At 63.2% G+C, this 41,246-nt stretch carries 36 protein-coding genes and 2 pseudogenes (1 of these 38 only partly in view); 18 read left to right on the top strand and 20 right to left on the bottom strand.

Features of this window, described 5'->3' with window-relative positions; translation table 11 throughout:
• The 9 genes and pseudogenes from SB756_RS11610 to rpsB form a co-directional block, all read right to left on the bottom strand.
• A pseudogene (locus SB756_RS11610) lies at positions 1-383 on the bottom strand (outer membrane protein assembly factor BamA); the annotation flags it as partial.
• Positions 384-456: 73 nt separating this feature from the next.
• Positions 457-1,809 carry an RIP metalloprotease RseP gene (rseP, locus tag SB756_RS11605; RefSeq protein ID WP_341797764.1) on the bottom strand — a complete coding sequence of 451 codons (1,353 nt, stop codon included), beginning with the start codon at positions 1,807-1,809 and terminating at the stop codon, positions 457-459.
• A gap of 71 nt (positions 1,810-1,880) precedes the next feature.
• The gene (gene ispC, locus SB756_RS11600; protein WP_016501163.1) at positions 1,881-3,071 is read right to left on the bottom strand and encodes a 1-deoxy-D-xylulose-5-phosphate reductoisomerase; all 1,191 of its coding nucleotides are present in this window, start codon (positions 3,069-3,071) and stop codon (positions 1,881-1,883) included.
• The gene (locus tag SB756_RS11595) at positions 3,068-3,883 is read right to left on the bottom strand and encodes a phosphatidate cytidylyltransferase (RefSeq protein ID WP_341797763.1); all 816 of its coding nucleotides are present in this window, start codon (positions 3,881-3,883) and stop codon (positions 3,068-3,070) included. The genes ispC and SB756_RS11595 overlap by 4 nt, the downstream gene beginning before the upstream one ends.
• Positions 3,883-4,638, bottom strand: a complete 756-nt coding sequence (gene uppS / locus SB756_RS11590; protein ID WP_016485210.1) for a polyprenyl diphosphate synthase — start codon at positions 4,636-4,638, stop codon at positions 3,883-3,885. Before uppS ends, SB756_RS11595 begins: the two co-directional genes overlap by 1 nt.
• A 15-nt stretch (positions 4,639-4,653) precedes the next feature.
• A complete protein-coding gene (gene frr / locus SB756_RS11585; protein WP_043202602.1) occupies positions 4,654-5,211 on the bottom strand; it encodes a ribosome recycling factor in 558 nt (185 codons plus the stop codon).
• Positions 5,208-5,951, bottom strand: coding sequence for a UMP kinase (pyrH, locus tag SB756_RS11580; protein WP_009686950.1), 744 nt, complete (start codon positions 5,949-5,951; stop codon positions 5,208-5,210). Before pyrH ends, frr begins: the two co-directional genes overlap by 4 nt.
• A gap of 179 nt (positions 5,952-6,130) precedes the next feature.
• Positions 6,131-6,994, bottom strand: coding sequence for a translation elongation factor Ts (tsf, locus tag SB756_RS11575; RefSeq protein ID WP_016485208.1), 864 nt, complete (start codon positions 6,992-6,994; stop codon positions 6,131-6,133).
• A 185-nt stretch (positions 6,995-7,179) separates the two neighbouring features.
• On the bottom strand, positions 7,180-7,917 hold the full coding sequence (rpsB, locus tag SB756_RS11570) for a 30S ribosomal protein S2 (protein ID WP_016501167.1): 738 nt from the start codon (positions 7,915-7,917) through the stop codon (positions 7,180-7,182).
• Between the two features lie 345 nt (positions 7,918-8,262).
• On the opposite strand from rpsB, the gene map reads away from it, so the two are divergent.
• Genes map through dapC form a run of 3 tightly spaced genes read left to right on the top strand, consistent with a single transcriptional unit; the run spans position 8,263 to position 13,016 of the window.
• Entirely contained in the window at positions 8,263-9,045 is a 783-nt protein-coding gene (map, locus tag SB756_RS11565; RefSeq protein ID WP_086978690.1) for a type I methionyl aminopeptidase, read from the top strand.
• 41 nt (positions 9,046-9,086) lie between these two features.
• A complete protein-coding gene (locus SB756_RS11560) occupies positions 9,087-11,789 on the top strand; it encodes a [protein-PII] uridylyltransferase (protein WP_341797760.1) in 2,703 nt (900 codons plus the stop codon).
• Between the two features lie 30 nt (positions 11,790-11,819).
• Positions 11,820-13,016: a succinyldiaminopimelate transaminase gene (dapC, locus tag SB756_RS11555; RefSeq protein ID WP_341797759.1), complete on the top strand. Its 1,197-nt coding sequence runs from the start codon at positions 11,820-11,822 to the stop codon at positions 13,014-13,016.
• A 93-nt stretch (positions 13,017-13,109) separates the two neighbouring features.
• Here the strand turns inward: dapC and SB756_RS11550 are convergent, their stop codons facing one another.
• On the bottom strand, positions 13,110-14,756 hold the full coding sequence (locus SB756_RS11550) for a Na+/H+ antiporter (protein ID WP_410910851.1): 1,647 nt from the start codon (positions 14,754-14,756) through the stop codon (positions 13,110-13,112).
• Positions 14,757-15,272: 516 nt separating this feature from the next.
• Here SB756_RS11550 and SB756_RS11545 point away from each other — a divergent pair.
• From SB756_RS11545 to SB756_RS11530, 4 genes are all read left to right on the top strand, one after another.
• A complete protein-coding gene (locus SB756_RS11545) occupies positions 15,273-15,620 on the top strand; it encodes an ArsC family reductase (RefSeq protein WP_003252272.1) in 348 nt (115 codons plus the stop codon).
• A gap of 31 nt (positions 15,621-15,651) precedes the next feature.
• On the top strand, positions 15,652-16,686 hold the full coding sequence (gene dapD, locus SB756_RS11540) for a 2,3,4,5-tetrahydropyridine-2,6-dicarboxylate N-succinyltransferase (protein ID WP_410910850.1): 1,035 nt from the start codon (positions 15,652-15,654) through the stop codon (positions 16,684-16,686).
• Between the two features lie 77 nt (positions 16,687-16,763).
• Entirely contained in the window at positions 16,764-17,969 is a 1,206-nt protein-coding gene (locus SB756_RS11535; protein ID WP_341797756.1) for a cysteine desulfurase, read from the top strand.
• Positions 17,966-18,376 carry a SufE family protein gene (locus SB756_RS11530; protein ID WP_410910849.1) on the top strand — a complete coding sequence of 137 codons (411 nt, stop codon included), beginning with the start codon at positions 17,966-17,968 and terminating at the stop codon, positions 18,374-18,376. The genes SB756_RS11535 and SB756_RS11530 overlap by 4 nt, the downstream gene beginning before the upstream one ends.
• A gap of 160 nt (positions 18,377-18,536) precedes the next feature.
• Here SB756_RS11530 and tcdA read toward each other — a convergent pair whose 3' ends face one another.
• A complete protein-coding gene (tcdA, locus tag SB756_RS11525; protein WP_162465285.1) occupies positions 18,537-19,346 on the bottom strand; it encodes a tRNA cyclic N6-threonylcarbamoyladenosine(37) synthase TcdA in 810 nt (269 codons plus the stop codon).
• 119 nt (positions 19,347-19,465) lie between these two features.
• Between tcdA and SB756_RS11520 the strand changes: the two genes are divergently transcribed.
• From SB756_RS11520 to SB756_RS11505, 4 genes are all read left to right on the top strand, one after another.
• Positions 19,466-22,057, top strand: a complete 2,592-nt coding sequence (locus SB756_RS11520; protein ID WP_410910848.1) for a glycosyltransferase — start codon at positions 19,466-19,468, stop codon at positions 22,055-22,057.
• 200 nt (positions 22,058-22,257) lie between these two features.
• On the top strand, positions 22,258-23,409 hold the full coding sequence (gene dapE / locus SB756_RS11515) for a succinyl-diaminopimelate desuccinylase (RefSeq protein WP_043202627.1): 1,152 nt from the start codon (positions 22,258-22,260) through the stop codon (positions 23,407-23,409).
• Positions 23,409-24,221 (top strand): putative RNA methyltransferase, encoded by an 813-nt coding sequence (locus tag SB756_RS11510; RefSeq protein WP_410910847.1) that lies wholly within the window; start codon positions 23,409-23,411, stop codon positions 24,219-24,221. Before dapE ends, SB756_RS11510 begins: the two co-directional genes overlap by 1 nt.
• A gap of 17 nt (positions 24,222-24,238) precedes the next feature.
• Positions 24,239-24,616: a hypothetical protein gene (locus SB756_RS11505; RefSeq protein ID WP_016501178.1), complete on the top strand. Its 378-nt coding sequence runs from the start codon at positions 24,239-24,241 to the stop codon at positions 24,614-24,616.
• Positions 24,617-24,706: 90 nt separating this feature from the next.
• Here the strand turns inward: SB756_RS11505 and SB756_RS11500 are convergent, their stop codons facing one another.
• The gene (locus SB756_RS11500; protein WP_016501179.1) at positions 24,707-24,916 is read right to left on the bottom strand and encodes a cold-shock protein; all 210 of its coding nucleotides are present in this window, start codon (positions 24,914-24,916) and stop codon (positions 24,707-24,709) included.
• Between the two features lie 232 nt (positions 24,917-25,148).
• On the opposite strand from SB756_RS11500, the gene plsB reads away from it, so the two are divergent.
• The 3 genes from plsB (at position 25,149) to SB756_RS11485 (ending at position 28,834) form a co-directional block, all read left to right on the top strand.
• Positions 25,149-27,635 (top strand): glycerol-3-phosphate 1-O-acyltransferase PlsB, encoded by a 2,487-nt coding sequence (plsB, locus tag SB756_RS11495; protein ID WP_410910846.1) that lies wholly within the window; start codon positions 25,149-25,151, stop codon positions 27,633-27,635.
• Between the two features lie 77 nt (positions 27,636-27,712).
• A complete protein-coding gene (locus SB756_RS11490) occupies positions 27,713-28,111 on the top strand; it encodes a YbaY family lipoprotein (protein WP_410910845.1) in 399 nt (132 codons plus the stop codon).
• A 33-nt stretch (positions 28,112-28,144) separates the two neighbouring features.
• Complete coding sequence (locus SB756_RS11485; protein WP_016501182.1) at positions 28,145-28,834, top strand: DUF4197 domain-containing protein; 690 nt, start codon at positions 28,145-28,147, stop codon at positions 28,832-28,834.
• Between the two features lie 134 nt (positions 28,835-28,968).
• Here SB756_RS11485 and SB756_RS11480 read toward each other — a convergent pair whose 3' ends face one another.
• Positions 28,969-32,034, bottom strand: a complete 3,066-nt coding sequence (locus SB756_RS11480; protein WP_341797750.1) for an efflux RND transporter permease subunit — start codon at positions 32,032-32,034, stop codon at positions 28,969-28,971.
• Positions 32,035-32,040: 6 nt separating this feature from the next.
• A complete protein-coding gene (locus SB756_RS11475) occupies positions 32,041-33,141 on the bottom strand; it encodes an efflux RND transporter periplasmic adaptor subunit (protein WP_341797749.1) in 1,101 nt (366 codons plus the stop codon).
• A gap of 280 nt (positions 33,142-33,421) precedes the next feature.
• Here SB756_RS11475 and SB756_RS11470 point away from each other — a divergent pair, with 280 nt between their 5' ends.
• Entirely contained in the window at positions 33,422-34,663 is a 1,242-nt protein-coding gene (locus SB756_RS11470; protein WP_341797748.1) for an acyl-CoA dehydrogenase family protein, read from the top strand.
• Positions 34,664-34,693: 30 nt separating this feature from the next.
• On the opposite strand, the pseudogene SB756_RS11465 reads toward SB756_RS11470, so the two are convergent.
• Positions 34,694-35,014: pseudogene (locus SB756_RS11465) on the bottom strand (5,10-methylene tetrahydromethanopterin reductase); the annotation flags it as partial.
• 183 nt (positions 35,015-35,197) lie between these two features.
• On the opposite strand from SB756_RS11465, the gene SB756_RS11460 reads away from it, so the two are divergent.
• Both SB756_RS11460 and SB756_RS11455 read left to right on the top strand, forming a co-directional pair.
• Positions 35,198-35,863: a TetR/AcrR family transcriptional regulator gene (locus SB756_RS11460; RefSeq protein ID WP_341797747.1), complete on the top strand. Its 666-nt coding sequence runs from the start codon at positions 35,198-35,200 to the stop codon at positions 35,861-35,863.
• 273 nt (positions 35,864-36,136) lie between these two features.
• Complete coding sequence (locus SB756_RS11455; RefSeq protein ID WP_341797746.1) at positions 36,137-37,081, top strand: RHS repeat-associated core domain-containing protein; 945 nt, start codon at positions 36,137-36,139, stop codon at positions 37,079-37,081.
• A 33-nt stretch (positions 37,082-37,114) separates the two neighbouring features.
• Here SB756_RS11455 and SB756_RS11450 read toward each other — a convergent pair whose 3' ends face one another.
• Positions 37,115-37,891 (bottom strand): class I SAM-dependent methyltransferase, encoded by a 777-nt coding sequence (locus tag SB756_RS11450; protein ID WP_049275042.1) that lies wholly within the window; start codon positions 37,889-37,891, stop codon positions 37,115-37,117.
• 103 nt (positions 37,892-37,994) lie between these two features.
• Between SB756_RS11450 and SB756_RS11445 the strand changes: the two genes are divergently transcribed.
• Positions 37,995-38,615, top strand: a complete 621-nt coding sequence (locus tag SB756_RS11445) for an energy transducer TonB (RefSeq protein ID WP_341797745.1) — start codon at positions 37,995-37,997, stop codon at positions 38,613-38,615.
• A 2-nt stretch (positions 38,616-38,617) separates the two neighbouring features.
• On the opposite strand, the gene SB756_RS11440 is transcribed toward SB756_RS11445, so the two are convergent.
• The 4 genes in view from SB756_RS11440 to SB756_RS11425 are tightly spaced (at most 28 nt apart) and all read right to left on the bottom strand, a layout consistent with a single transcriptional unit that may run on beyond the window.
• Positions 38,618-39,307, bottom strand: coding sequence for an extensin family protein (locus SB756_RS11440; RefSeq protein ID WP_341797744.1), 690 nt, complete (start codon positions 39,305-39,307; stop codon positions 38,618-38,620).
• On the bottom strand, positions 39,307-40,137 hold the full coding sequence (locus SB756_RS11435) for an oxaloacetate decarboxylase (RefSeq protein ID WP_241799655.1): 831 nt from the start codon (positions 40,135-40,137) through the stop codon (positions 39,307-39,309). The genes SB756_RS11440 and SB756_RS11435 overlap by 1 nt, the downstream gene beginning before the upstream one ends.
• Positions 40,138-40,165: 28 nt before the next feature.
• Complete coding sequence (locus tag SB756_RS11430) at positions 40,166-41,035, bottom strand: DUF72 domain-containing protein (RefSeq protein WP_410910844.1); 870 nt, start codon at positions 41,033-41,035, stop codon at positions 40,166-40,168.
• Between the two features lie 3 nt (positions 41,036-41,038).
• On the bottom strand, positions 41,039-41,246 hold the 3' portion of the coding sequence (locus SB756_RS11425; RefSeq protein ID WP_016501190.1) for a hypothetical protein. It continues 83 nt past the right edge of the window; the window shows 208 of its 291 coding nt (coding positions 84-291); its start codon lies beyond the right edge, outside the window — the gene reads right to left on this strand; its stop codon occupies positions 41,039-41,041.

Genomic DNA, 41,246 nt, shown 5'->3' with positions numbered 1-41,246 from the left:
GTGGCACGCTGGAAGATCTCGCCTTCGGCCAGGCCCGATTGTTTCAAGCCCTTCATCAGGTCTTCGGTGCTGATCGCCTTGTTGCCTTCGATCTCGATGCTCGACACCGACGGGCGCTCGACCACGTTGATGATCAGCACATTGCCATCGCGGTTCAGCTGGATGTCCTGGAAGAACCCGGTCTTGAACAGGGAACGGGTCGAGTCCACCAGGCGGCGGTCATCGGCCTGATCGCCGACGTTCAGCGGCAAGGCACCGAAGACACTGCCAGCGGAAACCCGCTGCAGGCCGTTGACGCGAATATCGGAGATGGTGAAGGACTCGGCGTGAACTTCAGCGATCATCAGTGCGGACATGACCGCAGTTAGCAGCAGACGTTTCATGAAGTCCTTTTATTCCAACTGGCAATAAACAACCTGCCGCGACAACGCGGCAGGTTCGCAATTGAGCGAAGCTTTATAGTCGACCCAGATCGTTGATCAGGGCGAGCAACATCACCCCTATGACCAAACTGATACCGATCTGGACCCCCCAACCTTGCACCCGATCTGACAGCGGACGACCGCGCGCCAACTCGACCAGGTAAAACAGCAAATGCCCCCCATCCAGTACCGGGATGGGCAGCAAGTTAAGAACCCCCAGGCTTATGCTCAGGTAGGCCAGGAAATTCAGGAAATCCCCCACGCCGGACTGGGCTGAAGCGCCCGCCACTTTAGCAATGGTTATCGGTCCACTCAAGTTTTTTACCGAGAGCTCCCCGAACAGCATTTTCTTCAGCGATTCAAGGGTCAGCACGCTCATGTTCCAGGTGCGGGACAACCCCTCACCCACCGCCTCGAGCGGGCCGTAGCTGATTTCGCGGAGCATGCTGGCAGGCCATTCGCCACCTTTTACCCCGGCGCCAAGATAGCCACCGGCAGCCTTGCCCTCACCCTTGCGTGCCAGGGTCACCGGCACCTCCAGGGCAGCGCCGTCGCGCTCCACACGCACGACCACATTGGCATCCGGGCGAGCACGCACGCTGTCGACGACCTGCTGCCATTCCGTCACCGGCACGCCATCGACACTCAGCAGCTTGTCGCCTGTCTTGAGACCCGCAGCGGCAGCCGGCCCCTTCGGATCAATCTCGGCCAGCACCGGCACCATCGCCGGGCGCCAAGGGTGCAGCCCCAAGGACTGGATAGGGTCCGGCTCGTCAGCACCCTTGAGCCAGCTGTCCAGCTTGACCTGCAGCTGGCGCTCAGCCGTGGCGCCTTCGTCGCGCACGCCAACCTGCAACGTGCCGCTTTCGCCCAGGCGACGAACCAGCTGCAGGTTGACCGCCGACCAACCGTTGGTCGGCTTGCCGTCGATTGAAACGATTTCCTGACCTGCAGTCAGCCCGGCCGATGCTGCCAGGCTGCCAGCATCGACCGTACCGATCACGGGACGGACCTGCTGGGTACCCAGCATCGCCAGCACCCAGAAGAACAGGATGGCCAGCAGGAAGTTGGCAATCGGGCCCGCCGCGACAATCGCGATACGCTGGCCCACGGACTTGCGGTTGAACGACTGATCAGCCAGCGCAGGCGGTACATCGCCCTCGCGCTCGTCGAGCATCTTCACGTAGCCGCCCAGCGGAATTGCTGCTACCACAAATTCGGTGCCATGGCGGTCATGCCAGCGCAGCAGCGGCGTGCCGAAGCCCACCGAGAAGCGCAGCACCTTGACGCCGCAGCGGCGTGCCACCCAGAAGTGGCCGAATTCATGGAAAGTGACCAGCACACCCAAAGCCACGAGGGTGCCGATAATCATGTAGAGCGCTGTCATGTCCATCTCCGAATGATGTTCAGCGGGCCGGCATCATGCCAACCCCCTCACGAACCTGGGGGGGGCTTGCATCAGCGACCGTGACGCCTCAGCCACTCACGGGAAAGCTCCCGGGCACGCTGGTCGGCGGCGAACACCGCGTCCAGCGACGGCAGCGGCACGACGGGCTCCTGATCGAGCACCTGTTCGATCATACCCGCGATCTCCGGGAAGCGGATACGCCGCTCAAGAAATGCCTCGACCGCCACTTCGTTGGCCGCATTGAGTACGGCGGGTGCGCTGTTGCCGGCCTCGGCAGCCTGCCGCGCCAGGCGCAGGCAAGGGAAGCGCTGTTCGTCGGGCGCCTGGAAATCCAGACGGGCGATGGCAAACAGGTCCAGCGGAGCCACCCCGGAATCGATGCGCTCAGGCCAGGCCAGGGCATTGGCGATGGGCGTACGCATGTCCGGGTTACCCAGCTGCGCCAATACCGAGCCGTCCACGTAATCGACCAGGGAGTGGATGACACTCTGTGGGTGCACCACCACCTCGACCTTGGCCGGCGCGGCATCGAACAACCAGCAAGCCTCGATCAGTTCGAGCCCCTTGTTCATCATGCTGGCCGAATCCACGGAAATCTTGCGCCCCATCGACCAGTTGGGGTGCGCACAGGCCTGCTCCGGCGTCACATCGAGCAACGCCTCGACCGGCGTTTCGCGGAACGGGCCACCGGAAGCCGTCAGCAGAATCCGACGCACGCCAACCGCGCTCAGGCCGCGTGCGTAGTCGCCGGGCATGCACTGGAAGATCGCATTGTGCTCGCTATCGATCGGCAACAATACGGCGCCGCTGCGCCGCACTGCCTCGATGAACAGCGCACCGGACATCACCAGGGCTTCCTTGTTGGCCAGCAACACCTTTTTGCCCGCCTCCACGGCAGCCAAGGTCGGGCGCAGGCCGGCGGCACCGACAATCGCTGCCATCACTGCATCCACTTCCGCTGCCGAAGCCACCTGGCAAAGCCCGGCCTCGCCTTCCAGCACCTCGGTGGCGCAGCCGGCCGCTGCCAGGGTTTCGCGCAGCCGCACGGCCGCCTCGGCACTCGGCACCACAGCGAACGCCGGGCGATGGCGCACGCACAGGGCCAGCAACTCGTCGATGCGCGAATACCCGCTGAGGGCGAACACCTGGTAGCGATCGGGATGGCGCGCGATCACATCCAGCGTGCTCAGGCCGATGGAGCCGGTGGCCCCGAGAACGGTAATACGCTGCGGGCGGCTCACATCACACCCCATTCGGCAGCCCACAACAACACGGCGAAAATCGGGATCGCTGCTGTAAGGCTGTCAATGCGGTCGAGTACACCACCATGGCCGGGCAGTAGATTGCTGCTGTCCTTGATACCGGAACGGCGCTTGAACATGCTCTCTGTCAGGTCACCGACCACCGAGGACATGACCAGCAGCGCGGCGCCCAGCAGGCCCAGCAGGATCTGACCGAAACCCCAGTCGCGACTGATGCCGACCGCCAAGGTAATGGCCAGGCTCACCGCCAGGCCGCCATACACGCCTTCCCAGCTCTTGCCCGGGCTGACCTGCGGGGCCAGCTTGCGCTTGCCGAAGGCCCTGCCAGAGAAGTAAGCGCCAATATCGGCGGCCCACACCAGCACCATGACCGACAGGATCAGCCAGTTGCCCAGCGGCCAGTGCTTGAGCAGCACCAGCCCCTGCCAGGCCGGCAGCAATACCAGCAGGCCGATCAGCAACCGGCAGGCCGCACTGGCCCACAGCTCGCTGCTGCGCGGGTAGGTAAGCACCAGCCAGGTGGCCAGCCCCCACCAGATCACCGCGGCACCCAGCACCCAGGGCGCCAGCTCCGGAAGGATGTACAGCAACATCAGCGCTCCGGCGACCACCGCGGCATAGGCGATGCGCATTGGCTGGGTCATCAACCCGGCCAGGCGCGCCCACTCCCAGGCGCCAAGGGTCACCACGAAGCCGATGAACAGGGCGAAATCCCCGCCGTTGAGCAGGAAGAAGCCACCCAGCGCGATCGGCAGCAGGATCAGCGCAGTAATGATGCGTTGTTTAAGCATTAAGCACGAGCTCCAGCCTCGACCTGCTCGCTGGTCTTACCGAAGCGGCGCTGGCGCGAAGCGAAATCGGCCAGGGCATTGCGCATGGCCTCGTGTTTGAAGTCCGGCCAGTACAGGTCGGAGAAGTACAGCTCGGCGTAGGCCAGCTGCCACAACAGGAAATTGCTGATGCGGTGCTCGCCACCGGTGCGAATGCACAGGTCCGGCAACGGTAGCTCGCCGGTTGCCAGGCAGGTCTGCAGCAGGCCCGGGGTGATGTCTTCCGGGCGCAGGTGCCCGGCCTGCACTTCCCGCGCCAGCCGCTGCGCGGCCTGGGCGATGTCCCACTGGCCGCCGTAGTTGGCCGCGATCTGCAGGATGAAGCGGTTGTTGCCGGCGGTCAGCGCCTCGGCTTCGCGCATGGCAGCCTGCAACTCGGGATGGAAGCGCGAACGGTCACCGATGATGCGCAAGCTGATGTTGTTCTCGTTGAGGCGCTTGGCTTCACGGCGCAGGGCCGAGAAGAACAGCTCCATCAGCGCACCGACCTCTTCGGCGGGGCGCTGCCAGTTTTCGCTGGAGAACGCAAACAGGGTCAATACCTCGACCCCGGACTTGGCACACACCTCGATGACCGCGCGAACGGCGTCGACACCCGCCTTGTGCCCGGCAACGCCGGGCAGCAGGCGTTTTTTCGCCCAGCGGTTGTTGCCATCCATGATGATCGCGACATGACGCGGCACCGAGGACGGCGCCACTGGCTTGGTCTTTTCCATTAAGAAACCCCGGCCTTAGACGGCCATCAGGTCCTTTTCCTTGGCCTTGAAGGCAGCATCGACTTCGGCAACGAACTTGTCGGTAAGCTTCTGGATCTCGTCAGCGGCGCGACGTTCTTCGTCCTCGCTGATTTCCTTGTCCTTGGTCAGCTTCTTCAGGTCGGCCAAGGCGTCGCGGCGCACGTTGCGCACGGCTACCTTGGCATCCTCGCACACGCCGCTGGCCTGCTTGGTGTAGCCCTTGCGGGTTTCCTCGGTCAGGGCTGGCATCGGCACGCGAATGGTGGTGCCGGCGCTGGACGGGTTCAGGCCCAGGTCGGAGGTGAGAATGGCCTTCTCAATGGCAGCGCTGAGGTTTTTGTCGTGAGCGACAATCTTCAGGGTGCGGGCATCTTCGACGCTGATCGCAGCGACCTGGTTCAGCGGCATTTCGCTACCCCAGGCAGTGACTTTGACGCTGTCCAGGATGCTTGGGTGGGCACGACCGGTACGGATCGCCGCCAGGTGACGACCCAGCGCCTCGATGGACTTGCCCATGCGGTCCTGGGCGTCTTTCTTGATAGCGTTGATCATTTTTGAACTTCCTCGATCAGGGTTCCTTCCGCGCCGCCGTGCACGATGTTCAGCAGGGCGCCGGGCTTGTTCATATTGAAGACGCGCAGCGGCATCTTGTGGTCGCGGCAGAGACAGATTGCCGTCAGATCCATCACACCCAGCTTGCGATCCAGCACTTCATCGTAGGTCAGATGATCGAACTTCTCGGCATGCGGGTCCTTGAATGGATCAGCAGTGTATACACCATCGACCTTGGTTGCCTTCAATACCACGTCGGCATCGATTTCGATGGCGCGCAGGCAGGCAGCAGAGTCGGTGGTGAAGAACGGGTTGCCGGTACCGGCAGCGAAAATTACGACTTCTTTGGCGTTCAGGTGGCGCATGGCTTTGCGGCGATCATAGTGATCGGTCACGCCAACCATGGAAATAGCCGACATGACAATGGCGGTAATGTTCGCCCGCTCCAGCGCGTCGCGCATGGCCAGGGCGTTCATTACGGTCGCCAGCATGCCCATGTGGTCACCGGTGACGCGGTCCATGCCGGCTGCACTGAGCGCCGCACCACGGAACAGGTTGCCACCACCGATCACCAGACCTACCTGAACACCGATGCCGACCAGTTGGCCGACTTCCAGCGCCATGCGATCCAGGACTTTTGGGTCGATCCCGAACTCTTCCGAGCCCATCAGGGCCTCGCCGCTAAGTTTGAGTAGAATGCGTTTATAGCGAGCCTGATGACCACTGCCCTGCTGAGCCATTGCGAATCTCTCCTGCGGCGTTTGTAAAAAATTCTGGCGGGCTGCTTGAGCCTGCATGTAACTCTAACGTGACGCAGCGACTGCGTCAGCGAGCAACGGTCTCGTAAACCGCTCCCGCTTTGACAAAGAGGCTGCGCGCGTGAGCGGGCAGCCTCTTTGGGGCGACAGACGGGGCTGTCTTACTGCTTGGCAGCAGCTACCTGAGCGGCAACTTCAGCAGCGAAGTCGTCGACTGGCTTCTCGATGCCTTCACCTACTTTGAAGTAGGTGAACGAAACGATTTCAGCGCCGGCTTTCTTGGCCAGCTCGCCAACCTTGACTTCTGGGTTCATGACGAAAGCCTGCTCTTTCAGCGAAGCTTCGGCCTTGAACTTGGTGATACGGCCGTTGATCATGTTCTCAACGATGTTTTCCGGCTTGCCGGCGATCTTGTCGGCGTTCAGCTGCAGGAAGACATTCTTCTCGCGCTCGATGGCCTCGGCGGAGATTTCCGACGAATCCAGGAACTCAGGGTTCGACGCTGCAACGTGCATGGCGATGTTCTTCGCCAGCTCGACGTCACCGCCTTTCAGAACGACGACAGCGCCGATCTTGTTGCCGTGCAGGTAGGCACCGACAACGTCACCCTCAACGCGCACCAGGCGACGGATGTTGACGTTTTCGCCACACTTGGCAACCAGGGCTTCACGAGCAGCTTCACGCGAGGCGATCAGCGGAGCAGCGTCGGTCAGCTTCTGGGCGAAGGCTTCTTCAAGGCTTTCGGCAACGAAGTTCTTGAAGTCGTCTTGCAGGGCCAGGAAGTCGGTCTGCGAGTTCACTTCCAGCAGAACGGCGGATTTACCGTCGGTCTTGACCGCGATAGCGCCTTCAGCAGCGACGTTGCCAGCCTTTTTGGCGGCCTTGATGGCGCCCGAGGCACGCATGTCGTCAATGGCTTTTTCGATGTCGCCGCCAGCCTTTTCCAGGGCTTTCTTGCAATCCATCATGCCTTCGCCAGTACGCTCGCGCAGTTCTTTTACCAGCGCTGCAGTAATTGCTGCCATTTCAAAATCCTCTTGGAAAGTTTTTCAACCATTCCACCCGCTCGACACGGGCGTTAAATTCTGCGAATCCGCTGTTATTGTCTCAGCCACCCCATAATGCGGGGCCCTTGCTGACAGCAGGATTTCAAGGTGGCAAAAAGGGGGCTAAGCCCCCTTTTTGCGTGCCAAGTAGACGCTAGCGCCTATTACTCAGCAGCAGGTGCAGCCGCTTCTTCAACATAGACTTCGGTGCCGCCAGCAACGTTGTTGCGGCCGCGGATGATGGCGTCGGCCATCGAAGTCATGTACAGCTCGATGGCGCGGATGGCGTCGTCGTTGCCTGGGATGATGTAGTCAACACCTTCCGGGCTGCTGTTGGTATCGACAACGCCGATAACCGGGATGCCCAGCTTGTTAGCTTCGGTGATAGCAATGCGCTCGTGATCAACGTCGATCACGAACAGGGCATCAGGCAGACCGCCCATGTCCTTGATACCACCCAGGCTGCGGTCCAGCTTTTCCAGATCGCGCGAACGCATCAGGGCTTCTTTCTTGGTCAGCTTGGCAAAGGTGCCATCTTCGGCCTGGGTTTCCAGGTCGCGCAGACGCTTGATCGAAGCACGGATGGTTTTGTAGTTGGTCAGCATGCCGCCCAACCAGCGGTGGTCAACGTATGGCGAACCGGCACGAGCAGCTTGCTCGGCGACGATCTTGCCGGCGGAACGCTTGGTGCCGACGAACATGATCTTGTTCTTGCCCTGAGCCAGACGCTCTACGAAAGCCAGAGCTTCGTTGAACATTGGCAGGGTTTTTTCCAGGTTGATGATGTGGATCTTGTTACGCGCGCCGAAAATGTACTTGCCCATTTTCGGGTTCCAGTAACGGGTCTGGTGGCCGAAGTGCACACCGGCCTTCAGCATATCGCGCATGTTGACTTGGGACATGATAGTTCCTTGATAAGTCGGGTTGGGCCTCCACGCATCCCAATGACCAACCCGCAAATTCGAAAATCCGGGGCACCCAGGTCATCGTGTCGACACGTGTGTGGGTTTAAGCTCACGGGGTCGTCCCCGAAAGCGGCGCATGTTATACCACAGACCGCGAGCGAACGAAACCCGAATGAGGTTGCGTCTGTCAGCGGTTTTTGCAGCGCCCCGCCAAACAGGCCAGAATGCCTCCTGTAGACAGCAGCATGGCCGCCTTTATCCCGACAGAATGCCGCCCTGCTCTGCTAGAATCCGGCCTTTCCCGTTTGTTCGCGCCGCGTGCGGCGCCGTAGAGAGCCTGTAATGACCGTCAACATCAAGACCGCAGAAGACATCGAGAAGATGCGCATCGCCGGCCGCCTGGCCGCTGACGTGCTGGAAATGATCGAGGAGCACGTCAAGCCCGGTGTTACCACCGAAGCGCTCGACCGCCTGTGCCACGACTATATCGTCAACGTCCAGCAGGCCATCCCGGCGCCCCTCAACTACAAGGGCTACCCGAAGTCGATCTGCACCTCGATCAACCATGTGGTCTGCCACGGCATCCCCAACGACAAGCCGCTCAAGGACGGTGACACGCTGAACATCGACGTCACCGTGATAAAGGACGGCTACCACGGCGATACCAGCCGCATGTTCCACGTCGGTACTGTGCCGGTTTGGGCCGAGCGCCTGTCCAAGGTTACCCAGGAGTGCATGTACAAGGCCATCGAGCTGGTCAAGCCGGGCTGCCGCCTGGGCGATATCGGCGAAGTGATCCAGAAGCACGCTGAAAAGAACGGCTTCTCGGTGGTGCGCGAGTTCTGCGGCCACGGCATCGGCAAGGTGTTCCACGAAGAGCCGCAGATCCTGCACTATGGCCGCGCCGGCACCGGTATGGAACTGAAAGAAGGCATGACCTTCACCATCGAACCGATGATCAACCAGGGCAAGGCCGACACCAAGGTGCTGGGCGACGGCTGGACCGCCATCACCAAGGACCGCAAGCTTTCGGCTCAGTGGGAACACACCCTGGTGGTGACTGCGACCGGCTACGAGATCTTCACCCTGCGCAAGGACGACACCATCCCGCGCACCTCGGCCTGACCGCACCGAGACAGGCCACCCGACGACAGGAACGTGACGCGATGCCCCAGGTGGACCCCGAGCTGTTCGATCGCGGCCAGTTCCAGGCGGAACTGGCCCTCAAGGCGAGCCCCATCGCCGCCTTCAAGAAAGCCATCCGCCAGGCCGGCGAGGTGCTCGACAAGCGTTTCCGCAGTGGCGGCGAAATCCGCCCGCTGATCGAAGCCCGCGCGTGGCTCGTGGACAATATCCTGCAACAGGCCTGGAACCAGTTCGACTGGGGGGACCACAGCGGTATCGCCCTGGTCGCAGTGGGTGGCTACGGGCGTGGTGAGCTGCACCCGCATTCAGACATCGACCTGCTCATTTTGCTGGGCGCCGCCGAGCACGAGCAGTACCGCAACGCCATTGAGCGTTTTCTCACCCTGCTGTGGGACATCGGCCTGGAAGTGGGCCAAAGCGTGCGCACCGTCGACGAGTGCGCCGAACAGGCCCGCGCCGACCTGACGGTGATTACCAACCTGATGGAAAGCCGCACCATTGCAGGGCCCGAAACCCTGCGCCAGCGCATGCTGGAGGTGACCAGCACCGCGCACATGTGGCCGAGCAAAGACTTCTTCCTGGCCAAACGCGCCGAACTCAAGGCCCGTCACCACAAGTACAACGACACCGAGTACAACCTCGAACCCAACGTCAAGGGCTCGCCCGGTGGCCTGCGTGACATCCAGACAGTGCTGTGGGTGGCCCGCCGTCAGTACGGCACCCTGAACCTGCACGCATTGGCCGGCGAAGGTTTCTTGCTGGAAAGTGAGAACGAACTGCTGGCTTCGTCCCAGGATTTTCTGTGGAAGGTGCGCTACGCCCTGCACATGCTGGCCGGTCGCGCCGAGGACCGCCTGCTGTTCGACCACCAGCGCAGCCTCGCCGCACTGCTGGGCTACAGCGACGAGAACCCCAAGCGGGCAATCGAGCAGTTCATGCAGCAGTACTACCGGGTGGTGATGAGCATCAGCCAGTTGTGCGACCTGATCATTCAGCACTTCGAAGAGGTCATCCTCGCCGACGAAGACAGCGGCACCACCCAGCCGCTGAATGCACGCTTTCGCCTGCATGACGGCTATATCGAGGCTACCAACCCGAATGTGTTCAAACGCACACCGTTCGCCATGCTGGAAATCTTCGTGCTGATGGCCCAGCACCCCGAAATCAAGGGCGTGCGTGCCGATACGGTGCGCCTGCTGCGTGAGCACCGCCACCTGATCGACGACACCTTCCGCACCGATATCCGCAACACCAGTCTGTTCATCGAGCTGTTCAAGTGCGAAATCGGCATCCACCGCAACCTGCGGCGGATGAACCGCTACGGCATCCTTGGCCGCTACCTGCCGGAGTTCGGCCTGATCGTCGGGCAGATGCAGCACGACCTGTTCCACATCTATACGGTCGATGCGCACACGCTCAACCTCATCAAGCACCTGCGCAAGCTGCAGTACACGCCGGTGTCCGAGAAATTCCCGCTGGCAAGCAAGCTGATGGGGCGCCTGCCCAAGCCCGAACTGATCTACCTGGCCGGCCTCTACCACGACATAGGCAAAGGTCGCCAGGGCGACCATTCCGAGCTGGGCGCGGTGGATGCGCAGAAGTTCTGCGAGCGCCACCAGTTGCCGGCCTGGGACAGCCGGCTGATCGTCTGGCTGGTGCTAAACCACCTGGTGATGTCGACCACCGCCCAGCGCAAGGACTTGTCCGACCCGCAGGTGATCAACGACTTTGCCCTGCACGTGGGCGACGAGACGCGCCTTGACTACCTGTACGTGCTGACCGTGGCCGATATCAACGCCACCAACCCCAGCCTGTGGAACTCGTGGCGGGCCAGCCTGCTGCGCCAGCTCTACAGCGAAACCAAGCGCGCCCTGCGCCGCGGCCTGGAAAACCCGCTGGACCGCGAAGAACAGATTCGCCAGACCCAGTCTGCAGCCTTGGACATCCTTGTACGCGAGGGCACCGACCCGGACGATGTCGAGCAACTGTGGTCGCAGCTGGGCGATGACTACTTTCTCAAGCACAACGCCGGCGATGTGGCCTGGCACACGGACGCGATCCTGCAGCAACCGGCCGATGGCGGGCCGCTGGTGCTGATCAAGGAAACCACCCAGCGCGAGTTCGAAGGCGGCACGCAGATCTTCATCTACGCCCCTGACCAGCACGATTTCTTCGCCGTGACGGTGGCGGCCATGTCGCAGCTGAACCTGAACATCCACGATGCACGCATCATCACGTCGAGCAGCCAGTTCACCCTCGACACCTACATCGTGCTGGACAACGACGGCGGGTCTATCGGCGACAACCCGCAGCGGGTCAAGCAGATTCGCGACGGCCTGACCGAAGCGCTGCGCAACCCCGAGGACTACCCGACCATCATCCAGCGCCGGGTACCGCGCCAGCTCAAACACTTCAACTTCCCGCCGCAGGTGACCATCCTCAACGATGCCCAGCGGCCGGTGACCATCCTCGAAATCACCGCACCAGACCGCCCAGGCCTGCTTGCCCGGCTGGGGCGGATCTTCCTGGAGTTCGACCTGTCGCTGCAGAACGCCAAGATCGCCACCCTCGGCGAACGGGTGGAAGACGTGTTCTTCATCACTGATGCCGACAACCAGCCGCTGTCCGACCCGCAGCTGTGCAGCCGCCTGCAGGAGGCCATCGTCCAGCAGTTGCAGGCCGGCCAGGCCAGCGATGCCAGCCCTACCCGCGTGACCTTTTAACGACTAGACGATTGACGAGACCTTGCGCCGATGAACCATGCCTTGACCCAGCTTCAGCCCTACCCGTTCGAGAAACTCCGTGCCCTGCTGGGCAGCGTGAAGCCTGCGGCAGACAAACGCGCCATCGCCCTGTCAATCGGTGAGCCAAAGCACGAATCTCCGGCGTTCGTCGCCCAGGCCATGGCCGACAACCTCGACAAACTGGCGGTATACCCCAGTACCATCGGCCTGCCGGGCCTGCGCCAGGCGATCGGCCAGTGGTGCGAGCGTCGCTTTGGCGTGCCAGCCGGCTGGCTGGATGCCGACCGTCACATCCTGCCGGTCAATGGCACCCGTGAAGCGCTGTTCGCCTTCACCCAGGCGGTGGTCAACCGTGCCGATGACGGCCTGGTGATCAGCCCGAACCCGTTCTACCAGATCTACGAAGGCGCAGCGCTGCTGGCCGGGGCTACCCCGCACTACCTGCCGTGCCTGGAAAACAACGGTTTCAACCCTGACTTCGACGCCGTACCGGCCGAGGTGTGGAAGCGCTGCCAGATCCTGTTCCTGTGCTCGCCGGGCAACCCCACCGGCGCGCTGGTGCCGATGGACACCCTGAAGAAGCTGATCGCCCTGGCCGACGAACACGACTTCGTGATCGCCGCCGACGAGTGCTACAGCGAGCTTTACTTCGATGAAGACGCGCCACCACCGGGCCTGCTGACCGCCTGCGCCGAGCTCGGCCGCAGTGATTTCAAGCGCTGCGTGGTGTTCCACAGCCTGTCCAAGCGCTCCAACCTGCCGGGCCTGCGCTCGGGCTTCGTGGCTGGCGATGCCGAGATCATCAAACCGTTCCTGCTGTACCGCACCTACCACGGCTGCGCCATGCCGGTACAAACCCAGCTGGCCAGCATCGCCGCCTGGCAGGACGAGGCGCATGTACGCGCGAACCGCGACCAGTACCGCGCCAAGTACGATGCCGTGCTGGACATCCTGCAGCCGGTGCTGGACGTGCAGCGCCCGGACGGCAGCTTCTACCTGTGGGCCAAGGTGCCGGGCTGTGATGCCGAGTTCACCCGCGACCTGTTCGAAGCCCAGCATGTGACGGTGGTACCGGGCTCGTACCTGTCGCGTGAAGTGGATGGTGTAAACCCCGGTGCCGGGCGCGTGCGCATGGCGCTGGTGGCACCGCTGGCCGAATGCATCGAGGCGGCAGAACGGATTCGCGCCTTCCTGCAAAACCGCTGACAGCCAATTCGCGGGCATGCCCGCTCCCACAGGTAATGCGCTGATTCCAAGCCCAGCGCAGCACCTGTGGGAGCGGGCGTGCCCGCGAAGGGTCTACCTGACCTGCCCCAGGTTGGCCTCGCTCATATCCAGCTCCCCGAGGACCTGCCGCACCACCTCATCGCCCACCAGGTGCTGGCGATGCAGGTTATACAGCTCCAGCCGCTGCGCCCTCAGCGCACGCAAGCGCAAGCGCCGCTCCAGCAAGTCCATCTGCTCGGCCAGGGCCTTGGCTTCGGCACTGTCGTTGTAGCTGTTCAGCTCATCCCGGTACTCAGCCATCAAGCGCGCCTTCAGCTCGGTCGCCAGGGTTGCCTGCGCAGCATCCTGCGGGGCATTGGCGTCGATCACTTCCTCTGCTTCCAGGGCATGGATCGCCGCCTCGGCCGTGCGCCGCCAGGCTTCCTGCACTTCCTGGTGCAAGCGCTCGTCCGGGCTCTTGGTCACCCCGCGCAGCAATATCGGCAGCGCGATGCAGGCGCTGATCAACGACAGCAGGATCACCCCGGCGGCAATGAAGATCAGCAAGTCACGCTCAGGGAAGGCCTTGCCCGCGCCCATCAGCAACGGCACCGACATCACACCCGCCAGGGTCACCGCACCGCGCACACCGCCCAGGGTCAGCAGCCAGCAGGAGCGCGCCGTAGGCATCAGCACCAGCGCCGGTTTGCCGCGCCAGCGGCGCACCACGCCGATCGAGCGCCAGATGCTCTGCACCCAGATGAACCGCAGCAGGATCAGCGCAGCAAAGATCGCCACCACGTCCAGGCATCGGTAGGCCAGGGTCGGCCAGACAGTGGCTTCGTGGCTGACCACCGCCTTGATGATGTCCGGCAACTGCAGGCCCAATAGCAGGAAGATCAGGCCATTGAAGGCGAACTCCAGCAGCGACCAGACGCTGCGATTGAGCAGGCGGGTGCTGGTCTGCCGTGGCAGCAAGTCAAGCCAGCTTTGCATCATGCCGGCGGCCACCGCCGACAGGATGCCCGACACGCCCAGACGCTCGGCCAGCACGTAGGCGGCGAATGGCAGCAACAACATGAACACCACGTGGGTGGCCGGGTCGTCCCAACCGCGGGCGATCATCCAGGCGCGCAGACGGCCCACCAGCCAGCTGAGGCCCACACCCACCGCGAGGCCGCCAAGCGCCACCAGGACGAAACTGAAGCTTGCATCAGTCAGCGAGAACACCCCGGTGATCGCCGCCGCCAGGGCGAACTTGAAGGTCACCAGGCCCGATGCGTCGTTCATGAGGGCCTCCCCCTGCAGCATGTGCATCAGCGGGGTGGGCAGGCGGTCCTGGGCGATGGCCGAAACCGCCACGGCATCGGTCGGCGAGAGTACCGCCGCCAGGGCGAAGGCTACCGGCAGGGGGATGCTCGGCAGCAGCCAGTGAATGAAGTAGCCGGCCCCGACCACGGTGAACAGCACTAGCCCAACGGCCAGCGCCACCACTGGCCCGCGAATGCGCCACAGCTCACGCTTGGGGATGCGCCAGCCATCGGCAAACAGGAGCGGCGGCAAGAACAGGAACAGGAACAACTCGGGGTCCAGGGCCACGTGCAGGCCCAGGGTCGGCAGGGCCAGCAAGGCACCGGCAGCGATCTGTACCAGCGGCAGGGGCAGCGGAATCATGCGGCCGACCAGCTTCGACAGGCTGACCAGCGTCAGCAGCATGAGGACGGTGTAGGCGGACTGCATCCGGGAAAGCTTCCTTTGTGAACCAGAAACGATAGCAAGGCGAAACATCGCCATTGGAACAATATGTTAGCGGCGACCGACGGTTCGGGACCGCTGCACGATAGTCGCAGGTGACGGGGGAATATGTAACATGATGATACTTCATGAGGTGTAGGCCTTGATTCTTGCAGCGCCCTTGAGATCGAGCGCCGCCCGCGTGGCGCTTCGCAGCACAAGGCTGCTCCTACAGTTGTTTCGGGCCAATTATTCCTGTGACGGAGGCGCGCGGCCCCTTGGCGTCCACCTCAATCGACGAACAAGGCGGGCGGGTGCTTTGGAAAAGGCGTCACTGGCCCGAAATAAATGTAGGAGCAGCCTTGTGCTGCGAAGCGCCGCGCGGGCGGCGCTCGATCTCCGACACGCTGCAAGGCTCAAGGCAAGCACACCCGTGGCGCTCACTGTTTCGTTCCCGCATAATCCCGCGACTGACATCGAAAAACGGAGAGATTGGGGCGACTTGTAACCCCAATGTACACAATGACCTACACGCTCTACGGCATCAAAGCCTGTGACACCATGAAAAAGGCGCGTACCTGGCTCGAAGACAAAGCCATCGCCTACGAATTCCATGACTACAAAACCCAAGGCATCGACCGCGACAGCCTGAACCGCTGGTGCGACGAACACGGCTGGGAAGTCATCCTCAACCGTGCCGGCACCACCTTCCGCAAGCTGGACGACGCCAGCAAGGCAGACCTCGACCAGGCCAAGGCCGTCGAGCTGATGCTGGCCCAGCCGTCGATGATCAAACGCCCGGTGCTGGACCTTGGCGCGCGCACCCTGGTCGGCTTCAAGCCGGACCTGTACGCCGCTGCCCTGGCCTGAGCCCCCACCCTATTTCGCACGAGGTAATCACATGTCCAATACCCTGTTCAGCCTGGCCTTCGGTGTCGGCTCCCAGAACCGCCAGGGCGCCTGGCTGGAAGTGTTCTACGCACAACCGCTGCTCAACCCGAGCGCCGAGCTGGTTGCCGCTGTAGTCCCTGTTCTCGGTTACGAAGGTGGCAACCAGGCCATCGCCTTCAGCAACGGCCAGGCCTTGAAACTGGCCGAAGCCCTGAAAGGCGTGGATGCTGCCCAGGCCGCCCTGCTGACCCGCCTGGCCGAAAGCCACAAGCCGCTGGTCGCCACCCTGCTGGCCGAAGACGCTGCCCTGACCTCCACCCCGGAGGCCTACCTCAAGCTGCACCTGCTGTCGCACCGCCTGGTCAAGCCACACGGCCTGAGCCTGGCTGGCATCTTCCCGCTGCTGCCGAACGTAGCCTGGACCAACCAGGGCGCGGTCGACCTGGCCGAACTGGCCGAGCTGCAACTGGAAGCGCGCCTGAAGGGCGAGCTGCTGGAAGTGTTCTCGGTGGACAAGTTCCCGAAGATGACCGACTACGTGGTCCCGGCCGGCGTGCGCATCGCCGATACCGCCCGTGTGCGCCTGGGCGCCTACATCGGCGAAGGCACCACCATCATGCACGAAGGCTTCGTCAACTTTAACGCTGGCACCGAAGGCCCAGGCATGATCGAAGGCCGCGTGTCCGCCGGCGTATTCGTTGGCAAAGGTTCCGACCTGGGCGGCGGTTGCTCGACCATGGGTACCCTGTCCGGTGGCGGCAACATCGTCATCAAGGTGGGCGAAGGCTGCCTGATCGGCGCCAACGCTGGTATCGGCATCCCGCTGGGCGACCGCAACACCGTTGAAGCCGGCCTGTACATCACCGCTGGCACCAAGGTGAACCTGCTGGACGAAAACAACGAGCTGGTCAAAGTGGTCAAGGCCCGCGACCTGGCCGGCCAGACCGACCTGCTGTTCCGCCGCAACTCGCTGAACGGCGCGGTAGAGTGCAAGACCCACAAGTCGGCCATCGAGCTGAACGAGGCCCTGCACGCTCACAACTGAGCATGCTCGGCGTTTGAAATGTTAAGATCGGGTCTGGCACCACGCCAGACCCGATTTTCATTCCAGGCCCCGTGAACATGTTCCAGCCCTCCCCCTGGCGTGCCGACTTCCCCGCCATCGCCGCCCTGCAACGGCAGCACCAGACCTATCTGGACAGCGCCGCTACCACCCAAAAGCCGCAAGCCCTGATCGATGCCTTGAGCCATTACTACGGTCATGGCGCGGCCAACGTACACCGTGCCCAGCACCTGCCCGGTGCACTGGCGACGCAGGCCTTCGAAACCAGCCGCGACAAGGTCGCCGCCTGGTTGAATGCTGCGGACTCACGGCAGATCGTGTTCACTCACGGTGCCACCTCGGCCTTGAATCTGCTGGCCTACGGCCTTGAGCACCGCTTCGAAGCCGGTGACGAAATTGCCATCAGCGCGCTGGAGCACCATGCCAACCTGCTGCCCTGGCAACAGCTGGCACGCCGGCGCAACCTGCGCCTGGTGATACTGCCGCTGGATGCCTTTGGCCGCATCGACCTGAACCAGGCACTGCAACTGATAGGCCCGCGCACCCGGGTGCTCGCCGTCAGCCAGCTGTCCAACGTACTGGGTACCTGGCAACCGCTGCCGGCCCTGCTTTCCCATGCCCGCGCACAAGGCGCGCTGACCGTGGTCGACGGTGCCCAGGGCGTGGTGCATGGCCGCCACGATGTGCAGCAACTGGGCTGCGACTTCTATGTGTTCTCCAGCCACAAGTTGTACGGCCCGGATGGGGTTGGCGTGCTGTACGGCCACACTCAGGCGCTGGAGCTGCTGCGCCATTGGCAGTTCGGTGGCGAGATGGTGCAACTGGCCGAGTACCAGAGCGCCAGCTTTCGCCCCGCACCGCTGGGGTTCGAGGCAGGTACGCCGCCAATCGCCGGGGTGATAGGCCTGGGGGCAACCCTGGATTATTTGGCCAGCCTCGACGCCCAGGCTGTCGAAGCCCACGAAACCAGCCTGCACCAGCACCTGCTGCGCGGCCTGGCTGACCGTGAGGGCGTGCGGGTATTGGGGGCACCGCAGACGGCGCTGGCCAGCTTCGTCATCGAGGGCGTGCACAACGCCGATATCGCCCACTTGCTCACCGAGCAAGGGATAGCCGTGCGTGCCGGACACCACTGCGCCATGCCGCTCTTGCAAGGGCTGGGGCTGGAGGGCGCAATCCGCGTATCGCTGGGCTTGTACAACGACAGCGACGACTTGCAGCGCTTCTTCGCTGCGCTTGATCAGGGTCTGGAGTTGCTGCGATGAGCATGTCGGAACAGGCGCGCCAGGCGCTGGAAGCGTTTGAGCAGGGCAAGGGCTGGGAACAGCGCGCCCGGCTGCTGATGCAGTGGGGCGACCGCCTGGAACCACTGGCCGAGACTGACAAGACCGAAGCCAACCGGGTGCATGGCTGCGAAAGCCTGGTCTGGCTGGTGGCCGAACTCGTCGATGGGCAGTGGCGGTTCAAGGCCAGTAGCGATGCACGCTTGTTGCGCGGGCTGCTGGCGTTGTTGCTGGTGCGGGTGCAGGGTTTGACCAGTGAAGAGCTGGCCAGGCTTGATCTGCGCGAGTGGTTCACCCAACTGGGGCTAGAGCGCCAGCTCTCGCCGTCGCGCAGCAATGGGCTGCATGCAGTGTTGCAGCGGATGACAAAATTGGCGTCTACCCGCTAAATCCAGGGCATACGCTGCTCCCTGTAGGAGTGGCCTTGTGCCGCGAAAGGGCCGCCCAGCGGCCCCAGCAATCTTCGTGGAGAGGCTGAAATGGGGCCGCTACGCGCCCCTTTCGCGGCACAAGGCCGCTCCTACAAGGACCGGGTTGACCTGTGAATGATTACTCAGGCTTGATACGTTCCGAAGGCCGCCGTGCACCTGCCACCAGTTTCTCGATCGCCTTGCTCGCCGCCACCATGCCAAAGGTCGCGGTCACCATCATCACCGCGCCAAAGCCACCCGAGCAGTCCAGCCTTACACCCTCACCCACGAAGCTCTTCTGCAGGCAAACGCTGCCATCTCCCTTGGGGTAACGCAGCTGTTCGCTGGAGAACACGCACGGCACACCATAGTTGCGGCTGACATTGCGCGAGAAGTTGTAATCGCGGCGCAGGGTGGAGCGCACCCGCGAGGCCAACGGGTCGTTGAAGGTCTTGTTCAGGTCGGCGATCTGGATCTGTGTCGGGTCGATCTGACCACCAGCGCCACCCGTGGTCACGATGGCGATCTTGCGCCGCCGGCACCAGGCAATCAACGCAGCCTTGGCCATGACGCTATCGATGCAGTCAATTACACAGTCCAGCTGCTCGTGGATGTGCTCGGCCATGGTTTCACGGGTGACGAAGTCGGCCACCGCATGCACCGTGCATGCCGGGTTGATCGCCCGCAGGCGCTCAGCCATGACCTCCACCTTGGGCCGCCCCACCTGCCCTTCCAGGGCATGGGCCTGGCGGTTGGTGTTGCTGACGCAGACGTCGTCCAGATCAAACAGGGAAATTTCACCCACGCCGCTGCGGGCCAGCGCTTCGGCCACCCACGAGCCAACCCCGCCAATACCGACCACGCCCACATGGGCCTGGCCCAGGCGTTGCAGCCCCTGGTCGCCATATAGCCGGGCAACGCCGGCGAAGCGTGGATCTTCTGTGCTCATGTTCATACCCCAAAAAACCGGCGCGCATTATATGCCAGCGGGCCCATGGCCTGCATCGTTAGGAAAGACACTACCAACCCTGCTTTAATGTCCTATCACTTCGACACAAATGGACGACAATGTCTTCACGTAAATTCGGCCTGAACCTGGTTGTGGTGCTGGCCATCGCCGCGCTGTTCACCGGGTTCTGGGCACTGATCAACCGCCCGGTCTCCGCCCCCGCCTGGCCAGAGCAGATCTCTGGCTTTTCGTATTCGCCGTTCCGTCTGGGTGAAAGCCCGCAGAAGGGCCAGTACCCCACTGACGACGAGATGCGCCAGGACCTGGAGCAGTTGAGCAAACTCACCGACAGCATCCGTATCTATACGGTGGAGGGCACCCAGGCCGACATCCCGCGTCTGGCCGAGGAATTCGGCCTGCGCGTGACCCTGGGGATATGGATCAGCCCGGACCTGGAGCGCAACGAACGCGAAATCGCCACGGCCATCCAGTTGGCCAACACCTCGCGCAGCGTGGTGCGGGTAGTGGTTGGCAACGAGGCGCTGTTCCGTGAAGAAGTCACCCCGGAAAACCTGATCAAATACCTGGACCGGGTACGCGCAGCCGTCAAGGTACCGGTGACCACCAGTGAGCAATGGCACATCTGGAAGGAAAACCCGGAGATCGCCAAGCACGTCGACCTGATTGCCGCGCACATCCTGCCCTACTGGGAATTCGTGCCGATGAAGGATTCGGTCGAGTTCGTGCTCGACCGCGCCCGTGAGCTGAAGCACCAGTTCCCGCGCAAACCGCTGCTGCTGTCGGAAGTCGGCTGGCCGAGCAACGGCCGCATGCGCGGTGGTGCCGATGCCAGCCAGGCCGACCAGGCCATTTACCTGCGCACCTTGGTCAACACCCTAAACCGCCGTGGCTACAACTACTTCGTCATCGAAGCCTATGACCAGCCGTGGAAGGCCAGCGACGAAGGCTCGGTAGGCGCCTACTGGGGCGTGTACAACGCCGAGCGCCAGCAAAAATTCAACTTCGACGGCCCCGTGGTGGCGATCCCGCAGTGGCGTGCCCTGGCGGTAGCCTCGGTGGTGCTGGCGATGATTGCGCTGATGGTGCTGTTCATCGACGGCTCGGCGCTGCGCCAGCGTGGCCGCACATTCCTCACCTTCATCACCTTCCTGTGCGGGTCGGTGCTGGTGTGGATTGCCTATGACTACAGCCAGCAATACAGCACCTGGTTCAGCCTCACCGTGGGCGTGCTGCTTGCCCTTGGCGCGCTGGGCGTGTTCATCGTGCTGCTGACCGAGGCCCATGAACTGGCCGAGGCAGTATGGATACACAAGCGCCGACGCGAGTTCCTGCCGGTACAGGCCGACAGCGCCTACCGGCCCAAGGTGTCGGTGCATGTGCCGTGCTACAACGAGCCACCCGAGATGGTGAAGCAGACCCTCGACGCCCTGGCCGCGCTGGACTACCCCGACTACGAAGTGCTGGTGATCGACAACAACACCAAGGACCCGGCCGTATGGGAGCCGCTGAAGGCGCACTGCGAGAAGCTCGGCGAGCGCTTCAAGTTCTTCCACGTCGCGCCACTGGCCGGCTTCAAGGGCGGCGCACTGAACTACCTGCTCCCGCACACGGCCAAGGACGCCGAAGTGATCGCGGTGATCGACTCGGACTACTGCGTCGACCGCAACTGGCTCAAGCACATGGTGCCGCATTTCGCCGACCCGAAAATTGCCGTGGTGCAGTCGCCGCAGGACTATCGCGACCAGCACGAAAGCGCCTTCAAGAAGCTGTGCTACAGCGAGTACAAGGGCTTCTTCCACATCGGCATGGTCACCCGCAACGACCGTGACGCCATCATTCAGCACGGCACCATGACCATGACCCGACGCACGGTACTGGAAGAGCTGGGCTGGGCCGAATGGTGCATCTGCGAGGACGCCGAACTGGGCCTGCGCGTGTTCGAGAAGGGCCTGTCGGCCGCCTACGCCCACAACAGCTACGGCAAGGGCCTGATGCCCGACACCTTCATCGACTTCAAGAAGCAGCGCTTCCGCTGGGCCTACGGCGCCATCCAGATCATCAAGCACCACGCCAGTGCCCTGCTGCGCGGCAAGGGCAGCGAGCTGACCCGTGGCCAGCGCTACCACTTCCTGGCCGGCTGGCTGCCGTGGGTCGCCGACGGCATGAACATCTTCTTCACCATCGGCGCGCTGCTGTGGTCGGCGGCGATGATCATCGTGCCGCACCGGGTCGACCCGCCGCTGATGATCTTCGCCATCCCGCCGCTGGCGCTGTTCTTCTTCAAGGTCGGCAAGATCATCTTCCTTTACCGCCGCGCGGTGGGGGTCAACCTCAAGGACGCCTTTGCCGCAGCGCTGGCCGGGCTGGCGCTGTCGCATACCATTGCCAAGGCGGTGCTGTACGGTTTCTTCACCAGCAGCATGCCGTTCTTCCGCACGCCAAAGAATGCCGACAGCCATGGGCTGCTGGTGGCACTTTCCGAAGCGCGGGAAGAGCTGTTCATCATGTTGCTGCTGTGGGGTGCGGCGCTGGGTATCTACCTGGTGCAGGGGCTGCCGAGTTCGGACATGCGCTTCTGGGTGGGGATGCTGCTGGTGCAGTCGTTGCCTTACGTGGCGGCGCTGGTGATGGCGTTGCTGTCTTCGCTGCCCAAGCCGCAGGCAAAAGCTGCCGAACCGCAGCAGGCTTGAGATTGCCGGGGCTGCTTTGCAGCCCTTTCGCGGCACAAGGCCGCTCCTACAGGGGACCGCGGCAGCCAGATAACCCGCGATCGCTTGTGGGAGCGGCCTTGCGTCGCGACAGGGCCGCAAAGCGGCCCCATTGGCCCTTCGGTTTGATATAAGATAACGCCCCTCAGATTTCCCCGCCTTGCCTTGCCCCGGAGTCCCCCATGACGGCCCCTGCCGAGCTCTCGCCTACCCTTCAACTGGCCTGCGACCTGATCCGTCGCCCCTCGGTCACCCCTGTCGACGCCGACTGCCAGGCGCAGATGATGAAACGCCTGGGCGCCGTGGGCTTCGAGCTCGAGCCGATGCGCATTGAAGACGTAGACAACTTCTGGGCCACCCATGGCAGCCAGGACGGCCCGGTGCTGTGCTTTGCCGGCCACACCGACGTGGTGCCCACCGGCCCGGTGCAGCAATGGCAGCACGAACCGTTCGAAGCGCTGATCGACGCTGACGGCATGCTCTGCGGCCGCGGCGCCGCCGACATGAAAGGCAGCCTGGCCTCCATGGTGATCGCCAGCGAGCGCTTCGTGCACGACTACCCGAACCACCGCGGCAAGGTCGCCTTCCTGATCACCAGCGACGAGGAGGGCCCGGCCCACCACGGCACCAAGGCAGTGGTCGAGCGCCTGAAAGCACGCAACGAACGCCTGGACTGGTGCATCGTCGGCGAACCCTCCAGCACCACCCTGCTGGGTGACGTGGTCAAGAACGGCCGCCGTGGCTCGCTGGGTGCCAAGCTGACCGTGCGCGGCAAGCAGGGCCACGTGGCCTACCCGCACCTGGCACGTAACCCGATCCACCTGGCCGCCCCGGCCTTGGCGGAACTGGCAGCCGAGCACTGGGACGAAGGCAACGCGTTCTTCCCGCCAACCAGCTTCCAGATCTCCAACCTCAATTCCGGCACCGGCGCCACCAACGTGGTACCGGGCGACCTGACCGCGCTGTTCAACTTCCGCTTCTCCACCGAGTCGACTGTCGAAGGCCTGCAGGCGCGAGTGTCGGCGATTCTCGACAAGCATGAACTCGACTGGTCGGTCGACTGGGCGCTGTCGGGCCTGCCGTTCCTCACCGAACCTGGTGAACTGCTCGACGCAGTGGCACATAGCATCAAGGGCGTCACCGGCCGCGATACCCAGCCATCCACCAGCGGCGGCACCTCCGATGGCCGTTTCATCGCCACCATGGGCACCCAGGTGGTCGAGCTTGGCCCGGTCAACGCCACCATTCACCAGGTGGACGAGCGGATCCTGGCCAGCGACCTCGACCTGCTGACCGAAATCTACTATCAGACTCTGGTTCGGTTGCTCGCCTGATGCTCGCCTGCCCCCTTTGCCAGGCGCCGCTGAGCCGGCTCGACAACAGTGTGGTGTGCCCGGCCGGCCACCGCTTCGACCGCGCCCGCCAAGGTTACCTGAACCTGCTGCCGGTGCAGCACAAGAACAGCCGCGACCCAGGTGACAACCAGGCCATGGTCGAGGCCCGCCGCGACTTCCTCGACGCTGGCCACTACGCCCCGGTGGCCCGCCGCCTGGCCGAGCTGGCCGCCGAGCGCCAGCCCAGCGCCTGGCTGGACATCGGCTGCGGCGAGGGTTACTACACAGCGCTGCTCGCCCAGGCCCTGCCGGCTGCCGACGGTTACGCCCTGGACATCTCCCGCGAGGCGGTCAAGCGTGCCTGCCGCCGCGCGCCGCAGGTTACCTGGATGGTCGCCAGCATGGCCCGCGTGCCGCTGGCCGACGCCACCTGCCAGTTCATCGCCAGTGTGTTCAGCCCGCTGGACTGGGCCGAGGCCAAGCGCCTGCTCAGCCCCGGCGGTGGCCTGATGCGGGTGGGCCCGACCAGCGGCCACCTGATGGAGTTGCGCGAGGTGCTGTACGATGAAGTACGCCCTTACGCCGACGACAAGCACCTGGCCCTCGTCCCCGAAGGCATGACCCACGCCCACAGCGAAACGCTCGAGTTCCGCCTGAGCCTGGCCGTGCCCAAGGCACGCGCCGACCTGCTGGCGATGACCCCGCACGGGTGGCGCGCCAGCGCCGAAAAACGCGCCCGGGTGATCGACCAGCCCGAGCCGTTCGAGGTCACGGTTTCAATGCGTTATGACTATTTCGTGCGCCAAGACTGAGCAAACCCGGAGCCCTTATGCGCCAACCCGATATCGAGATCTACCTGAAGGACGCCGACGTCGACCACAAGCAGATTGCCGAGTGGCTCGCCCAGGCGATTGGCCCCTGCAGCGAATGGCAGCAGAAAGGCCAGACGTTCAAATGCAAGGCCGGTAACATTCCGGTCACCTGGCTACCCAAGGCTGTAGGGAAATGGAACAGCCTGTACCTGGAAAGTGATCAGACGCCATGGGCCGATGATATCGCCTGCGCCCGCGCTGCATTCGCCGCACTGGGTGTGGAAGTGCGCTGCGCGCCGGGTGGCTGGGTCGAGGAAGACGGGGAAGAAGATGCCGACCGCTGGGTCCGCATCAGCGCCGACGGTGAAGAGGAAATCACCTGGCGCACTTCTTGAGCTGCAAGCTTTAATCTGCAAGCGCCAAGACGGATCGCATCAGGCTGCAAGTACACGGTCACTTGCAGCTTGAGGCTTACAGCTTGAGGCTCAGAGCCCTACTACGTCCTCGGCTTGCAGGCCTTTCTGGCCTTGCACGCAGGAGTACTCAACCCGCTGCCCCTCGACCAGGGAACGATGCCCCTCACCGCGGATCGCCCGATAATGGACGAACACATCCGCACCACCTTCGCGCTGAATGAAGCCAAAGCCTTTGGCATCGTTGAACCACTTTACATTCCCAGTCTCACGAGACGACATCTGAACTACTCCGGATTTTTATTGTGAAGATCGCCTTGTAGGCATGAGCTCACGGCCCCGTGCCAACGCCGCTTGCTGAAATATCCTGCAAGTGGCAGGCCGAGTATATGACACAGAACAAAAAAAATTGGTGACGGTCCCGCAGTTGGCCGTTTTTTGCTGAACTTACGCCGATACGGCAGACTAAATAGCTGGATACTCACCTGAAAATCACACCCAGGGCACTCACCCCATGACCCGTTCCCCCCTGCGCCGCCTGATCTTCGGCGCCCTGCGTCGCCTGTTGTACCTGTGGGTGCGCTCCGAGACCATCAACCAGTCTTCCATGTCCCTCAACCTCGACCGCAGTCGGCCGGTGTTCTATGCGCTGCCCTCGCCCGCGCTCACCGACCTGGCCGTGCTCGACCACGAGTGCACCAAGGCGGGGCTGCCGCGCCCGGTGCTGCCGGTGGCTGTCGGCCCGCTGCAGGAGCCGGCCGGGTTCTTCTACCTGACCCCCGACCCGGACTGGCTTGGCCGCCAGGACAAAAGCGGCGCCCCGCCCACGCTTGAGCGCCTGGTAGCTGCCGTCAGCCAGCATGCTGAAGAAGATGCGCAGATCATCCCGGTCAGCGTGTTCTGGGGCCAGACCCCGGCCAGTGAGTCCAGCCCATGGAAGCTGCTGTTCGCCGACAGCTGGGCGGTGACCGGGCGTTTGCGCCGGCTGCTGACCGTGCTGATCCTGGGGCGCAAGACCCGGGTGCAGTTCTCCGCGCCCATCCACCTGCGCGAACTGGTGCAGCACAACAAGGGCCACGAGCGCACCGTGCGCATGGCCCAGCGCCTGATGCGCGTGCATTTTCGCAACCTCAAGACCGCCGTCATCGGCCCGGACATCTCGCACCGGCGCAACCTGGTCAAAGGCCTGATCCATGCCCCGCAGGTGCGCCAGGCCATCGCCGACGAGGCCCAACGCGAGAACCTGCCGCTGGCCAAGGCCGAAGCACAGGCACTGCGTTATGGTAACGAGATCGCCTCGGACTACACCTACACGGTCATCCGCTTTCTCGAAGTGGTGCTCAGCTGGTTCTGGAACAAGATCTACGACGGCATCAAGGTCAACCATATCGAACAGGTTCAGGGCATAGCCCCCGGCCACGAAGTGATCTACGTGCCGTGCCACCGCAGCCACATCGATTACCTGCTGCTGTCGTACCTGCTGTTCCGCAACGGCCTTACCCCACCGCACGTGGCCGCAGGCATCAACCTCAACATGCCGGTGGTGGGTAACCTGCTGCGCCGTGGCGGCGCCTTCTTCATGCGCCGCACGTTCAAGGGCAACCCGCTGTACACCGCCGTGTTCAACGAGTACCTGCATACCCTGTATACCAAAGGTTTTCCGGTCGAGTACTTCGTCGAAGGTGGCCGCTCGCGTACCGGGCGCATGCTGCAGCCGCGTACCGGGATGCTGGCCATTACCCTGCGCAGCTTCCTGCGCTCGTCACGCACGCCGGTCGTGTTCGTGCCGGTGTACATCGGCTACGAGCGCGTGCTCGAAGGCCGCACCTACTTGGGCGAGTTGCGCGGTGCCAGCAAAAAGAAGGAGTCGGTGTTCGACATCTTCAAGGTGTTTGGCGCGCTCAGGCAGCGCTTTGGCCAGGTCTACGTCAACTTCGGCGAACCCATCCGTCTCGCCGGTTTCCTCGATGAGCAGCAGCCCGGCTGGCGTGAACAGGATCACGGCCCGCAGTACCGCCCGGCCTGGCTCAACGCCGCCACTACCCGCCTGGGCGAAACCGTGGCCCGTCACCTCAACGAGGCGGCCGCCATCAACCCGGTCAACCTGGTGGCCCTGGCGCTGTTGTCCACCAGCCGCCTGGCCCTGGACGAACGCGCCCTGACCCGCGTGCTCGACCTTTACCTGGCCTTGTTGCGCCAGGTGCCCTACTCGCCGCACACCACCCTGCCCGACGGCGACGGCCAGGCACTGATCGAACACGTGCGCAGCATGAACCTGGTGGCCGAGCAGAAGGACGCACTGGGCCGCATCCTCTACCTGGATGAAGGCAATGCGGTACTGATGACCTATTACCGCAACAACGTGCTGCACATTTTCGCCCTGCCGGCGCTGCTGGCCAGCTTCTTCCTCAGCAGCTCGCGCATGAGCCGCGAACTGCTGGGCCAGTATGTGCACGCGTTGTACCCATACCTGCAGGCCGAACTGTTCCTGCGCTGGACGCCAGAGCAACTGGACGAGGTGATCGACCAATGGCTGGCCGCGCTGGTCGGGCAAGGCCTGCTGCGCCAGGAGAACGACGTGTACGTACGCCCGGCGCCCAGCTCGCGGCAGTTCGTGCTGCTGACCCTGCTCGCCCGCACCATCACCCAGACCCTGCAGCGCTTCTACATGGCCACCTCGCTGCTGCTCAATAGCGGACAAAACACACTCAGCGCCGAAGCGCTGGAAGACCTCTGCGTGATGATGGCCCAGCGCCTGTCGATCCTGCATGGCCTGAATGCCCCGGAGTTCTTCGACAAGACGCTGTTCCGCCACTTCATCCAGACCCTGCTCCAGCAAGGCGTGGTGCATGCAGACGGGCAAGGCAAACTGGGTTATCACGACAAGCTCGCCGAGCTGGCCGAGGGCGTGGCCAAGCGTGTGCTGTCGGCCGAGCTGCGCCTGTCGATCCGCCAAGTGGCCCTGCACCGTGACGATGGCCTGGAAACTTCGACCATCTAACGGTTCATCTACCGGGAAAATCCGCTAAAGTCCCTGGGGTTGGCCACAAGCCAGCTCCAAGGACCTATGGAGATTCCATGAAAAAGCTCTTTATGCTGTGTTGCGCATCCCTGCTCGCAGCCTGTTCCAGCCAAAGCCCATCCACCCAGGCCAGCCTGGACGGCGAAGTCTTCTACCTGCAGCGTATCGCCCTGCCGCCTGCGGCTACCTTGAGCGTGGAGCTGCAGGATGTTTCGCTGATGGACGCCCCTGCCGTGACCCTCGCCCGCCAGGCCGGCCCGGTCAAAGGCAACGTGCCGCTGCCGTTCCACCTCAGCTACGACCCAGCCCAGGTCAAACCCGGCCACCGCTATGCGGTGAGTGCGCGCATCGAGCTGGATGGCAAGCTGCTGTTCATCAATACCGACCACCATGGTGTCATGCTCGACGGCAGTGACCCGAAAACTGTACGCATCAAGGTCGACCAGGTTCGCTGACACCCGTATTCATCTGTTTACAAGGAAAGCTTCATGATCCGCACTTCCCTGCGTTTTTCCACCCTGTGCGCCGGCCTGCTGCTGTCGGCCAGCGCACTGGCCCTGTCGCTGGGCGACCTGAGCCAGAAAGACGCCACTGGCGGCCTGAAAGATACCCTGACCCAGGGTGCGCAGCTGGCCGTCAAGCAGTTGAGCACCCCGGGTGGTTTCAGCAATAACCCCGACGTGCGCATCGAATTGCCGGGCAACCTGGGCAAAGCGGCCAAGGCCATGAAGATGTTCGGCAAAGGTGCACAGGTCGATGCCCTTGAAGCCAGCATGAACAAGGCCGCCGAAGCCGCCGTGCCGCAGGCCCAGGCGATTCTGGTCGATGCCGTGAAGAACATGAGCGTGACCGATGCCAAAGGTATCCTCAGCGGCGGTGACGACTCGGCCACGCAGTACCTGAACAAGAGCAGCCGCGAGCAGATCCGCGCCAAGTTCCTGCCAATCGTCAAGCAGGCTACCGACAAGGTCGGCCTGGCCCAGCAGTACAACAACTTCGCCGGGCAGGCGGTGGCACTGGGTGTGGTCGACGCCAAGAGCGCCAGCATCGAGAACTACGTGACCGAGAAGGCGCTGGACGGCCTGTTCGAGATGATTGGCAAGCAGGAGCAGAGCATTCGCCAGAACCCGGCGCAGGCCGCTACCAGCCTGGCCAAGAAGGTCTTCGGCGCCCTCTGATCCGCAACGCGGCCGCAGTACCCTCGCAGGAGCAGCCTTGTGCTGCGAAGAGGCCGGGACAGCAAGATGAATTTTCATTTGCTGCACCGGCCTCTTCGCAGCGCAAGGCTGCTCCTACAGGGCGGTGAGGTCAGTCAGGTTTTCTTCACCCTGAACCATGCCGCATACAATGCCGGCAGGAACAACAGGGTCAACGCCGTGGCCACGATCAAGCCACCCATGATCGCCACCGCCATCGGCCCGTAGAACACGCTACGCGACAACGGGATCATCGCCAGCACCGCCGCCAGTGCAGTCAGCACGATTGGCCGGAAGCGCCGCACCGTGGCTTCGATGATCGCCTGCCAACGCTCCATCCCTGCCGCAATGTCCTGCTCGATCTGGTCCACCAGGATCACCGAGTTGCGCATGATCATGCCCGCCAGGGCAATGGTGCCCAGCATGGCGACAAAGCCGAACGGCTGGCGGAACACCAGCAGGAACAGAGTCACGCCAATCAGCCCCAGCGGTGCGGTGAGGAACACCATCACCGTGCGCGAGAAGCTGCGCAGCTGGATCATCAGCAGGCTCAGCACCACTACCACGAACAGCGGCATGCCGGCGTTCACCGACTTCTGCCCACGCTCGGAATCTTCAACCGTACCGCCCACTTCCAGCAGGTAGCCATCCGGCAGCTTGGCGCGTATCGCCTGCAGGGTCGGCTCGATCTGTTTCACCAGCGTGGCCGGTTGCTCCTTGTCGTAGATATCGGCGCGCACGGTTACCGTCGGCAAGCGGTTGCGGTGCCAGATGATGCCTTCCTCGAAGCCGTACTCCAGGGTCGCTACCTGCGACAGCGCCACGCTCTGGCCGTTGTCGGTCGGCAGTGCCAGGCTGCCGAGGTTACCCAGTTCGCCACGCTCCTGCTGGGTGCCGCGCAGCAGGATCTCGATCAGCTCGTTGTCCTCGCGATACTGGCTGACCGTGGTACCGGTCAACGAGCTTTGCAGGAAGCTGGCCAGGTGCGCGGTGCTCACGCCCAGGGCGCGGGCGCGGTCCTGGTCGATTTCGAGGAACACAGCCTTGCTGGGTTCTTCCCAGTCCAGGTGCACGTTCACCACATGCGGGTTCTCGCGCACCTTGTCGGCCACTTCGCGGGCCAGCGCACGGGCCTTCTCGATGTGCTCGCCGGTGACCCGGAACTGCACCGGGTAACCCACGGGCGGGCCGTTTTCCAGGCGCGTGACGCGGGCACGCAGGTCGGGGAATTGCTGGTCCACGGTGCTGATCAGCCAGCTGCGCAGGCGCTCGCGGTCCTCCATCGACTTGGCCAGCACCACGAACTGGGCAAAGCTGGCTGCAGGCAGCTGCTGGTCCAGCGGCAGGTAGAAACGCGGCGAGCCGGTGCCCACGTAGGCCACGTAGTTATCGATGCCGTCCTGCTGCTTGAGCAGTGCCTCCAATTGCTTGACCCGCTCGGCGGTATTGGCCAGCGAGGCGCCTTCGGCCAGCTTCAGGTCAACCATCAACTCCGGGCGCCCGGAGGCCGGGAAGAACTGCTGGGGCACGAAGCGGAACAGCAGGATACTGCCGACAAAGGCCGCGATGGTCAGCAGAATCACCGTCTTGCGCCGTCGCACGCACCACTCCACCACCCGCCGCACACGCTGGTAGAAGGGCGTGGCGTAAGGGTCTGGCGCGTGGCCGTCCTTGCCATGACGCGCAGCGTGCAGCTTGGCCAGGTCTGGCAGCAGGCGCTCGCCCAGGTAGGGCACGAACACCACCGCCGCCACCCACGAGGTCAACAGGGCGATGGTCACCACCTGGAAGATCGAGCGGGTGTATTCGCCAGTGCTGGAAGCAGCAGTGGCGATGGGCAAGAAGCCTGCCGCAGTGATCAGGGTACCGGTCAGCATCGGGAAGGCAGTGCTGCTCCAGGCATAGCTGGCTGCCTTGAGCCGGTCGTAACCCTGCTCCATCTTGATCGCCATCATTTCCACGGCAATGATCGCGTCGTCCACCAGCAGGCCCAGGGCCAGCACCAGCGCGCCGAGGGAAATCTTGTGCAGGCCGATGCCGAAATAGTGCATGGCGGCGAAAGTCATGGCCAGTACCAGGGGGATGGCCAGCGCCACCACCAGGCCGGTGCGCAGGCCCAGCGAGAAGAAGCTCACCAGCAGCACGATGACCAGCGCCTCGACCAGCACCTGGACAAATTCGCCCACACCGGCCTTGACCGCTGCAGGTTGGTCCGAGACCTTGCGCAGCTCCATGCCGGCCGGCAGGTTGCGCGCCACGCGCTCGAACTCGCCTTCCAGGGCCTTGCCCAGTACCAGGATGTCGCCGCCGTCCTTCATCGACACGGCCAGGCCAATGGCATCCTCGCCCATGAAGCGCATACGTGGCGCGGGTGGGTCATTGAAGCCACGGTGCACTTCGGCCACATCGCCGATGCGGAACGTGCGGTCACCTACGCGGATGGGGAACTGGCGAATCTGCTCCACGCTGTCGAAGCGCCCGCTCACCCGCAGTTGCAACCGCTCGCTGGGGGTCTCGAAGAAGCCGGCGGTGCTCACCGCGTTCTGCTCCTGCAGGGCCTGCTGCACGGCCTCCAGGGGTACGCCGAGGGTGGCCAGCTTGAGGTTGGACAGCTCGATCCAGATTTTCTCGTCCTGCAGGCCCACCAGCTCGACCTTGCCCACATCCTTGACCCGCTGCAGCTGAATCTGGATGCGGTCTGCGTAGTCCTTGAGCACCGCGTAGTCGAAGCCCTTACCGGTCAGCGCATAGATATTGCCGAAGGTGGTGCCGAACTCATCGTTGAAGAACGGGCCCTGGATCTCCGGTGGCAGGGTGTGGCGAATGTCCGCGACCTTCTTGCGGATCTGGTACCACAGCTCGGGGATGTCCTTGGAATGCAGCGAGTCGCGGGCCATGAAGGTGACTTGCGATTCGCCGGGGCGCGAGAACGAGACAATCTTCTCGTACTCGCCGGTTTCCATCAGCTTCTTCTCGATACGTTCGGTGACCTGGCGCGACACTTCCTCGGCGCTGGCGCCCGGCCACAGGGTACGAATGACCATGGCCTTGAAGGTGAATGGCGGGTCCTCGCTCTGGCCGAGCTTGGTGTAGGACATGGCGCCAATGGCCGCCAGCAGGATCATCAGGAACAGGACGATCTGGCGATTGCGCAGCGCCCAGGCAGAAAGGTTGAAACCCATCGGGACTTACTCCTTGGCCGTCAGCTTCACTACACGGTTGCTGCGGTCAACAGGGCGTATTTCCTGGCCCTCACGCAGTACATGGCCACCGGCGGCGACCACCCAGTCACCGGCGGCGAGGCCTTCGAGCACTGGCACACTGTCGCTGCCATAAGCCCCCAGACGCACCTCGGCCCGCTCCAGGCGGCTATCCTTGTTGACGCGCCACACATAGGCCTGGCCGTTTTCCGCTGTAACCGCTGACAGCGGCACTGCCAACGGGATCAGCCCCTCATGGGCGATGAACACCCGGGCACTCTGGCCCAGCTCCGCCGGCGTGGCGGCCGAAGTAAAGGCGATGCGCGCAGCAAAGGTGCGCGAGCGGGGGTCGGCGGCCGGTGACAGCTCGCGGATACGGCCCTGAAAGCGCGCTTGCGGGTGTGACCACAGCTCCACACTGACCGGTTGCCCCACGGCAAAGCGGGCGAACTGCTGCTCCGGCAGGCCGATCACCACTTCGCGCTCGCCATCGGCGGCCAGGGTGAACACGGTTTGCCCGGCGGCAACCACCTGGCCCACTTCGACCTGACGCTTGGCAACCACCCCGGCCTGCGGCGCGCGCAGCACGGCATATTCGGCCTGGTTGCCAGCCACGTCGAACTCGGCCTTGGCCTGTTTCAGCCGGGCGAGGCCGGCGCGGTACAGGTTCTCGGCATTATCGAACTGGGAATGGCTGACCATCTGCCGGTCCAGCAGCTTCTGGTAGCGGTCACGCTCGGCGCGCACCAGCGCCAGGTTGGCCTCGGCAGCCGCCATCTGGGCGCGGTTGGCTTCCAGTTGCAGGCGCACGTCCTGCGGGTCCAGCTCAGCCAGCGGCTGGTCGGCCTTGACTCGCTGCCCCTCCTCAACCAGACGCTTGGTGACCTTGCCGCCAATGCGGAAGGCCAGGTCCGGCTCGAAGCGCGCACGTACTTCGCCGGGGTAACTGTCGGCAGCGGCTTCGGCCGGCTGCGGCTGCACCACCAGCGCCGGGCGCGGCGCGGCAGGCGGGGTGGCTTCCTGACCGCATGCCGTCAGTAACAACGCGGCAACGGCGGGCAAGGCGATGGACAAGGCATGGCGCAACATGATGAATCCTTTCGCGGAGGGCACTTCGAATATTTGTACTGGCGAGTATATTAAGTCAGGCAAGCGATGCCGGGAAGCCAGCGTTACAAAGAAATCCAAGCGTTTTTTGCAAGGCCGCCCGCTGTTGCCCAGCCCACAGCCGACCAACAAATTGCCCTGCCCCGCCACAGCCTAAAACCGGCAAACACGGCGCAAACCCCGCCCCACGGCCCCTCCAGCGCCCGGCACGACCTGTGCAATCACCCGTACATACCCTTCTTCATGTACCTGGAGTATTCCGATGACTGCCCTCGAACAACACCTGCCCGCCTCCGCCAACGGCGCCGACTACGCCACGCTCGCCGCACGCTTTCGGCCGATCTTCAGCCGCATTGCCGAAACCAGCGTGGCGCGCGAGCGCAACCGCACCCTGCCCCATGAGGCTATCCAGTGGCTCAAGGAAGCTGGCTTTGGCGCCGTGCGGGTACCGGTAGAACATGGCGGTGGCGGCGCATCCTTGCCGCAGTTGTTTCAGCTGCTGATCGAACTGGCCGCAGCCGACTCCAATGTGCCCCAAGCGCTGCGCGGCCACTTCGCCTTCGTCGAAGACCGGCTCAACGCCCACGCCAGCGCGCCACAGGATGTATGGTTCCGGCGTTTTGTCGCCGGCGACCTGGTGGGCTGTGCCTGGACCGAGATCGGCGCGGTGAAGATTGGCGATGTCATCACGCGCGTGTCACGCCAGGGCGAGCAGTGGGTGGTCAATGGCACCAAGTACTACAGCACCGGCAGCCTGTTCTCCGACTGGATCGACCTGTTCGCCCGCCGCGACGACACCGGCGCCGACGTGATAGCGGCCATTCGCACCCGCCAGCCCGGCGTGCGCCAGAGCGACGACTGGGATGGCTTCGGCCAGCGCACCACCGGCAGCGGTACCTCGGTGTTCGAAAATGCCGTGGTCGAGGAAGAGAACATCATCGACTTCGCCACCCGTTTCAAATACCAGACCGCCTTCTACCAGCTGGTCCTGCTGGCAGTGATCACCGGCTCCGGGCGTGCTGCAGTGCGCGATTTCAGCCACGAGACCAGCCAGCGCACCCGCGTGTTCAGCCATGGTAACGGCGCTGCCGTCAGCCAGGACCCACAGGTGCTGCAGGTGATCGGCAAGGCCTCGGGCCAGGTGTATGCAGCCGAAGCTGCGACCCTGCGTGCCGCCGAGGCCAGTCAGCAGGCGTACCTGGCACGTTTTGCCAATGACCCGGCCGCTGAACAGCAGGCCAATGTGTTTGCCGAACTGGCGTCCGCCCAGGCCCAGGTGGCGGCCATCGACCTGGTGCTACGCGCCACCAGCGACCTGTTCAACGCCTTGGGTGCCTCCACCACCAGCACCAGCCGCCAGCTCGACCGCCACTGGCGCAATGCCCGCACGGCGGCCTCGCACAACCCGGTGATCTACAAGGAGCGGATTATTGGTGACTGGCACGTGAACGGTACTCAACCGCCGTACGTTTGGCAGATTGGCGGGGGTGCGAAGCAGTCGTAAAAGCGGGGCTGCTTTGCAGCCCCGACTATTTCAGGCTGTTTGGTGTTGGCGGCTGAGGTCGCGATAACCGGCTGCCGGGTGGCTGGCCGGCAGCCGCGGGCCGTCGCCGAACAGCTTCTCGCCCAGGGTGCCGGCGCGGTATTCGGTCTTGTAGGCGCCGCGTTGCTGCAGCTCGGGGACCAGCAGCTCGACCACGTCGCGGAAGGTTTCGTGGGCCAGGGCATAGGTCAGGTTGAAGCCGTCGACATCGGTTTCTTCAACCCAGGCCTGCAGTTCGTCCGCCACCGTTTGCGCACTGCCGACGATCAGCGGGCCAAAGCCGCCGATGCCGACCCAGTCGGCGAGTTCTTTATCAACACGATTCATGCCAAAAATAATCGTTATAAATCAGTAATTTATATACAAAAAAACAGCACTGATGCCTGAGCGACGACATCACTGTCGAACAACTGTCCGCTGGCAGACAGCAGGCAAATGTGAGCTGGTTTTAGCCGGATCGCGCCTGACCCGTTAAGATGGTGATTCTTAAACCAGATGCAGACCACAATGCCCAACGACGCACCCATCGGCCCAGGCCGGCCAAAGGACCTGGTCAAGCGCGAGGCGATTCTCGAAGCGGCCAAGGCCCTGTTCCTCAGCCTTGGTTACGCCAACACCAGCATGGATGCGGTCGCTGCGGCGGCAGGTGTTTCAAAACTCACCGTGTACAGCCACTTCACCGACAAGCAGACCCTGTTCTGCTCGGCGGTCATGGCCACCTGCCAGATCCAATTGCCTGACCTGCTGTTCGAGTATCCCGAGGGGGTGCCGGTGGAAGAAGTGCTACTGACCATTGCCCGCAACTTCCAGGCGCTTATCAGCAGTGACGAAGCGGTCAAGCTCAGCCGCCTGATCATGGCCCAGGGCAGCCTGGACCCGAGTTTTGGCGAGTACTTCTACGAAGCCGGGCCCAAGCGCGTGCTGGCAGGGATGGAAGCGCTGCTGCGCGGCGCGGATGAGCGCGGGCTGTTGCGCATCGACAACCCGCTGCGTGCGGCGGAGCACTTCTTCTGCCTGGTCAAGGGAGCGCCGGATTACCGCTTGCTGCTGGGGTGCGCGGGGCCGCTGGAGGGCGATGAAGCCGAGGCGCATGTGCGCGAGGTGGTAAGAGTATTCTTGCGGGCTTTCCATCCTGAAAACACCTATCACGCCCCACGGTAGGAGCGGGTTTACCCGCGAAAGGGCTGGGCCTACCGGCCAATTCCCACCTGCCGTTCACCGTTGCAGCCACCACCGTATTCGAGGGTAAACCTCCACACTGATCGGTGGTGGACACACATCGGGGGCTGGATACAAGCCGCTCCTGCACGGACCACGCTCGCCAATCAGCCAGAGCCCGTTTAACCGACACGCCCACCTAGCATTTTTGCCAGTAGCCAACCATGCAATTCGCCCGCAAGCTTGTATTTAAGCTACGAATATAAGCACGCCCCCATGACAGTTCAAAAACTGAAGATCTTTTACAAAGGCAATAAGCTGTCAACTTTATATACAAGCAGCGCTCAGCAGACCGTGCTCAGCGCCAATAACCTAAACCTATGCGAAATGATAAGCCTACCTTCGCAAGCGAGCCTCTTGGGCACTGACACACAAGCATCAACCATTAACATGGTTTCAGAAAGCCAGACGACCATTACTTACGGCCCCTACGGCTATGACAGTACCCCGCCGGCCAATACATTGTTATCTCGATTCACAGGCCAGAGCTGGTTACCCTCTGCCATAGGCTACTTGCTGGGTAATGGTCATCGCCTGTTCAATCCAGGACTGATGCGCTTTCACAGTCCAGATACCTGGTCGCCATTTGAAAGGGGGGGGATTAATGCTTACGCTTACTGCACCAATGATCCTATTAACAGATCGGATCCTAGCGGCATGTTTTCGATAGTAAAACTCATGAAGGGAGGATACAGCGTAAAAAAAATTTCTTCCCGCTTGGATCAAGAAAACCCCAGCCTCACACGCCGACAATACAAAATACTTAAAAATCACATTGCGACCCAAAAAGCTAAAGGCGCGACAGAGACAAAATCCCACGACAACAAAATAAAAAACGAAGGTGACCAAAGAATACTCAACGCCACCCTCCAAGAATCCATATTAACGAGCCTTACGCCTGTAAAAATCAAGGGTAAAACACGATACATCGGCTCGATAGACTTACCATCCTGGGAAGATCTAAACGACAGATTTGAAAAAATCAAAGCTGTAGGCATGAGCGACATTGCCCCTACCTCCGCTACCTTCTCGGGGATACCGAATCAGCCTTCGCATACCTGGCCGAGAAACAAGCCACCATCGCAAAACCTCCTTGATTTCACAGGTAATTACATCAACCGGGAAGTAAATAGACTCCGCAGTATCGCAGAATGGCCTTAAGGCGAAGCTAACAAAGTGATTTCACAGTTGCGCTCAGGCCTTCAGCGCCTTCTTCGGATATATATCATACCGGCTCGACTTGCCCTCTAGACTATGGCTGGGCTTCGGCCCGTCGATGATCGGCGCCTTGCGCGGGCGCTTTACCACCACCCGGTGGCTGGCCAGCGCCAGGGCCGCTTCGAGCAGGGCCGGGGCATCCAGGTCGTCCCCCACCAAGGGCCGGAACACGCGCATTTCCTTTTTCACCAGGGCGCTCTTGTCGCGGTGCGGGAACATCGGGTCGAGGTAGATGACCTGCGGCGCCTCCCCTTCCCAGGCGCGCATACGCTCGATGGCGTTGCCGGTCAGCAGGCGCATGCGCCCGACAATCGGGCCCACCTCGTCATCCGAGCGCGCCCGCGCCAAGCCATCTTCCAGCAGCGCGGCAATCAGCGGCTGGCGCTCGATCAGGGTCATCTGGCAGCCCAGGCTGGCCAGCACGAACGCATCTTTGCCAAGACCTGCCGTGGCATCCAGCACCTGCGGCCGCACGCCTTGGGCAATGCCCACGGCCTTGGCGATCATCTGCCCGTTGCCACCGCCAAACTGGCGCCGGTGGGCGGCCTGGCCTTCGACAAAGTCCACCCGCACCGGCCCTGGTGCCTGCGGCCCAAGCTGCTGGATCTGCAAACCCTCGGCGCCGACCTGCACGGCGAAGCCGGCGCTCTCGTCCTGTAGCGGCAGGCTTAGGCGTTCAGCCCACACCTTGGCCTGCTCCGCATACTCAGCCGACATCGCCTCGACCCTGATACCCGTGCCTTGCTCTTCCATCGTCCACACCTAAAAAATCAAACCAAGCCTTAATGAATCAGCAGCCACGGCCGATACAGGCAATATCCCGCTATTCTGCCAGAGCACAACGCGCGCGACTGCCATGTCAGATACTCTTCCTATCGGCTTGACCTATTTGTCGCCTGTCGGCAACTACAGTCAGCACAACACCCAGGCACTCGGGGGCGTCAGCCACCTGTGGCAGGATTTCTTTGCCCGGGCCATGGCCGAGCAGCAGGAAGAGCCCGTAGACAGCGTCAGCCAGTCGTTCGTGCAGTACGACCACGACAGCGGCGAACCCATCGGCGGCGCCCGTGCGCTGGCCCTGATCGACGCCCAGCGCGCCTGCCCGGTGCTGGACAACGAGGTAACACCGCCCGAGCCGTTGTTCTTGCCCAAGGCAGAGCTTGAAGCCAGCCTGCTGCCGCCTGCGCCTGAGCCGTTCAGTGCCATGGAACTGATTGAACAGCAGCGCCAGCTCGACACCAGCAATAGCTGGATGCGCCCGGTGGTGATGAGCCAAGGCCATCCGATTGCCGAGCCCGGCCCGGGCCCAGCCCCGCGGTCGTTGTTCCTGCCCATTGCCGAGTTCGAGACCAACTTGCTGGACCCGGCCCCCGAGCCGTTCGACGACGCTACCTTGGCCAGGCAGCAGAACGATCTGGAATTCGACATCCATTGGGCACGCCCGGTGGTGCTGAACAACGTACGCGTTCACGCCTGAGGCTAACGGCACACCTGCCAGCGCCCCATGTCCAGGTGGAAGTGATTGTGGTGCGCGGCGTTGTAGCCCGGCCCCAGTACTGTGCTGAAGCTCTCGCAAGCCGCCTGCTGCACCTGACGCAAGAATTCTGCCTTCTGCCCCCCTGCCTGCCAGTCACGCGCCAGGACGATGCGCTGGCCGTCCTGCAAGCGAAAACCGCTGATATCCAGCGCATTGGCCGTAGCGTGCTGGCTCAGGCGGCCCTGCTTGCGGTGGTAGACATTGCGGCAGGCAAAGCTGCCCAGGTGATCGACCTGCGTCACCGGTTGGCCCAGCACCCGCTGCGCCAACGGCTGCAAGCCGTGGTTTTCGAAAAGTGCATAAGCCACCGCCAGCGGGCAACTGGCCAGGAAGCTGCTGCTTAGCCGCGCCTGGCCGCCCTCGATGCGCCACACGTTCTGCAACGGGCAGTTGGCCGCAGCCGGGCTGTCGGCTTGCGCCCGGTAGCGCAGCTGGCTGGTTTCCAGTGCCTGCCGGCACAAGGCCGGGTCATTGCGCAGGCGTGAAAGCTTGTACGGCGTCAGCAGGTTGGGCGGCTGACGCACATCCAGCGGCGCCCAGGGGTTCCACACGGCAGGCAGGCGCCAGCCGAAGTGCCAGGCCAGGCCGGCCAGCACCAACAGGCCGGCCAGCAGCGCCAGCATTGCCCGCATCAGCGGCGGAACAGGTCGTTGAGCTGGGCAAACGGCAGTGCCTGCTCACCGTAGCCGAACGTACCCTCGTTGCGAATCTCCAACGCAGCACGGTGGAAGGCCCCCAGCGCAGCACGGGCCAGCGACGAGCCGACGCTGATGCGGCGCACGCCCAGGTCCTGCAACTGGTTCACGCTCAGCGACACACCCGCCATGCCCATCAGTACGTTCACCGGCCGCGGTGCGACGGCCTGCACCACCGCACGTACTTCCTCGACGGTGCGCAGCCCGGGGGCATAGAGCACATCGGCGCCGGCCTCGGCATAGGCTTGCAGGCGCAGGATGGTGTCGTCGAGGTCCATGCGGCCATGCAGCAGGTTTTCTGCCCGGGCGCACAACGTGAACGGGAACGGCAGGCTACGCGCAGCCTGCACGGCGGCGCGCACGCGCTCCACGGCCAGCCCGAGGTCATAGATGGGCGCATCACTGCGGCCACTGGCATCTTCGATGGAACCACCTACCAGGCCGATTTCGGCAGCACGCAATATGGTCTGGGCACAATCTTCAGGCATGTCGCCGAAGCCGTTCTCAAGGTCCGCAGCCACCGGCAACGCAGTGGCATCGACGATCTCGCCGGCGTTGTCCAGGGTATCGTCCAGGCTCAAGGCGCCTTCGGCGTCTGGGCGGCCCAGGCTGAATGCCAGGCCGGCACTGGTGGTGGCCAGCGCCTCGAAACCCAGGCTGGCAAGCAGCTTGGCGGAGCCGGCGTCCCACGGGTTGGGGATGACGAACGCGCCTTCGCGCTCGTGTAAAGCCTTGAAGGCTTCGGCTCGCAGGGTTTGCACATCCATGGTTCAACCTCCGGCAGTCAGGGAAAGGTCAGAGTAAGCCCAGTTGTTCGACCTCGGGCGCGCGCGGCAATTCCGGCAAAGGTGCAAGACCTGGCAGGCGTGCCATCAGGCGTTGATGGAAATGCTGGGCCAACGCCGCAGCCAGGCGATTGTCCGAGGTGTGCAGGAAGATATAGGGGTTGCGGCCTTCCTCGATCCAATCGGCGATTTTTTCTACCCAAGGGCTGAGGAAGGTGTGATTGGCCTCCAGCTCCGGATGGCCGATGAAGCGCACCTGTGGGTGCTGGCTGAAGGCCGCAGGGCGTGGCGGCACCTTGGGCTTCTTCGACTGCGCATGCAGCACGGCAGGGTCGCGCGAGGTGCAGCTGAACAACGCACGCGGGTCCAGGCAGATGCGCTCCACGCCGCGTTCGTGCAGCAGGCGGTTGAGCAGGCGTTCTTCTTCACCCTTGGCGAAGAAGGCCTGGTTACGCACTTCCACGGCCACCGGCAGGCCGATCTCATCGAGGAAGTGGCAAAGCTCGCCCAGGCGCGCCGGGCCGAACTGGGCCGGCAACTGCAGCCAGTACGGCGAAACGCACTTGCCCAGCGGGGCCATCAGCCGCGTGAAGTCGAAGGCAGGCTCCAGTTGATCACGCAGGTCACCCTCGTGGCTGATGTCCCGGGGAAACTTGGCGGTGAAACGGAAGTGCCCGGGCATCACCTGCGCCCAGCGGGCAATGGTGCCGGGGGCGGGGCGTGCATAGAAGGTGGTATTGCCCTCGACGGCGTTGAACACCTGGCTGTAGAGGCCAAGCATTTCGTTGCTGGTGGCGTCGGCGGGATAGAGGTAGTCGCGCCAGGCGTTTTCGCTCCAGGACGGGCAACCGAGAAAATAAGGCAGGGGTGGTGGACTCATCCACTAAATGTACAGGTCGAGCCCCAGTACTTCCATGTCCCAGTCGGTGAAACCGGCGGTGCTCAGGTAGCTGGCCAAGGCAGTGGCGGTGCGCCGGTCACGGGCGCGGGGGAAGACCATGTCCTGCTGGCGGGCTGGCAGGCCACCGCTGCGGCGGCGGGCGGTGGCCTCCACGGGGGCGCCCTGGCTGTCTTCAATCAGCTCGGCATCA

Origin of the sequence: Pseudomonas sp. SIMBA_068, assembly GCF_046534705.1 — a bacterium.
Lineage (GTDB): Bacteria > Pseudomonadota > Gammaproteobacteria > Pseudomonadales > Pseudomonadaceae > Aquipseudomonas > Aquipseudomonas putida.
The sequence above is the reverse complement of the archived record's forward strand: the minus strand, read 5'-3'. Positions and strand labels throughout refer to the sequence as shown.

Coding starts and splice junctions, on each gene's coding strand:
- rpsB (WP_016501167.1), bottom strand. CDS start 7,917: ATGTCCCAAGTCAACATGCGCGATATGCTGAAGGCCGGTGTGCACTTC.
- tcdA (WP_162465285.1), bottom strand. CDS start 19,346: ATGAGCACAGAAGATCCACGCTTCGCCGGCGTTGCCCGGCTATATGGC.
- uppS (WP_016485210.1), bottom strand. CDS start 4,638: ATGGAAAAGACCAAGCCAGTGGCGCCGTCCTCGGTGCCGCGTCATGTC.
- SB756_RS11550 (WP_410910851.1), bottom strand. CDS start 14,756: ATGCAGTCCGCCTACACCGTCCTCATGCTGCTGACGCTGGTCAGCCTG.
- SB756_RS11470 (WP_341797748.1), top strand. CDS start 33,422: ATGACTGCCCTCGAACAACACCTGCCCGCCTCCGCCAACGGCGCCGAC.
- SB756_RS11535 (WP_341797756.1), top strand. CDS start 16,764: ATGTTCCAGCCCTCCCCCTGGCGTGCCGACTTCCCCGCCATCGCCGCC.
- SB756_RS11545 (WP_003252272.1), top strand. CDS start 15,273: ATGACCTACACGCTCTACGGCATCAAAGCCTGTGACACCATGAAAAAG.
- SB756_RS11460 (WP_341797747.1), top strand. CDS start 35,198: ATGCAGACCACAATGCCCAACGACGCACCCATCGGCCCAGGCCGGCCA.
- SB756_RS11560 (WP_341797760.1), top strand. CDS start 9,087: ATGCCCCAGGTGGACCCCGAGCTGTTCGATCGCGGCCAGTTCCAGGCG.
- dapE (WP_043202627.1), top strand. CDS start 22,258: ATGACGGCCCCTGCCGAGCTCTCGCCTACCCTTCAACTGGCCTGCGAC.
- pyrH (WP_009686950.1), bottom strand. CDS start 5,951: ATGGCTCAGCAGGGCAGTGGTCATCAGGCTCGCTATAAACGCATTCTA.
- SB756_RS11520 (WP_410910848.1), top strand. CDS start 19,466: ATGTCTTCACGTAAATTCGGCCTGAACCTGGTTGTGGTGCTGGCCATC.
- tsf (WP_016485208.1), bottom strand. CDS start 6,994: ATGGCAGCAATTACTGCAGCGCTGGTAAAAGAACTGCGCGAGCGTACT.
- frr (WP_043202602.1), bottom strand. CDS start 5,211: ATGATCAACGCTATCAAGAAAGACGCCCAGGACCGCATGGGCAAGTCC.
- SB756_RS11440 (WP_341797744.1), bottom strand. CDS start 39,307: ATGCGGGCAATGCTGGCGCTGCTGGCCGGCCTGTTGGTGCTGGCCGGC.
- SB756_RS11475 (WP_341797749.1), bottom strand. CDS start 33,141: ATGTTGCGCCATGCCTTGTCCATCGCCTTGCCCGCCGTTGCCGCGTTG.
- SB756_RS11490 (WP_410910845.1), top strand. CDS start 27,713: ATGAAAAAGCTCTTTATGCTGTGTTGCGCATCCCTGCTCGCAGCCTGT.
- dapC (WP_341797759.1), top strand. CDS start 11,820: ATGAACCATGCCTTGACCCAGCTTCAGCCCTACCCGTTCGAGAAACTC.
- SB756_RS11500 (WP_016501179.1), bottom strand. CDS start 24,916: ATGTCGTCTCGTGAGACTGGGAATGTAAAGTGGTTCAACGATGCCAAA.
- SB756_RS11450 (WP_049275042.1), bottom strand. CDS start 37,891: ATGGAAGAGCAAGGCACGGGTATCAGGGTCGAGGCGATGTCGGCTGAG.
- plsB (WP_410910846.1), top strand. CDS start 25,149: ATGACCCGTTCCCCCCTGCGCCGCCTGATCTTCGGCGCCCTGCGTCGC.
- SB756_RS11430 (WP_410910844.1), bottom strand. CDS start 41,035: ATGAGTCCACCACCCCTGCCTTATTTTCTCGGTTGCCCGTCCTGGAGC.
- dapD (WP_410910850.1), top strand. CDS start 15,652: ATGTCCAATACCCTGTTCAGCCTGGCCTTCGGTGTCGGCTCCCAGAAC.
- SB756_RS11510 (WP_410910847.1), top strand. CDS start 23,409: ATGCTCGCCTGCCCCCTTTGCCAGGCGCCGCTGAGCCGGCTCGACAAC.
- SB756_RS11595 (WP_341797763.1), bottom strand. CDS start 3,883: ATGCTTAAACAACGCATCATTACTGCGCTGATCCTGCTGCCGATCGCG.
- SB756_RS11455 (WP_341797746.1), top strand. CDS start 36,137: ATGACAGTTCAAAAACTGAAGATCTTTTACAAAGGCAATAAGCTGTCA.
- SB756_RS11485 (WP_016501182.1), top strand. CDS start 28,145: ATGATCCGCACTTCCCTGCGTTTTTCCACCCTGTGCGCCGGCCTGCTG.
- rseP (WP_341797764.1), bottom strand. CDS start 1,809: ATGACAGCGCTCTACATGATTATCGGCACCCTCGTGGCTTTGGGTGTG.
- SB756_RS11480 (WP_341797750.1), bottom strand. CDS start 32,034: ATGGGTTTCAACCTTTCTGCCTGGGCGCTGCGCAATCGCCAGATCGTC.
- SB756_RS11505 (WP_016501178.1), top strand. CDS start 24,239: ATGCGCCAACCCGATATCGAGATCTACCTGAAGGACGCCGACGTCGAC.
- SB756_RS11530 (WP_410910849.1), top strand. CDS start 17,966: ATGAGCATGTCGGAACAGGCGCGCCAGGCGCTGGAAGCGTTTGAGCAG.
- SB756_RS11435 (WP_241799655.1), bottom strand. CDS start 40,137: ATGGATGTGCAAACCCTGCGAGCCGAAGCCTTCAAGGCTTTACACGAG.
- map (WP_086978690.1), top strand. CDS start 8,263: ATGACCGTCAACATCAAGACCGCAGAAGACATCGAGAAGATGCGCATC.
- SB756_RS11445 (WP_341797745.1), top strand. CDS start 37,995: ATGTCAGATACTCTTCCTATCGGCTTGACCTATTTGTCGCCTGTCGGC.